The sequence below is a fragment of the Nonomuraea sp. NPDC050691 genome (genome assembly GCF_040654455.1).
Classification (GTDB): domain Bacteria; phylum Actinomycetota; class Actinomycetes; order Streptosporangiales; family Streptosporangiaceae; genus Nonomuraea.
In genome coordinates, this window is the sequence record NZ_JBFAIA010000037.1 from 1 (window position 1) to 53,239 (window position 53,239).

At 73.8% G+C, this 53,239-nt stretch carries 46 protein-coding genes; 19 read left to right on the plus strand and 27 right to left on the minus strand.

The annotated features are described in order from the left end of the window. Positions 1 to 199: 199 nt before the first annotated feature. From AB0H81_RS16715 to AB0H81_RS16725, 3 genes are read left to right on the plus strand one after another with little or no spacing between them, the layout of a single operon-like run. Positions 200 to 1,048, plus strand: a complete 849-nt coding sequence (locus tag AB0H81_RS16715) for a LysR family transcriptional regulator (protein ID WP_358375118.1) — start codon at positions 200 to 202, stop codon at positions 1,046 to 1,048. Between the two features lie 15 nt (positions 1,049 to 1,063). Further along, entirely contained in the window at positions 1,064 to 1,810 is a 747-nt protein-coding gene (locus AB0H81_RS16720) for a MerR family transcriptional regulator (protein ID WP_358375121.1), read from the plus strand. Positions 1,811 to 1,820: 10 nt separating this feature from the next. Beyond that, positions 1,821 to 2,708 (plus strand): alpha/beta hydrolase, encoded by an 888-nt coding sequence (locus AB0H81_RS16725; RefSeq protein ID WP_358375124.1) that lies wholly within the window; start codon positions 1,821 to 1,823, stop codon positions 2,706 to 2,708. Here the strand turns inward: AB0H81_RS16725 and AB0H81_RS16730 are convergent. Continuing rightward, positions 2,676 to 3,350 (minus strand): ThuA domain-containing protein, encoded by a 675-nt coding sequence (locus AB0H81_RS16730; RefSeq protein WP_358375127.1) that lies wholly within the window; start codon positions 3,348 to 3,350, stop codon positions 2,676 to 2,678. The genes AB0H81_RS16725 and AB0H81_RS16730 overlap by 33 nt on opposite strands. 247 nt (positions 3,351 to 3,597) lie before the next feature. Between AB0H81_RS16730 and AB0H81_RS16735 the strand changes: the two genes are divergently transcribed. The 3 genes from AB0H81_RS16735 to AB0H81_RS16745 all read left to right on the plus strand — a co-directional run bounded on the left by AB0H81_RS16735 (position 3,598) and on the right by AB0H81_RS16745 (position 7,540). Next, the gene (locus AB0H81_RS16735; RefSeq protein WP_358375129.1) at positions 3,598 to 4,359 is read left to right on the plus strand and encodes an SDR family oxidoreductase; all 762 of its coding nucleotides are present in this window, start codon (positions 3,598 to 3,600) and stop codon (positions 4,357 to 4,359) included. A gap of 95 nt (positions 4,360 to 4,454) precedes the next feature. After that, positions 4,455 to 6,104 carry an FAD-dependent oxidoreductase gene (locus tag AB0H81_RS16740; RefSeq protein ID WP_358375131.1) on the plus strand — a complete coding sequence of 550 codons (1,650 nt, stop codon included), beginning with the start codon at positions 4,455 to 4,457 and terminating at the stop codon, positions 6,102 to 6,104. Beyond that, entirely contained in the window at positions 6,101 to 7,540 is a 1,440-nt protein-coding gene (locus AB0H81_RS16745) for an ATP-binding protein (protein ID WP_358375134.1), read from the plus strand. The genes AB0H81_RS16740 and AB0H81_RS16745 overlap by 4 nt, the downstream gene beginning before the upstream one ends. A gap of 27 nt (positions 7,541 to 7,567) precedes the next feature. Here the strand turns inward: AB0H81_RS16745 and AB0H81_RS16750 are convergent, their stop codons facing one another. Then, a complete protein-coding gene (locus AB0H81_RS16750) occupies positions 7,568 to 8,575 on the minus strand; it encodes an Lrp/AsnC family transcriptional regulator (RefSeq protein ID WP_358375136.1) in 1,008 nt (335 codons plus the stop codon). 168 nt (positions 8,576 to 8,743) lie between these two features. On the opposite strand from AB0H81_RS16750, the gene AB0H81_RS16755 reads away from it, so the two are divergent. The 4 genes from AB0H81_RS16755 to AB0H81_RS16770 all read left to right on the plus strand — a co-directional run bounded on the left by AB0H81_RS16755 (position 8,744) and on the right by AB0H81_RS16770 (position 14,143). After that, a complete protein-coding gene (locus tag AB0H81_RS16755; RefSeq protein WP_358375236.1) occupies positions 8,744 to 10,249 on the plus strand; it encodes an AbgT family transporter in 1,506 nt (501 codons plus the stop codon). 57 nt (positions 10,250 to 10,306) lie between these two features. Further along, entirely contained in the window at positions 10,307 to 11,440 is a 1,134-nt protein-coding gene (locus tag AB0H81_RS16760) for a M20 family metallopeptidase (protein ID WP_358375139.1), read from the plus strand. 90 nt (positions 11,441 to 11,530) lie between these two features. Further along, positions 11,531 to 12,586 (plus strand): LLM class flavin-dependent oxidoreductase, encoded by a 1,056-nt coding sequence (locus AB0H81_RS16765; protein ID WP_358375142.1) that lies wholly within the window; start codon positions 11,531 to 11,533, stop codon positions 12,584 to 12,586. A gap of 54 nt (positions 12,587 to 12,640) precedes the next feature. Next, positions 12,641 to 14,143: an AMP-binding protein gene (locus AB0H81_RS16770; protein ID WP_358375144.1), complete on the plus strand. Its 1,503-nt coding sequence runs from the start codon at positions 12,641 to 12,643 to the stop codon at positions 14,141 to 14,143. A gap of 81 nt (positions 14,144 to 14,224) precedes the next feature. Here the strand turns inward: AB0H81_RS16770 and AB0H81_RS16775 are convergent, their stop codons facing one another. Beyond that, positions 14,225 to 15,136, minus strand: a complete 912-nt coding sequence (locus AB0H81_RS16775; RefSeq protein WP_358375146.1) for a cyclase family protein — start codon at positions 15,134 to 15,136, stop codon at positions 14,225 to 14,227. 83 nt (positions 15,137 to 15,219) lie between these two features. On the opposite strand from AB0H81_RS16775, the gene AB0H81_RS16780 reads away from it, so the two are divergent. Continuing rightward, positions 15,220 to 16,425 (plus strand): serine hydrolase domain-containing protein, encoded by a 1,206-nt coding sequence (locus AB0H81_RS16780; protein ID WP_358375149.1) that lies wholly within the window; start codon positions 15,220 to 15,222, stop codon positions 16,423 to 16,425. A gap of 125 nt (positions 16,426 to 16,550) precedes the next feature. On the opposite strand, the gene AB0H81_RS16785 is transcribed toward AB0H81_RS16780, so the two are convergent. After that, complete coding sequence (locus AB0H81_RS16785) at positions 16,551 to 17,300, minus strand: SDR family NAD(P)-dependent oxidoreductase (protein ID WP_358375239.1); 750 nt, start codon at positions 17,298 to 17,300, stop codon at positions 16,551 to 16,553. A 77-nt stretch (positions 17,301 to 17,377) separates the two neighbouring features. After that, positions 17,378 to 17,992 (minus strand): isochorismatase family protein, encoded by a 615-nt coding sequence (locus AB0H81_RS16790; RefSeq protein WP_358375152.1) that lies wholly within the window; start codon positions 17,990 to 17,992, stop codon positions 17,378 to 17,380. Between the two features lie 253 nt (positions 17,993 to 18,245). Between AB0H81_RS16790 and AB0H81_RS16795 the strand changes: the two genes are divergently transcribed. Further along, the gene (locus tag AB0H81_RS16795) at positions 18,246 to 20,039 is read left to right on the plus strand and encodes a protein kinase (RefSeq protein ID WP_358375154.1); all 1,794 of its coding nucleotides are present in this window, start codon (positions 18,246 to 18,248) and stop codon (positions 20,037 to 20,039) included. A gap of 80 nt (positions 20,040 to 20,119) precedes the next feature. Here the strand turns inward: AB0H81_RS16795 and AB0H81_RS16800 are convergent, their stop codons facing one another. From AB0H81_RS16800 to AB0H81_RS16870, 15 genes are read right to left on the minus strand one after another with little or no spacing between them, the layout of a single operon-like run. Continuing rightward, on the minus strand, positions 20,120 to 21,658 hold the full coding sequence (locus AB0H81_RS16800; protein WP_358375157.1) for an aldehyde dehydrogenase (NADP(+)): 1,539 nt from the start codon (positions 21,656 to 21,658) through the stop codon (positions 20,120 to 20,122). A gap of 23 nt (positions 21,659 to 21,681) precedes the next feature. Then, positions 21,682 to 23,166 carry an FAD/NAD(P)-binding oxidoreductase gene (locus tag AB0H81_RS16805; protein WP_358375160.1) on the minus strand — a complete coding sequence of 495 codons (1,485 nt, stop codon included), beginning with the start codon at positions 23,164 to 23,166 and terminating at the stop codon, positions 21,682 to 21,684. Then, on the minus strand, positions 23,150 to 23,542 hold the full coding sequence (locus AB0H81_RS16810; RefSeq protein ID WP_358375163.1) for a (2Fe-2S)-binding protein: 393 nt from the start codon (positions 23,540 to 23,542) through the stop codon (positions 23,150 to 23,152). The genes AB0H81_RS16805 and AB0H81_RS16810 overlap by 17 nt, the downstream gene beginning before the upstream one ends. After that, positions 23,539 to 24,696, minus strand: a complete 1,158-nt coding sequence (locus AB0H81_RS16815; RefSeq protein ID WP_358375166.1) for an FAD-binding oxidoreductase — start codon at positions 24,694 to 24,696, stop codon at positions 23,539 to 23,541. The genes AB0H81_RS16810 and AB0H81_RS16815 overlap by 4 nt, the downstream gene beginning before the upstream one ends. Further along, the gene (locus AB0H81_RS16820; RefSeq protein WP_358375169.1) at positions 24,693 to 25,376 is read right to left on the minus strand and encodes a GntR family transcriptional regulator; all 684 of its coding nucleotides are present in this window, start codon (positions 25,374 to 25,376) and stop codon (positions 24,693 to 24,695) included. The genes AB0H81_RS16815 and AB0H81_RS16820 overlap by 4 nt, the downstream gene beginning before the upstream one ends. After that, complete coding sequence (locus AB0H81_RS16825) at positions 25,373 to 26,374, minus strand: proline racemase family protein (protein WP_358375172.1); 1,002 nt, start codon at positions 26,372 to 26,374, stop codon at positions 25,373 to 25,375. The genes AB0H81_RS16820 and AB0H81_RS16825 overlap by 4 nt, the downstream gene beginning before the upstream one ends. Further along, positions 26,371 to 27,276 carry a dihydrodipicolinate synthase family protein gene (locus AB0H81_RS16830; protein ID WP_358375175.1) on the minus strand — a complete coding sequence of 302 codons (906 nt, stop codon included), beginning with the start codon at positions 27,274 to 27,276 and terminating at the stop codon, positions 26,371 to 26,373. The genes AB0H81_RS16825 and AB0H81_RS16830 overlap by 4 nt, the downstream gene beginning before the upstream one ends. A 54-nt stretch (positions 27,277 to 27,330) precedes the next feature. Further along, on the minus strand, positions 27,331 to 28,665 hold the full coding sequence (locus tag AB0H81_RS16835) for an aminopeptidase P family protein (RefSeq protein ID WP_358375178.1): 1,335 nt from the start codon (positions 28,663 to 28,665) through the stop codon (positions 27,331 to 27,333). After that, positions 28,658 to 29,950, minus strand: coding sequence for an alpha/beta fold hydrolase (locus AB0H81_RS16840; RefSeq protein ID WP_358375181.1), 1,293 nt, complete (start codon positions 29,948 to 29,950; stop codon positions 28,658 to 28,660). Before AB0H81_RS16840 ends, AB0H81_RS16835 begins: the two co-directional genes overlap by 8 nt. Beyond that, positions 29,947 to 30,765 (minus strand): ATP-binding cassette domain-containing protein, encoded by an 819-nt coding sequence (locus tag AB0H81_RS16845; protein WP_358375184.1) that lies wholly within the window; start codon positions 30,763 to 30,765, stop codon positions 29,947 to 29,949. Before AB0H81_RS16845 ends, AB0H81_RS16840 begins: the two co-directional genes overlap by 4 nt. Beyond that, a complete protein-coding gene (locus AB0H81_RS16850) occupies positions 30,762 to 31,562 on the minus strand; it encodes an ABC transporter ATP-binding protein (protein WP_358375186.1) in 801 nt (266 codons plus the stop codon). Before AB0H81_RS16850 ends, AB0H81_RS16845 begins: the two co-directional genes overlap by 4 nt. Next, positions 31,562 to 32,548, minus strand: a complete 987-nt coding sequence (locus AB0H81_RS16855; RefSeq protein ID WP_358375189.1) for an ABC transporter permease — start codon at positions 32,546 to 32,548, stop codon at positions 31,562 to 31,564. Before AB0H81_RS16855 ends, AB0H81_RS16850 begins: the two co-directional genes overlap by 1 nt. Beyond that, on the minus strand, positions 32,548 to 33,504 hold the full coding sequence (locus AB0H81_RS16860; RefSeq protein ID WP_358375192.1) for an ABC transporter permease: 957 nt from the start codon (positions 33,502 to 33,504) through the stop codon (positions 32,548 to 32,550). Before AB0H81_RS16860 ends, AB0H81_RS16855 begins: the two co-directional genes overlap by 1 nt. 7 nt (positions 33,505 to 33,511) lie before the next feature. Beyond that, positions 33,512 to 35,185 (minus strand): ABC transporter substrate-binding protein, encoded by a 1,674-nt coding sequence (locus tag AB0H81_RS16865; protein ID WP_358375194.1) that lies wholly within the window; start codon positions 35,183 to 35,185, stop codon positions 33,512 to 33,514. Between the two features lie 52 nt (positions 35,186 to 35,237). Then, positions 35,238 to 37,139 (minus strand): beta-L-arabinofuranosidase domain-containing protein, encoded by a 1,902-nt coding sequence (locus tag AB0H81_RS16870; RefSeq protein WP_358375197.1) that lies wholly within the window; start codon positions 37,137 to 37,139, stop codon positions 35,238 to 35,240. Positions 37,140 to 37,539: 400 nt separating this feature from the next. Here AB0H81_RS16870 and AB0H81_RS16875 point away from each other — a divergent pair, with 400 nt between their 5' ends. The 5 genes from AB0H81_RS16875 to AB0H81_RS16895 are packed head-to-tail and all read left to right on the plus strand — an operon-like array spanning position 37,540 to position 43,158. Then, on the plus strand, positions 37,540 to 37,902 hold the full coding sequence (locus AB0H81_RS16875) for a Zn-ribbon domain-containing OB-fold protein (protein ID WP_253766343.1): 363 nt from the start codon (positions 37,540 to 37,542) through the stop codon (positions 37,900 to 37,902). Continuing rightward, positions 37,899 to 38,234, plus strand: a complete 336-nt coding sequence (locus AB0H81_RS16880) for a VOC family protein (RefSeq protein ID WP_358375200.1) — start codon at positions 37,899 to 37,901, stop codon at positions 38,232 to 38,234. The genes AB0H81_RS16875 and AB0H81_RS16880 overlap by 4 nt, the downstream gene beginning before the upstream one ends. A 29-nt stretch (positions 38,235 to 38,263) precedes the next feature. After that, entirely contained in the window at positions 38,264 to 39,823 is a 1,560-nt protein-coding gene (locus AB0H81_RS16885; RefSeq protein ID WP_358375203.1) for a class I adenylate-forming enzyme family protein, read from the plus strand. A gap of 3 nt (positions 39,824 to 39,826) precedes the next feature. Further along, positions 39,827 to 42,355, plus strand: a complete 2,529-nt coding sequence (locus AB0H81_RS16890) for an acetate--CoA ligase family protein (protein ID WP_358375206.1) — start codon at positions 39,827 to 39,829, stop codon at positions 42,353 to 42,355. Positions 42,356 to 42,408: 53 nt separating this feature from the next. Next, positions 42,409 to 43,158, plus strand: a complete 750-nt coding sequence (locus AB0H81_RS16895) for a glucose 1-dehydrogenase (RefSeq protein ID WP_358375209.1) — start codon at positions 42,409 to 42,411, stop codon at positions 43,156 to 43,158. 113 nt (positions 43,159 to 43,271) lie between these two features. Here the strand turns inward: AB0H81_RS16895 and AB0H81_RS16900 are convergent, their stop codons facing one another. Beyond that, positions 43,272 to 43,895, minus strand: coding sequence for a PaaI family thioesterase (locus AB0H81_RS16900; protein WP_358375212.1), 624 nt, complete (start codon positions 43,893 to 43,895; stop codon positions 43,272 to 43,274). Positions 43,896 to 44,207: 312 nt separating this feature from the next. On the opposite strand from AB0H81_RS16900, the gene AB0H81_RS16905 reads away from it, so the two are divergent. Continuing rightward, positions 44,208 to 46,967, plus strand: a complete 2,760-nt coding sequence (locus AB0H81_RS16905; protein ID WP_358375215.1) for a CHAP domain-containing protein — start codon at positions 44,208 to 44,210, stop codon at positions 46,965 to 46,967. A 111-nt stretch (positions 46,968 to 47,078) separates the two neighbouring features. On the opposite strand, the gene AB0H81_RS16910 is transcribed toward AB0H81_RS16905, so the two are convergent. From AB0H81_RS16910 to AB0H81_RS16930, 5 genes are all read right to left on the minus strand, one after another. Next, on the minus strand, positions 47,079 to 47,906 hold the full coding sequence (locus tag AB0H81_RS16910; RefSeq protein WP_358375218.1) for a TIGR03619 family F420-dependent LLM class oxidoreductase: 828 nt from the start codon (positions 47,904 to 47,906) through the stop codon (positions 47,079 to 47,081). Then, positions 47,903 to 48,937, minus strand: coding sequence for an acyl-CoA dehydrogenase family protein (locus AB0H81_RS16915; protein WP_358375220.1), 1,035 nt, complete (start codon positions 48,935 to 48,937; stop codon positions 47,903 to 47,905). The genes AB0H81_RS16910 and AB0H81_RS16915 overlap by 4 nt, the downstream gene beginning before the upstream one ends. A gap of 33 nt (positions 48,938 to 48,970) precedes the next feature. Continuing rightward, positions 48,971 to 50,071 carry an acyl-CoA dehydrogenase family protein gene (locus AB0H81_RS16920; RefSeq protein WP_358375223.1) on the minus strand — a complete coding sequence of 367 codons (1,101 nt, stop codon included), beginning with the start codon at positions 50,069 to 50,071 and terminating at the stop codon, positions 48,971 to 48,973. Between the two features lie 119 nt (positions 50,072 to 50,190). Further along, positions 50,191 to 51,213: an alpha/beta hydrolase gene (locus AB0H81_RS16925; RefSeq protein ID WP_358375226.1), complete on the minus strand. Its 1,023-nt coding sequence runs from the start codon at positions 51,211 to 51,213 to the stop codon at positions 50,191 to 50,193. Between the two features lie 53 nt (positions 51,214 to 51,266). Continuing rightward, positions 51,267 to 51,923 (minus strand): type 1 glutamine amidotransferase domain-containing protein, encoded by a 657-nt coding sequence (locus tag AB0H81_RS16930; protein ID WP_358375228.1) that lies wholly within the window; start codon positions 51,921 to 51,923, stop codon positions 51,267 to 51,269. Positions 51,924 to 51,994: 71 nt separating this feature from the next. Here AB0H81_RS16930 and AB0H81_RS16935 point away from each other — a divergent pair, with 71 nt between their 5' ends. Continuing rightward, on the plus strand, positions 51,995 to 52,858 hold the full coding sequence (locus AB0H81_RS16935) for a LysR family transcriptional regulator (RefSeq protein ID WP_358375231.1): 864 nt from the start codon (positions 51,995 to 51,997) through the stop codon (positions 52,856 to 52,858). 1 nt (position 52,859) lies between these two features. Here the strand turns inward: AB0H81_RS16935 and AB0H81_RS16940 are convergent. Then, a partial coding sequence (locus tag AB0H81_RS16940) for an ATP-binding cassette domain-containing protein (protein WP_358375234.1) occupies positions 52,860 to 53,239 on the minus strand: 380 nt, incomplete at its 5' end.

The window sequence follows — 53,239 nt, forward strand, 5'->3', positions numbered from 1 at the left end:
TTCGGCAAGGCGGGCGTGGACCTGTCCACGCTCGCGGTCCCCCAGTTCGAGGGCTGCTCGTAGCGGCTGTCAGGCGTACGAGGGGCCCGTCACGCTAACGCGCCACCGTTCTGCAGACAAGCGCTTGCTCGGCAATCTCCGGCTGTAATACGGGAAGGTGATCAAGCGATACCCGATCCCCATCACCAAGAGGTGAGCGATGGATCTACGGCACGTACGGCACGCGATCGCGATCGCCCGCGCGGGCAGCCTCCGGCGGGCCTCCGCGGTGCTCCAGGTTCCCCAGCCGACCCTGTCGGAGCAGTTGCGCGCCCTGGAGAAGGAGATCGGGGTCGAGCTGTTCACGCGCTCGCCCAGCGGCGTGCGGCTGACCGAGGCGGGCGAGGCGTTCCTGGCGCAGGCGACGGTCGCCGTGGACGCCTTCGAGCGCGCCGTCACCGCCGCACGGGGAAAGGGGCGCGCGATCCGGCTCGGCGTGGCCGACGGCCTCGGTGACGTCGTGGCGCGCATGCTCTCCCGCGTCGAGGGGACCAGGGTGCGGGTCGCGCCGATGAGCACGGCCGAGCAGATCGTCTCCATCGCCGACGGCACCCTTCAGGCCGGCCTCGGGTACGCCCCCGGCTCGCTGCCGCGTGGCGTGGCCCGGATGACGGTGCGCCGCTGCCGGGTGCGCGCCCTGCTTCCCCGCGGGCACGAGCTGGCCGCGCACGATCCCCTCTCCCTGTCCGACCTCGCCGCGCTCCCCCTGGTGATGCCCGACTCCGACGCGGTCGCGGGCGCCCGCCGCTTCCTGGAGGGGTTCGTCCGGCTGGGCCTGCACCCGCGGCTCGGCCCGTCGGCGGCCGGGCACGACGCGGTGATCACCATGATCGAGGCGGGCGCCGGCTACTCGCTGAGCGTCAGGGAGGAGGTCGCGGTGCCGGACGGCCTGGTCTTCGTGCCGGTGGCGGAGGACGTGCCGCCGATCGAGGTGGTCTTCCTGTGGAACCGCCAGGCCGAGGTGGACGACCTGGCGCACGCGGCGCGGCACCTCGCCCGGACTGGATAGCGTTATTATCCGGCGATGCGCATCTCGGAGCTGAGCACCCGGTCCGGCGTGGCCATCGCGACCATCAAGTACTACCTCCGCGAGGGCCTGCTGCACCAGGGCGAACAGGTCGCCGCCACCCGTGCCGAGTACGACGGCTCCCACCTGCGCCGGCTGCGGCTGATCCGGGCCCTGCTTGAGGTCGGCCGGCTGCCGGTGGCCGCCATCAAGCAGGTGGTCGAGGCCGTGGAGGACGAGACGCTCCCCATCCACCGGGTCCTCGGCACCGCCCACTACGCGCTCGGCCCCGCGGTCGAGCCCGAGCCCGGCGAGCCGTGGGAGGAGGCCCTGGCCGAGACCGACCGGCTCATCGCCGGCCAGGGCTGGACGATCACGCCGCACGCCCCGACCCGCGCGGAGCTGGCCCAGACGCTGCTCACGCTGCGCAGGCTCGGCATGTCCACCGACCTGACCCGCTACGCCGAGGCCGCGCGGCGGATCGCCCGCGACGACATGGACGTGATCCCGTTCGACGAGCCGCGGGAGAGCGCCGTGGAGGCGCTGGTGCTGGGCACGGTCCTGTACGGCCGGGCGCTCGACACGCTGCGCCGCATGGCCCACGAGTCGGAGTCCGCCCACCGCCTCGGCCTCGTACCGGGAGACGCCCCCGCCGGAGGCGCCCCGGCCGGGGACGCCGCAACCCGGGAGCCCCGCGCGGCCGGGGACGCCGCGCCCCGAGAGGACCGGACGGCCGAGGAGGATCGAAGCGGCCCCACCGGGTAGGTGCGCACCCATGTTCGAGAACTTCGCGGCAGACAGGATCGACGTGGGCGAGGCCGAGCTGTTCGTCCGCCACGGCGGCGCCGGCACCCCCGTGCTCCTGCTCCACGGCCACCCCCGTACCCACGCGACCTGGCACCAGGTGGCGGCCCGGCTGGCCCCCCACCACACCGTGGTGTGCCCCGACCTGCGGGGCTACGGCCGTTCCTCCAAACCGCCCACCACCCCCGACCACGAGCCGTACTCGAAGCGGGCGATGGCCCGTGACCTGGTCGCTCTGATGCGCGCGCTGGGCCACGACCGGTTCGCGGTCGCCGGCCACGACCGGGGCGCGTACGTCGCCCACCGGCTGGCCGTGGACCACCCCGACGCGGTCAGCCGGCTGATCGTGCTCGACGCCGTGCCGATCGGCGAGGCGCTGGCCCGCTGCGACGCGGGGTTCGCCGCGAGCTGGTGGCACTGGTTCTTCCTCGGCCAGACCGACCAGCCCGCCGAGCGGGTCATCAACGCCGACCCGGACGCCTGGTACCGGTACACGGACGAGCACATGGGCCGCGAGGCCTACGAGGACCTGCGCTCGGCCCTGCACGATCCGCGGGTCGTGCACGCGATGTGCGAGGACTACCGGGCCGGTCTCGGCGTCGACCGGGAGGCCGACGAGGCCGCGCAGGCGGCCGGGCGCCGGGTGCGCTGCCCGGCGCTGTTCCTGTGGGGCTCCAAGGACGACATGGAGGACCTGTACGGCGACCCGCTCGCGGTCTGGCGCTCCTGGGCCGACGACGTGCGCGGGCACGCCGTCGACAGCGGCCACCACATGGCGGAGGAGATCCCCGGGGAACTGGCGCGGGAGATCCGGGAGTTCCTGTCGTCAGTCCCCCACGGTGACGGGGCGCTTCAGTAACCACAGAGCGGCGCGCCGCAGCAGCGTCCGGTGGATCTCGTTGTCGTAGGAACGGGTGTCGTGGCCGAGCGCGTCGTAGACGACGCGCCCGCGCCGCACCGGCCGGGCCCAGACGAGGGGCTGCCCGTGGGACGAGGCCAGGGGCCGCACGTCGGGCAGCACCTCCAGGTCGCTGTAGACCTCGTCCACGACGTCGAAGTCGCGCAGCCCCTCCACGATCGGGTGCTCCCCGTGGACCCGCACCCCGGTCCAGCCGAGCGGCGGGTGGTGCGACTTGGGCCAGGTCCAGCACCCGCCGAGCACGCGCGACCAGCCCTGCCAGTCGTCGAAGCAGATGGACGCGGCGTGCATGGCCAGCACGCCGCCGCCGCGCTCCAGGTGGTCCAGCAGCGTCGTGCGGGCCTGGGCGGGCAGCTCGAAGCGCCACTGGTCGCGCAGGTCGGCGAAGCGGTCCTGGCCCATCTGCCAGCGCAGGGCGTTGACGGTGATGAGCTGGGTCTCGGAGGGCTCGCTGAGCGCGCCGGCGATGTCCTCGGTGATCTCGGACTCGATCCCGACCTCCGCGAGCACCTCGGCGAGCGCGGCGGAGGTGGCGTCGAAGTCGTGGAACGGGCCTCCTGACAGGATCAGATTTCTCGCCATCGCCCAAGCTCATCATGGTTGCCGCGGCTTTTCCACCGGACCGCCGCGCGAAACTGTCCCATCCGCCACTGCCGACCGCCGTGGGGCACGAGGTGATCAGCCGACCGCCGTCTCGCGGCGGATCGCCCCGAAGCGGATCGACCGGCCAACCCCGACAAGCTGGAGCGCGTACGGCCGTCCTGACCGCCGGTGACCGTCCGCGTGCCCGGCGGCGGCCGGCCGGGGCCGGGCTCCTATAGTCGCCCTCATGGATCTCGGTATCGCGGGCAAGGTAGCACTCGTCACGGGAGGCAGCGCGGGCATCGGCCTGGCCGCGGCCAGGAGCCTGGCGCGGGAGGGATGCGACGTCTGCGTGACGGCCCGCGACCCCGAGCGGCTGGCCGACGCCGTGGTGGGGCTCCAGGAGTTCGGCGGCGTCGTCCACGCGGTGCTGGCCGACGTGGAGGACCCGGCCTCGGCCGCCCGCGTGGCCGCCGAGACGCGCGACGTGCTCGGACCGGTGGACATCCTCGTGGCCAACGCCGGGGGCCCGCCCGCCGGCCGGTTCACCGACAAGAGCCTGGAGGAGTGGGAGGTCGCGATCCAGCGCAACCTGCTGGGCACGGTCCGCCTCATCCACGCGGTGCTGCCCGAGATGCGCTCGCGCGGCTGGGGACGGATCGTCACGGTCACCAGCCGCTCGGCGCGCGAGGCGCTCGACGACCTGGCCCTGTCCAACGCCACCCGCTCCGCCGTGGCCGGCATCGTCCGGACCCTGGCCCGGGAGGTCGGCGGCGACGGCGTGCTGGTCACCAACGTGATGCCGGGCCCGATCGCGACCGACCGGCTGCGCGAGCTGGCGGGCGGCGACGAGGGCCTGGCCGGCCGCGCCGCGCAGGTGCCGGTGGGCCGGATCGGCGAGCCGGAGGAGGTGGGCGACGTGGTGGCGTTCCTCGCCAGCGAGCGCGCCTCGTACGTCAACGGCGTCTCGCTGCTGGTGGACGGGGGCGAGAGCCGGGTCATCGCCTGACCCGGGCCCTCTGACGGCCTGCCGGCGCCGACTTGCCGGTGGGCCCATTTCGCGTGACATGCTTCGAATGAGAACTTCGTGGGGAAGGCAGGGCCATGGACAAGCCGGTCATCGTGACGGTGGACGACGACCCGGGTGTGTCGCGGGCGGTCGCCCGTGACCTGCGCCGCCGTTACGGCCAGAGCTACCGGATCGTCCGCGCCGAGGCGGCGGACCAGGGCATCGAGGCCGTCAAGGAGATGCGCCTGCGCGGTGACGAGGTGGCGGCGATCCTCGCCGACTACCGCATGCCGCAGATGAACGGCGTGCAGTTCCTCGAAGCGGCCATGGACATGTACCCGTACGCCCGCCGGGTGCTGCTGACGGCCTACGCCGACACCGACGCCGCGATCCAGGCGATCAACGTGGTGGACCTCGACCACTACCTGCTCAAGCCCTGGGACCCGCCGGAGGAGAAGTTCTACCCGGTGATCGACGGCCAGCTCGACGCCTGGCACCGCACCGACCGGGTGGAGGTGGCGGAGCTGCGCGTGGTGGGCGACCGCTGGTCGGCCCCGTCGTACCGGGTGCGCGACTTCCTGGCCCGCAACCACGTCCCGTACCAGTGGATGCTGGCCGAGGACCCCGAGGGCGCCCAGCTCGTCGCGGCGGTCGGCGAGCAGTGCCACCTGCCGCTGGTGGTCACGGCCGACGGCACGTCCCTGCAGGCGCCCGAGCCGTCCACGCTGGCCTCGGCCGTGGGGCTGTCCACGACGCCCGCCACCGACTTCTACGACCTCATCGTGGTCGGCGGCGGCCCCGCCGGGCTGGGCGCGGCGGTCTACGGCGCCTCCGAGGGGCTCAACACGGTCCTGGTGGAGGCGCAGGCGTCCGGCGGCCAGGCCGGTCAGAGCTCACGGATCGAGAACTACCTGGGCTTCCCCGACGGCGTCTCGGGCCAGCAGCTCGCCGACCGGGCCCGCCGGCAGGCGCTGAAGTTCGGCGCCGAGCTGCTGACCGCGCGCAAGGTCACCCACCTGGAGCCGCGCGGCCAGGCCCGCGTGGTCGGCTTCAAGGACGGCGGCGAGATCGCGGCGCACGCGGTGATCCTGGCCACCGGCGTCACCTACCGGCGCCTGGACGCGCCGGGCCTGGACGAGTTCACCGGCCGGGGCGTCTTCTACGGCGCCGCGCTCACCGAGGCGCCGTCGTGCCGCGGTGTGGAGGTCTACATCGTGGGGGCGGCCAACTCGGCCGGGCAGGCCGCCGTCTACCTGTCGGGATTCGCGAGCAAGGTCCATCTGTTGGTGAGAGGTGATGGATTGGAGAGGTCCATGTCCCACTACCTCATCGAACAGATCGACGCGATCCCCAACATCGAGGTCCACACCCAGACACAGGTCACCGGAGGCCTGGGCGACGGGCACCTGGAGCAGCTCACGCTCAGCACGAAGGGCGAGGAGCGGACCGTCGACGCGCAGTGGCTGTTCGTCTTCATCGGCGCCGAGCCGTACACCTCCTGGCTCGGCGACACGATCGAGCGCGACGCCAAGGGCTTCGTCCTGACGGGGCCCGACCTGGTGCAGGGCGGCCGGCGCCCGCGCAACTGGACGCTGCGCCGCGAGCCGTACTTCCTGGAGACCAACGTGCCCGGCGTGCTGGCCGCCGGCGACGTGCGCGCCGAGTCGATCAAGCGGGTCGCCTCGGCCGTCGGGGAGGGCGCGATGGCCGTCGCGCTCGTGCACCGCTACCTGGAGAAGCAGTGACCACCACCACGATCGACATCGACGAGCTGCGCAAGCTGTTCCTGTTCGAGCGGCTCACCGACGAGCAGCTCACCAAGCTGGCCATGAGCGGCAAGGTCCAGTCGTACCAGGCCGACGACCTGGTCATCCGGCAGGGCGATCCCGCCGAGTGCTTCGCGGTGCTCATCGAGGGCGAGGTGCAGATGGTCCAGGAGACCGTGAGCGCCGGCACGGTCGCGATGCCCCGCACCTCCCAGCCCGGCGTGTACGGTGGCGCGACCTCCGCCTACCTGGGCGACCGGGCGCCGCAGACCTACCAGAGCTCGCTGCGGGCCACGGCGCCGACCCGGATGTTCCTGCTGCCGGCCAAGAAGTTCGCGCACATCGTGGCCGAGTGGTTCCCGATGGCGATGCACCTGCTCGACGGCATGTTGTCGGGCGGCCGGATGCAGCGGGAGATCATCGACCGGCGGCAGCGGCTGACGGCCCTCGGCACGATCACCGCCGGGCTCACCCACGAGCTGAACAACCCGGCCGCCGCGGCGGTCCGCGCGGTCGGCGAGCTGCGCACGCTGATCAGGTCGTCCCGGATGGAGCTGGCGCAGCTCGCCGAGGACGGCATACCGCCGGAGCGGCTGCGCGCGCTGGTCGAGATGCAGGAGAGCTGCACCGCGGCCCTGGGCAAGCTGCCGCCGCGCTCCCCGCTGGAGATCTCCGACGCCGAGGACGAGCTGGGCGAGGCGTTGGAGGAGCTGGGCGTGGACGGCGCCTGGGACCTGGCCCCGGCGCTGGTCCAGGCCGGCTTCGGCCCGGTCCACCTCGACAAGGTGCGCAGGAAGGTGGGCGACGAGCACGCCCCGGCCGCGCTGCGCTGGCTGTCGGAGGCGGTCGAGATCTCGCAGATGCTGGGCGAGGTGACCGAGGCCACCGAGCGCATCGCCTCGCTGATCCGCTCGGCCAAGCAGTACTCCCAGATGGACCGGGCGCCGTTCCAGGTCGTGGACGTCCACGACCTGCTGGACAGCACGGTCGCGATCTTCCGCGGGAAGATCCCGCCGGGCATCACCGTGGTCACCGACTACGACCGGACGCTGCCCGCCATCCCGGCCTACGGCGGCGAGCTGAACCAGGTGTGGACCAACCTCATCCACAACGCCCTCGACGCCATGGGCGCGGAGGGCACACTGACGATCCGCACCGCGCACGACGAGGACGAGGCGATCGTCGAGATCGGCGACACCGGCCCGGGCGTGCCCGACGCGATCAAGGACCGGATCTTCGAGCCGTTCTTCACCACCAAGAGCGTCGGCCAGGGCACCGGGCTCGGGCTGGACATCTCGTACCGGATCGTCGCCGGGCGGCACGGCGGCGAGATCAAGGTGCGGTCGGTGCCCGGCGAGACGTGGTTCGAGGTGCGCCTGCCGCTACGGGAGCCCGCCTCCTCCGCCGCGGAGTGATCCGCGCGGCCTGAACGCGGGGACGGCTCAGCCGACCAGGCGGCCGTCCTCGCGGTGGATCCAGTAACGGCGCAGCATGCGCAGCACCACCGACACGTCGAGGGCGTTGATGCCCGGCAGGTGGGCGAGGTCGCGGGTGAGGAAGTCGCCGAGCTCCTCCTCGTGCCGGAAGACGCCCTGGTGGATGACCGACGTGGTGCCGGCCACGATGCTGACGTAGCGGGCCGAGGGGTGGCGGGCCAGTTCCTCGGCCACCTGCTGGATGGCGCCCGGCGAGGTGGTCAGCGCGACGATGACCTCCAGCGCGTAGCCCAGCAGGGCGGGCTCGACCTCCACCCGCGGCCGGACGGCGCCGCGGCGCAGCAGCGACTGGATCGCCCGGTAGGCGGTCGACTGGCTCATGCCGAGGGCGCGGGCGGCCTGCGCCGAGGTGACGCGGCCGTTGGCACGCAGCAGCCGCAGGATGCCGCCCTCCTCGGGAGCGGTGGCGGCGCCCCGCGCGACGGCGCGGGGCGGCCCTTCCCCGGCGGGCCTGCCGGGCAGGGGCTCCTCGGCCTCGGCCAGGGCCTTGACCTGGTCGTCGCCGAGCCGGCGCAGCCGCCAGGAGTCGGCCTTGGTGAGCGCGCGCAGCACCAGCTCGGAGTGGGTGGACACCACGCCGGGCACGGCCGGGATGCGGGTCGTCAGCAGCTCGCGGGCCTGCGCGCGGTCGGCCGGGTGCAGGGCGCAGTAGACGTCGGCCCGGCCGGAGGTCTCGGCCACGAGCTGGGCCTCGGGCAGCTCGGCCAGCGCGGCCGCGACCCGCTCGGTCGCGCCCGGCGCGGTCTTCACCCACACGTGGCGGGGGTTGCCGTCGGCTCGCGCGGACCATTCGGTCTGCCCGAGCACGCGCAGGATGCGCTGCTCCTCCAGGCGGGCGAGGCGCCGCCCCACCGTGCTGGGAGACAGGCCGAGCACGTCGGCGAGCGCCGCTGCCGAGGCGCGCGGCGCGATCTGCAGGGCGGCGACCAGGTCGAGGTCCGCGTCGTCCAACACAAAGAGACTGTATCGCGCACGCATCGGTAAAGAAGCGACCGATTCATTCAAGCTGGAGTGGCTACTTGCCATATTCCGTCATAGCCCGTGTAATGGATGGCCATAAACACGGAGGAGGATCGGGTGAGCACGACCGAGGCGACCTCGGAGTCACGACCGCTGAACGGCATGCTGCGCGCCCTCGGCGGCATCGAACGGCTCGGCAACCGGCTGCCCCATCCGTTCTGGCTGTTCGTCATCCTCAGCGCGGTGCTCGCCCTGGCGAGCTGGGGCCTGGCGGCGGCGGGCGTGTCCGCCGTGAACCCGGCCACCTCCAAGACCGTGGCGGTCAAGAACCTGCTGTCGGCCGACGGCGTGCGCATGATGGTCGGCGACGCGATCGAGAACTTCACCTCCTTCCCGCCGCTCGGCACCATCCTCGTCGTCATGCTCGGCGTCGCGGTCGCCGAGCGGTCCGGGCTGCTCGCCGCCGTCCTGCGCTCCGGCGTTTCGAAGGTGTCGCCGCGCTGGGTGACGTTCGTGCTGGCCTTCACGGGCATGGTCGCGCACGTCGCCTCCGACGCCGCTTACGTGGTGCTCATCCCGCTCGGGGCGCTGGCCTTCCGGGCCGTGGGCCGCAGTCCGGTGCTGGGCGTGGTGGTGGCGTTCGTGTCGGTCTCGGCCGGCTACGACGCGAGCCCGCTCGTCACGCCGGTGGACGCCATCCTGTCCGGGCTGACCACCGCGGCCGCCCACACCGTCGATCCCTCGTACGTCGTCACCCCGCTGGCCAACTACTTCTTCTCCCTCGCCTCCTCGCTCGTGCTGGCCGCCACGATCACGCTGGTGACCGAGAAGCTGCTCGCGCGCCGGGCCGAGGCGCTGCCCGCCGACGAGGACGCCGAGGCGCTGAAGGACGACCTGGGCGAGCTGACCCTGCGCCCCGAGGAGCGCCGCGGGCTGCGCGCCGCGCTGGTCACGCTCGTCGTGTTCGTCGCCGCCGTGGTGCTGGCGGTGCTCCCGTCCGGCTCGCCGCTGCGCGGCGAGGGCGGCAGCATCGTGCGGTCGCCGCTGCTCACCTCCATCGCCGTCTTCCTCGCGCTGGCGTTCCTGGCCGTCGGCTGGGCGTACGGCAGGGCGGCCGGCACCATCACCGGCGGCCGGGACGTGCCCGCGTTCATGGCCCACGGCATGCGCGAGCTGGCCCCGATCCTCGTGCTGTTCTTCGCGATCTCCCAGTTCCTCGCGTACTTCAAGTGGACCGGGATCGGCGAGGTCATCGCCATCGACGGCGCGGGCCTGCTGAAGTCGGCCGGCGTCACCGGCCCGGTCGTCTTCCTCGGCATCCTGGTCGTGGTGACCCTCATCAACCTCGTCGTGACCAGCGGATCCGCGCAGTGGGCGCTGGTCGGGCCGGTGTTCGTGCCGATGCTGATGCTGCTGGACATCCCGCCGGAGTACACCCAGGCGCTCTACCGCATCGCCGACTCCTGCACCAACGCGATCACGCCGATGAGCCCCTACTTCGTCATGGCGCTCGGCTTCCTGCAGCGCTACCGCCGCTCGGCCGGCATCGGCACGCTGGCCTCGATGACCATTCCGCTGTCCGTCACGCTGCTCGTGGTATGGACATTGCTGTTCTTCGTGTTCTGGTGGCTCGGCGTCCCGCTGGGCCCCGGCGCTCCCGTCCGCTAGCCCAAGCCCCGTCCGCCCAGCCCAGGCCCCCGTCCGCCAGCCCCGGAGAGGAAACCCGTGTCGATCACCGATTGGACCCGGCAGGCCCTGCCCGCCATGCTCGACGACATCCGCACGGTCGTCGAACTGGAGACCCACAGCTCCGACAAGGCCATGCTGACCGTCGGGCTCGGCGGGGTGCGCGCGCTCGCCGCCGAGCGGCTGGGCACGCCGGACCTGGTCGCCGTGCACGACGGCGGCGAGCTCGGCGACGTGCTGGAGCTGACCTATCAGGGCACCGCCCCCGGCACCGTGCTCATGGCCAGCCACTACGACACCGTGTGGCCGACGGGCACGCTGGCCCGGTGGCCGTTCACCGTGGCCGAAGGCAGGGCGACCGGGCCGGGCGTGTTCGACATGAAGACGGGCCTGGTGCAGTCGATCTGGGCGGTGCGCGGGCTGCGCGAGCTGGGCCTGCCCCACCCGTCGGTGCGGCTGCTGTTCAACGGCGACGAGGAGATCGGCAGCCCGTTCTCCCGCCCGTACATCGAGGCCGCCAGCGAGGACGCCCTGGCGACGCTGGTGTTCGAGGCGTCGGGCGGCGGCGCGCTCAAGACGGCGCGCAAGGGCGTCGGCCTGTTCGACGTGACCGTCACCGGCATCGAGGCACACGCGGGCCTCGACCCCGAGGCGGGGGCGAGCGCCATCCACGCGCTGGCCGGGATCATCACCCAGATCACCGGGACGGCCGCCCCCGAGCGCGGCACCACGGTCAACGTCGGCCTGGTCAGCGGCGGCACCGGCCGCAACGTCGCGGCGGGACACGCCACGGCGGGCATCGACGTGCGGGTCAGCGAGCCGTCGGAGATGGTCCGCGTCGAGGAGGCGTTCGCCGCGGTGAAGGCCGCCGACCCGCGCGTCACGGTCACCGTGTCGGGCGTGTGGAACCGGCCGCCGATGACGCAGAACCCCGCCTCGCAGCGGCTGTTCAAGGAGGCGCAGGCGGTGGCGGCGAGCCTCGGGCTGCCGCTGGAGGAGATCTCGGTGGGCGGCGCGAGCGACGCGAACTTCGTCTCGGCGCTGGGCCGGCCGGTGCTGGACGGGCTGGGCGCGGTCGGCGGCGGCGCGCACGCGCGGCACGAGCACGTGGTCGTCGGCCACATCCCGGAGCGGACGGCACTGACGATGGGGCTGCTCACCGCCCTCGTCTGAGGAACCTTCGCGCGGCGGGGGTCTCAAGCGGGGGTTGACCTGATACGCTCCCAAGCGAGCGCTTGGTTTACCCCTCCGAGAGGCCGCCGCATGAAGTTCTCAACCTTCCATCTCTTCCACCGCTTCGACGGGCAGAGCTTCGAGGACGTCTACGCCTACCATCTGGAGCTCATCGAGCTGGCCGAGGAGCTGGGATTCGACGGGGTGCGGCTGGCCGAGCACCACTTCCGCGACTACGGCGTGGCGCCCAACCTGTTCACCATGCTGGCGCACGCCGCCGCCCGCACCTCGCGCCTGCGGCTCGGCACCGGCATCGTGGTGCTGCCGCTGCACAACCCCATCCACGTGGCCGAGGAGGCCGCCCAGGTGGACGTGCTCTCCGGCGGGCGCCTCGACCTGGGCATCGGGCGCGGCTACCAGAGCTTCGAGTTCGAGGGCTTCGGGGTGGACCTGGCCGAGGCCCGCGACCGCTTCAACGAGGCGCTGGAGGTGATCCTGGGCCTCTGGACGCGGGAGTCGTTCCAGCACGAGGGCAAGTTCTACCGGACCGGCGCCGAGGTGTCGCTGGTCCCCCGCCCCCTGCAGGACCCGCACCCGCCGCTGCACGTGGCCGCCGTGTCACCCGAGACCGTCACCATGTACGCCGAGCGCGGGCTGCCCATCCTGGCCGACCCTGTGGCGACGTTCCGCAAGGTCGTCAAGGCGGCCGAGACGTGGCGGGACACCGCGGCCCGCGCCGGGCACGAGCCGGGCGCCGAGCTGGTCGTGGCGCGCAGCGTCTACGTGGCGCCGACCGCCGAGCAGGCGCGCGAGGACCAGGCCAGGTTCGAGGCGGCCTTCGACCGCTCGCGCATCTTCAACGAGCGCAGCGCGCCCATCGACCCGCGCACGGGCAAGGCCGCGCAGGGCTTCGAGTACTACCAGGACCGCTACCTGAAGGGCGGCAGCCTGTCGCCCGACTTCCGGTGGGAGCAGCTCGACGTGATCGGCGACCCGGCGCGGGTCATCGAGCAGATCACGCTGCTGCGCGACGCCGGATTCGCCAACCTGCTCTGCGACTTCGGCAGCACCCGGCCCATGCCGCTGGAGGACATGAAGAAGGTCATGCGCTTCTTCGCCGCCGAGGTCATGCCCGCGTTCGCCTGACCCTTGCGCCGCCCCGCCTTCGCCTGCCCGCCCCGTTCACCCCCTGGAGGCGCGATGATCCACAGCCTGACCCTCTCGGACGTCCTCGCCGAGCACGCCCGCAGCCGCCCGGAGACGACGGCGGTCGTGGACGGCGAGGTCCGGCTCACCTATCCCGCCCTGGACGAGCGCGTCTCGCGCCTGGCGGACGCCCTGGCGGCGCGCGGGGTCGCGCCCGGCGAGCGCGTGCTCTGGCTCGGACAGAACTCCCACGCCGTGCTTGAGCTGCTGCTGGCCTGCTCGCGGCTCGGGGCGGTCTTCTGCCCGGCGAACTGGCGGCAGTCGGCCGACGAGCTGCGCTTCGTGGTCGAGGACCTGACGCCGCGCGTGGTGGTCTGGGAGCCGTCGGAGGCGACGACGGCCGTACAGGAGGCGCTGGGCGCCTCCGACGCCGCGTGGGTGCGGGCCGGCCAGGCGTACGAGGAGCTCGTGGCGAGCGGTTCGCTGCGCGACTTCCCGCAGGTCGCCGACACCGAGCCCACCCTCGCCCTCTACACCGCCGCCTTCGACGGCCGGCCGAACGCGGCCCTGCTCAGCAGCGCCGCCCTGGTCGCCCACAGCACGTCGCTGCTCGTGGTCCGGCAGATGGAGCCGGGGTTCACCTTCCTCGGCAGCGGGCCGCTGTTCCACGTCGGCACGATGATGTTCTGCCTGGCCACGCTGCAGATCGGCGGGACGAACGTGTTCACTCCCGCGTTCGACCCCGAGGAGGTCTGCCGGCTGATCGACGCCGAGCGGGTCACGCAGGCGTTCCTGTTCGGGCAGATGATCGACGCCGTGGTGGCGGTCCGGCCGCAGGGCAAGTACGACCTGTCGTCGCTGCGGTTCGTCTCGCACTCGGCGGAGTGGGACGAGCTGATCACCGTGGACGACTCGCCGTGGTGCCGGTCCAAGATGGGCGGGTACGGCCAGACGGAGGTGGGCGGCATGCTCACGTTCCTGGGACTGGCGCCGGGGGCGGCCGGGTTCGCGGGGCGGCCGTCGCCGCTGGCGCAGGTGCGGATCCTGGCGCCCGACGGCAGCGAGGTGCCGGCCGGGGAGGTGGGCGAGATCTGCGCGCGCGGCAAGACCCTCTTTTCCGGATATTTCGCCCGGCCGGAGTTGAATGAGGCGAAGTTCGCTCATGGGTGGCATCACACGGGTGACCTCGGGCGCCGCGAGCCCGACGGCACGATCACGTTCATCGGCCCCCGCCTCCGCATGATCAAGTCGGGCGCCGAGAACGTCTACCCGGCCGAGGTCGAGCGGGCGCTCAAGTCGCACCCGGCGGTGGCGGACGCGGCCGTCATCGGCGTACCGGACGAGCGCTGGCACCAGGCGGTCCGGGCCGTGGTCGTGCTCGCCCCCGACGCCACGGCGACGGCCGAGGAGCTGATCGGCCACGTCAAGGGTCTGCTGGCCTCGTACAAGAAGCCTCGCGATGTGGTGTTCGCGGACGCGATCCCGAAGCGTGGCTTCACGCCGGACTACGACGCCCTCGACCAGGCCCACGGCGGCGGCAACTACCCCGGCGCCTGACCCGCCGCTCCCCCGCCCCCTCCGGCGGGGGGAGGCACGCGGTCCCGAGCGGTCCCCACCTCCGTCCCCCAGCGTGCCGCGTCAGAGGACGGCGAGCGGGTTGAGGGGGCTGCCGGTGCCGCCCTCGACGCGCAGCGGGGCCGCGACGAAGACGAAGTCCGCGCGGCCCCGCGCGCTCAGCTCCTCCAGCCACAGCATCTCCACCAGGTGGACGCCATGCCGGTGCAGCAGGATGAGGTGGAGGTCGTCCTCCAGGCACTCCCCCGCGAGCTGGCGTGCGTCCAGGCCGCCGATCGCCGCGTTGTCCGAGGCGACCACGGCGACGTCCCGCGCCGCCAGCCACCGCCCGGCGTCCGCCGACAGGCCGGGCTGGCCCGACCAGTACTCCTCCCGCGACCGCCGCCACACCGCCGGCCAGCCGGTGCGGACCACCGCGACGTCCCCCGGCCGCAGCTCCGGGCCGCACGCCTCCAGCTCCTCCGGCGTGATCCGGTGCGCGGCCGGCAGGTGGTCCAGGCCCAGGTGGCGCGGCACGTCGAACAGGACACCCCGCCCCACCACCCCGCCCACCTGCTCGATCCCGCACCGGGTGGCCCCGTAGGAGCGCACCCGGGCGGCCGGGTGGCCGTTGTAGAGCTCGTCGCCCGACCACATGTGGCACAGCGCGTCCATGTGGGTGGTCGTGCCGTGATGGGACACGATCAGCGCGTCGTCGGCCACCCGCAGCCCCGCGCCGACCGGCCGCGCGCCGGCCGCGTAGTCGCCGCCGTCCACGGACATGAAGTGCTGCGGCAACGGCCTGCCCTTCAGGTGCGGGACGGTGCCGGGCGCGGGCGAGGAGGTGGAGCCCCTGATCGGCAGGGCCAGGCTCAGCACCTCCCCTGTGACGGCGGCGCGGAGGGCGCGCAGGACGGCCTCGGGGGTGAGGAGGTTGAGCGTCCCGCGCTGATCGGCTGGGCCGAAGCGGCCCCAGTTGTTAGGCTCGGCAACCAAGTAAGCGCTTCCTTTCATGCTGTGTCCGGTCATGCTGTGTCCGGTCGTGCTGTGTCCGGTCATCACTGGGTCTGGAGGTCCTCATGCGGTGCGATCCCCGGTTCTCGCGGGTGCGGGAGGTGTTCGAGCGGCACCTGGCGGACGGCGAGGAGCTGGGCGCCGCGTTCGCGGTGTTCCTGGACGGCGAGCCGGTGGTGGACCTGTGGGGCGGCGTCGCCGACCGGCACACCGGGCGCCCCTGGCAGGAGGACACCCCCGCCTTCGCCTACTCCTGCACGAAGGCGATCACCGCGACCGTCCTGCTCCAGCTCGCCGAACGGGGGCTGGTGGACGTGTCCGCGCCGGTGGCGGACGTGTGGCCGGAGTTCGCCGCCGGGGGCAAGGAGGGCGTCACCGTCGAGCACCTGCTGACGCACGCGGCGGGGCTGCCGGTGGTGGAGGACCCGGTGCCCGTGGAGGAGTTCGGCGACCACGCGGCCATCGCGGCCCGCCTGGCCGGGCAGCGCCCGCTCTGGGAACCGGGCACGGCGCACGGCTACCACGCTCTGTCGTACGGCTTCCTCGTGGGCGAGGTGGTGCGGCGGGTGACCGGCAAGACGGTGGGCGAGCTGGTCGCGGCCGAGATCGCCGGGCCGCTCGGGCTGGACCTGTGGGTGGGCGCGCCCGACCCGGTGATCGCCCGCGCCGCCCGCCTGACCACCGGAACGGACCACTCGACCACCGGAACCGATCGCCTGACCACCGGCACCGACCGCTCGGGCGGCTCCGCGACCACGCACCCCGAGGACCCCTCCGGCGGCGACGGCGCGCTCGGCATGATGGCCCGTGCCGTGCGGGACCCGGACAGCCTCATGAACCGGGCCCTCGGCAACCCCTCCATGCAGCGGCTCACGGGCGGCGCCAACCACCCCGTCGTCATGCGCGCCGGCTGGCCCGCCGCCGGCGCCGTCACCACGGCCCGCGCCCTGGCCGGCTTCTACCGCTCGCTGCTCGCCGGCGACGTCCTGCGTCCCGAGACGCTCCGCGACGCCCTCCGCCCCCGGGTGTCCGGTCCTGACCGGGTCCTGTACGTGGACAGCTCCTTCGGCCTCGGCTACATGCGCCCGGCGATGACGTTCTTCGTCCCGTCGGCCACCGCGTTCGGCCACACGGGCCTCGGCGGTTTCGTCGGCCTCGGCGATCCGGAGCACGGTCTGGCCGTCGGCTACGTCATGAACCGCATGGCCGGCGCCGTCTCCGGCAGCCTGCGCGCCCACCGGCTGATCGAGGCCGCCTACCGGTCCCTCTGACCGAACCGCCGCCCACCACCACCCTTCACCGCGAGCCGCCCCTCCACCGCGCACCGCCCCTTCACCGCGAGCCGCCCCCGAGCCCCCCGGCCGTACCGTCGCCGCCATCGCGTCGTCCCGGCGCGTCAATGCATGGTGACCCCGCCGCTCACCGACAGGGTCTGGCCGGTGATGTAGGCGGCGCGGTCGGTGCACAGGTAGGCGACGAGGCCCGCCACGTCGGCGGGCGTGCCGAGGCGGCGCAGCGGGATGGCCCGGGAGATCTTCTCGACCAGGCCCGGCTCGGCGGCCGACACGCGGCGCAGCATCGGGGTGTCCGTGGGGCCCGGGCAGACCACGTTGGAGGTGACGTTCGCCCGCGCCGCCTCCCTGGCGAGGGTCTTGGCCAGCCCGAACAGCCCCGCCTTGGTGGCCGCGTACGCGCCCTCGCCGCCCGAGCCGGCCCGCGCCCCGTCGGAGGAGACGAACACCAGCCGGCCCCAGCCCCGCGCCGTCATGCCCGGCAGGAGGAGCTTGGTCATGAGCATGGGGCCGCGCAGGTTCACCAGCCACATGAGGTCCCAGCTCGCCGGGTCGCTCTCGGTGAACGGCTCGACGATCGACAGGCCGGCGTTGTGGACGACGATGTCCGCCTCCAGGCCCCGGTCGCCGAGCTCGCGGCAGAACCGCTCCACCGACTCGGGCGCGGACAGGTCCACGGTCAGCGGGACGGCCCCGGCCAGCCCGGCGGCGACCGCGTCGGCGCCGTCCGCGTCCACGTCGGCGACGACCACGCGGGCGCCCAGGGCGGTCAGGTCGGCCGCTGTGGCGGAGCCGATGGCGCCCGCCGCGCCGGTCACCACGGCGGTCCGCCCGTCGAGCCGCAGTCCGTCCATCGTCACAGCCGCCTCCCCGTCACAGGTCCCACCTCGTCACAGCCCACTCCTCGTGCCGGCTCCGCCGCCCTCCGGTCTCACCGCGTCTCCTCCGGCTCGCCGGCCTTCCAGCGCTCCACCAGCCGGGACGCCGTCACGCGGGTCGCGAGGAGGCTGACCGTGTGCTTGAGCACGGCCCTCGCGTACTCCTCCGGGATCCCGGCGACCGCGTCCGTGACCACCGTGACCCGGTAGCCGAGGTTCACCGCCTCCAGCGCCAGCCCCGGGATGCCGAGGTTCAGCGACACGCCGACGGCGACCACCGACGAGACCCCCAGCGAGCGCAGCGTCATGTCCAGGGAGGTGCCGGTGAACGGCGAGAAGCCGTGGTAGCGGCGGCTCTCCAGGTCGCGGGGGCCGCGCAGCTCGGGTAACACCTCCACGGCCGGCGTGCCCTCCAGCATGTGGGCGGGGTCGTCGAGCAGGGAGACGATGAACGGGCAGTTGCGGGTGTGGGAGCCGGCCCGGTCGGCCCGGAAGGCGGCGGTGCAGTGGACGACCGGGATCCCGGTGGCCCGGGCGGCGTCGAGGACCGCGGCGGCGTTGGGGACGACGTCATGGACCCGGCACGCCGTCACCAGGTCCGGAAATTTCGTGAGATCGCCGATGACGCCTCTCTGCATCTCCATGACGAGCACGGCCTCGCGATCCACCCTGGCCTCCAGTTAGCCGAGCGCTTGCTTGGGAGCATGTCAAGCGTACACGAGCCACCCCCGCCCCTCCCGAGTGACAGCAGCGCAACCCTGGGCGAAACATCGCCAGTCGTGACAACCCGCATCCCGGGTGAGACCGTCGAACCGGTAGGACCGGAGCAGCCGGAAAGGCCCGCAGCCGACCGGAAAGGGCGGGAGAACTCCCGCGACGGCGGCGGTGGGCCCGGGACGGCTCACGTGATGGGGGTTGAACGTGGTCCCTGGGTACCGGGAAGTGCGCCAGCTCGGCGCCGGTCACACCGGTCGCGTGTTCCTCGCCACCTACGAGACCACCGGCGCCTACGTGGCGATCAAATACCTGAACGCCACCCTGCGCAGGGACGCCGAGTTCATGGAGCGCTTCCGGACCGACGCCGCGGCCCTCGTCGAGATCGACGAGCCGCACGTGATCAGGCTGCACGAGTACGTCGAGACGGCCGGCCGGGCCGCCGTGGTGATGGAGCTGGTCGACGGCGTCTCGCTGCGCGCCCTGCTGGCCGAGCACGGCCACGCGAGCCCGGAGGCGGCGCTGGCCGTGCTCAAGGGCGCCCTGCTGGCCCTCGCAGCGGCGCACGAGCGCGGGGTGGCGCACCGGGACGTCAAGCCCGAGAACGTCCTCGTCCAGGCCGACGGCACGGTCAAACTGGGCGACTTCGGCGTCGTGGTGCACGCCGAGGAGCCGGGCGTGCCCGCCGGGAGCCCGCCGTACATGGCGCCGGAACTGTGGACGCGCGGCGCGGCCGGGCCGCCCGCCGACCTGTACGCGGCGGCGTGCCTGCTGTTCGAGACCGTGAAGGGACGGCCGCCGTTCCGGGCCGACGGCGTGACGGAGTCACGGGGCCTGCACCTGGACGAGCCGGTGCCGCTGGAGGTGGTGCCCGACACGCTACGCGACCTGCTGCGGCGGGGCCTGGCCAAGGACCCGGCGGACAGGTACGCGTCGGCGCGGCGGTTCGCGGCCGAGGTGGAGGAGGACGCGGTCGCGGGCTACGGCCCGGACTGGGAGCAGCGGGGCCGCCGCCACCTGGCGGAGCTGGCCACGCTGCTCGCGCTCCGCTTCCCGCTGGCCCCCTCCGGCCCCGCCGCGGGTTCCCGGCCGTCGCTGCGCGACCGGCTGCTCCGCGACCGGCTGCTGAGGGTGCCGAAGCTGCCGCCCCACCTGTGGATCGCCGGCGCGGTCGTGACCGTCATGGCCATCGCGATCGCGGCGTCGGGCGGCGGGCCGGCCCGCGATCCGGGCACGGTGCTGATGCCGCAGCCGCAGGAGCCGGGACGGTCCGCGGACGGCGACGCCACGGATCCGGCGCGCGGGGGCGCGACCGCCACGCGCCGCCCGTCCGCGCCCGCCTCCTCGCGCCCGGCCACCCCGGGCGCCGTTCCTGCCTCCCCGGGTCCCGCCGCGCCCGTCCCGGACTCCTCGCGGCCCGTTCCGTCCGGCAGGGTCACGTCGAGTCCGCCCGCGCCCACCTCGTCGTCCGCCGTCACCGCGCCGACGGGGCGCCAGGGCGCGGACGCGCCGGTCGTCCGTTCCGCCGGCATCGTGCGGTGGAGCGGGTCGGCGGGTGCGGTACGGGTGTCAGCCGACGGCACCGGGCCCGTACGGCTGCGCATCGCGTACACGCGGCGCGACGGGGACGGACCGGCCCGCACGGTCGCCCGGGAGACGCGCACGCTGACCGGCGGCACCGTGTACACCAGCGGGGTGCTGCGCGACCTCGGCGACGTGCCGTGCGGCACGCGGGCGCACTTCGGCCTCATGGTGGCGACCGAACCCGCGGCCGACAACGGGCCGCAGATCAGCGAGGTGGAGGTGGACGGCGGCCCCTGCGCGTCGCCGGCGCCCACCCCGCCGGCCACGGCCACCACGACGGGAGCGCCTGCGCCGACATCCGGCCGGGCCGCCGCCCCGCCGAGCCCGCGCACCGGCGTCTCGACGGAGCCGACCGGCCTCCTCACCGGCGACTCCACCGATACAGGGCACTCCTCGCCGGCGATCCCCCGGCCCTGATGCCCCCAGCCGTCGGCTCGCCGCTCTCGATCAGGCGAGGGCGGGACAGCTCAAGGTGCGAACCACTCTGAGGGGGTCGCCTATGACGGCAGGTGGACGCCGTCGACCGTGCGGGGGACGCCCAGCGGGTTGGCCTCGCGCAGCTCCGGGGGCAGCAGGGCGTCCGGGGTGTTCTGGAAGCAGACCGGCCGCAGCCAGCGCTCGATCGCGGTGCTCCCCACGGAGGTGGAGCCGCTGGTGGAGGCCGGGTAGGGGCCGCCGTGCTGCATGGCCGGGGCGACAGTCACCCCGGTGGGCCAGCCGTCCACGACGACGCGCCCGGCCAGCCCGCTCAACCTGGCCAGCAGGTCGGCCGCGTCCCCGGCCTCGCCCTCGTCCGCCGCGATGTGGGCGGTCGCCGTGAGGTTGCCGGGCAGGGCGTCCAGCACCGCGTCACGTTCCTCCCGCGAGCCGTAGCGGGCCAGGACGGTGACGGGTCCGAAGCACTCCTCCAGCAGCTCCCCGTGCTCCCCGCCGCCGGCGAGCCGCGCAGCCGCCACGGTCAGCACGCCGGGCCGCACCGCGAGCGGCGCGTCGCCGTCTCCGCCCGCCTCGCCTGCCGCGAGGACCTCCCGCACGCCGGGCAGCGCGGCGCGCTCACGAACCCCGGCGAGGAACGCCTCCCGCATGCGCGGGTCGAGCAGCGGCCCGGAGGGCACCGCGGCCGAGACGGCCGCCTCGACGACGGCGTCGCCCGCCGGGCCCTCGGGGAGGAGCACGAGGCCGGGCTTGACGCAGAACTGGCCGAGACCCTGCGTGTAGGAGGCGGCCAGGCCCGCGCCGATCTCGGCGGCCCTGGTCTCGGCCGCGCGCTCCGTCACCACCACCGGGTTGAGGCTGCCCAGCTCGCCGTGGAACGGGATCGGCCGGGGCCGGGCGCACGCGATGTCGTACAGGGCCCGCCCGCCGCGCACCGAGCCGGTGAAGCCCACCGCCGCCGTCAGCGGGTGGCGTACCAGCTCGGGACCCGCGTCGAAGCCGTGGACCAGGCCGACCACGTCCTCCGGCAGGCCGGCCTTGACCGCCGCCGCGCGCAGGACGCGGGCGCACAGGACGCTGGTCGCCGGGTGGTCCGGATGCGCCTTGACCACCACCGGGCAGCCCGCGGCCAGCGCGCTCGCGGTGTCGCCGCCGGGCACGCTGAAGGCCAGCGGGAAGTTGCTCGCGGAGAAGACCGCGACCACGCCCAGAGGCACCTTGTAACGCCGCAGGTCTGGCCGGGGCGCCGGCTTGGCGTCCGGGTCGGCGTGATCGATGATCACGTCCAGGTGGGCGCCGGACTCGGCCACGTCCGCGAAGGCGCGCAGCTGGTAGCAGGTGCGCGCGAGCTCACCGGCCAGGCGTGGCCGGCCGAGCGCGGACTCCGCGTCGGCGGTCGCGATGATCTCGTCGCCGGCGTCCTCCAGGAGCGCGGCGGCGGTGCGGAGCAGCTCGGCGCGTACGGAACGGTCCGCGAGGGCCGCGGTCGCGGCGGCCGCCGCGCGCACCGCCCGGTCGACGTCCTGCGGCGTCGACTCCGCCGCGACGCGCTCGCGGGGCTCCCCGGTACGCGGGTCAACGCTCAGCACGGCGTTCGCCATCTCGTCCTCTTTCGTCTGTCGTGTCACTGGTCGTCGTGTGAGCGGTCGAGCGCGGCCAGCTCGCCCAGGGGCACCGGGGCAGCCAGGCTGCGGGTGGACAGCGGGCGCAGGTCGTCGGCCGTGGTGCCGCGGCGGTTCAGGCAGGCCGCGATCCCCGCGGTCGCGAAGCCGCACACCCGTCCCTGGCACCAGCCCATGCCCGGCCTGGCCAGCATCTTCAGGGTGCGCGGGTCGTCCGCGCCGAGGTCGTCGTGCGCCCGGCGGAGGTCGCCGTAGGAGACCTCCTCGCACCGGCAGACGAGCGTGCGCTCCTCCAGCCATTCCGTCCAGGCGCCCGGCACGGGGTACGTCCGGTGCATGGCCGCGGCGAAGCGGCGTCCACGGCCGATCGCCCCGCGCAGCCGGCCCATCAGGCCCGGGGCGACCGGGCGGCCGAGCGAGCGGGCGAGGGCGAGGGCGCTGAGACGGCCCTCCTGCGTGGCCAGGACCGCGCCGCCCACCCCGGTCGCCTCTCCGGCGACGTACACGCCGTCGGCGCTGCTGCGCTGGAAGCCGTCCACGGCCACGACGAGGGAGCCGTCGACGTCCTTCCTGGTGTCGGCGCCGAGCATGAGCGCGAGTTCGAGCGACGGGGTGAAGCCCCAGCCGAGGGCGACGAGGTCGGCCGCGATCTCCTTGACCGGCCCGGCCGGGCGGCCGTCCCGGTCGACGCGGGTGAGCTGGACCGCCTCGACCCTGTCCTGGCCGAGGATCCGGCTGACCACGGTCCTGGTGCGGTACGGGATGCGGTGGCGGGCCATCAGCGCCGCGTACTGCGCCGCCTCGACGGCCTTGCCCGGGACGGAGGCGGCCCCCACGGGGTCGCGCAGCCAGCCGAGCGTGCCGTTGGCCTCGGCGACGGCCTCGACGGACGCCCCGGCCCGCGCGAGGCCGGTGGCCACCGGGAGCAGGAACGGCCCGGTGCCGGCGACCACGGCGCGCCTGCCCGCGAGCACGCGATGTCCCTTGAGCAGGGCCTGGACTCCCCCGGCGGTCATCACCCCCGGCAGGTCCCAGCCGGGCAGGGGCAGTTGCCGGTCGTATCCGCCGGTGCAGAGGATCAGCGCCCGGGCCGTGACCGTTCCGGCCGTGTCCGGCGTGGAGGCGCCGGACGCGCCTGAGGTGCCCGACGTCTCGGCGGTGCCGGAAGGCGTGGTCCGGAGGGTGAACGCGCCGGTCTCGTCCCGCGTGACGAGGTAGACCTGGCGGCCGGGCAGATAGCGGATCCGGCCGGCGGCGCGCCCGGCGCGCAGGCGCTCGCGGAGCCCGGTGAAGAGCGGCCAGCCGTGATGGCCGGCCCGGTCGTCGGGCCGGGCGTGCCGCTCGTCGTAGTGCCGCCAGTACTGGCCGCCGGGCTGCGCCGCGCCGTCGACCAGCGCGACGCCGAGCCCGGCCTCGGCCGCCTCGACGGCGGCGGCCAGGCCGGCCGGCCCGGCGCCGACCACGGCGACGTCATGCGTCTCCGCCACGGCCACCTCCTCGGGAAGCGTCGCGCGGGTCAGCGTCCCGCGGGGACTGCGGGGACTGCGGGGACTGCGGGGACTGCGGGGACTGCGGGGACTGCGGGGACTGCGGGGACTGCGGGGACTGCGGGGAGTCTTGCGCGGAGTCGCCGAGCCGCATGCCGTCGGCGGCCGGGACGAGGCAGGCGCGCCGGTCGGGGACGCCGTCGATCGTGATCAGGCAGTCGAAGCAGACGCCGATGCCGCAGAACAGACCGCGGGGCCGGCCCGCCTTGCGCGTGGCGCGCCAGTCGAGGATCCCCGCCGCGACCAGGGCGGCGCCGACGCTCTGGCCGGGCTCTGCGGGGACGGCGGCCCCTCGGAAAGTCATCCGGTAGGTCACCGGGGCACCTCCTCGGTGTCCGGGAAGCGGTCGGGGGCGAACGGCTTGAGGTCCAGGTCGGGGCCGCGTCCCGTGAGGGCCTGCGCGACCAGCTTGCCGGTGCCGGCGGACAGGCCGATGCCGGCGCCCTCGTGCCCGCAGGCGTGCCACAGGCCGGGCGCGCGCGGGTCGGGGCCGATGACGGGCAGGTGGTCCGGGCAGTACGGCCGGAAGCCGTGGTAGGTGCGCATGGCGCGGACATCGCGCAGCATCGGGAACAGCGCGATCGCCTTGGCGGCGAGGGCGCTGATCGCCTCGACGGACACCCTGCGGTCGAAGCCGACGCGCTCCCGGGAGGCGCCGATGAGGATCGTGCCGCTGTCGGTGCCCTCGACCACGGGAGAGGTCTGGAGGGCGGCGTCGGAGCTGGCCACGTCGCCCACGTACTCGGCGGCGTACACCTTGTGCCGGATCGTGCGGGGCGGCATGGGCTGGGTGACCAGGATGAACCCGCGCCGGGGCAGCACGGGGACGCGCACGCCCGCCAGGCCGGCCACGGCGCCGGCCCAGGTGCCCGCCGCGTTGAGCACCGCCCCGGCCGTGATGTCGCCGCCGGTGGTGCGCACGCCCGTCACGCGGTCGCCGTCGCGCAGGAACCCCGTCACCTCGGTACGGGTGCGCACCTCCGCCCCGAGCCCCCGGGCCAGGCGCAGCAGGTGCGCCACCACCAGCATCGGCTGGACCTGGGCGTCCTGCGGGTAGAAGGCCGCCCCGGCCAGCTCCGGCGACAGGTGCGGCTCGTAGGCGCGCAGTTCGTCCCGTCCGACGTCGAGGACCTCGACGCCGTGCCGGCGCTGGTGGTCGCCGAGCTCGCGCAGCCCGGCCACGCCGGGCTCCGAGGCCGCGACGACCAGGCCGCCCTTGGCCTCGAACTCCCACAGCCCGGCGTGCTCGGCGAGGTCCTCGCGCCACACCCGCTGCGAGTACAGGGCCAGGTCGAGCTCGGGGCCGGCCTCCTTGTCGGAGACGAGCAGGTTGCCCTCGCCGGCGCTGGAGGTGCCGCCGGCGATGGCGCCGCGCTCGACGACGACCACCCGTAGCCCGGCCAGCGACGCGAAGTACGCGCTCGCCGCCCCCACCACGCCGGCCCCGACCACGACGAGGTCGGCGCTCATGTCGTCCCCTCGGCGCCGCCCGCCCACAGACCGCGGACGTGGCCGATGTGGCGGTGCATCATCAGCTCGGCCCCGACCGGGTCGCGGGCCTGGATGAAGTCGAGCAGCTCGTGGTGCTCGGCCGCGGAGCGGCCCAGCCGGCCGCTCTGCAGCAGCGGGGTCAGGCCGAGCAGCCGGGTCCGGGAGCGCAGGCCGGACACGACGTCCACCAGGACCGGGTTGCGGCTGTAGCCGAGCAGCGTCAGGTGGAAGACGTGGTCGGCCTCGACGTACCCGACCAGGTCGCCGCGCTCGGCGGCGTCCACGATGTCCTGGGCCAGTCTCCGCAGCCCGGAGAAGTCGTCCTCCGGGATGACGGACACGCTCTCCCGCACGGCCCGCGGCTCGATCAGCAGGCGTACGGCGGCCAGGTGGTCGAGGTCCTCCTCGGACACCTCCGTGACCCGGAAGCCCTTGTTCGGCTGCGGGACGACCAGGCCTTCCTTCACCAGGTCGAGCATGGCCTCCCGCACGGGGGTGGCCGAGACGCCGAACTGCGTGCCGAGCGCCGGCGCCGAGTAGACGACGCCGGGCTCCAGCTCGCCGGAGATGATCGCGGCGCGCAGCGCCGCCCGGATCCGGTCCCGGAGGTTCTCTCTGGGGCCGATGCCGGGCAGCTCGGGGACCGGGGCCAGGCTCACAGCAGGAACCCCGCGGGGAACGGGTCGGTGGGGTCGAGGTGGAACTGCGAGGTGCCGGTGACCCAGGCGCGGCCGGTGATCGACGGCAGCACCGCGGGCAGCCCGCCCACCGTGGTCTCGCCGAGCAGCCGGCCGGTGAAGCGCGTGCCGATGAAGGACTCGTTGACGAAGTCGTCCCCGATCGCCAGCTCGCCCCGCGCGTGGAGCTGCGCCATCCGGGCGCTCGTGCCGGTGCCGCACGGCGAGCGGTCGAACCAGCCCGGATGGATCGCCATGGCGTGCCTGGACAGCTTGGCCGTGGAGCCGGGCGCCTTGAGGTAGACGTGGTGGCAGCCGTTGATGTCGGCGCGCTCCGGGTGGACCGGGCGGTCCTGCTCGTTCACGGCGTCCATGATCGCGAGCCCGGCGGCCAGCAGGTCGCCCGCGCGCGAGCGGTCGAACGGCAGGCCCAGGTCCGCCAGCTCGACGACGGCGTAGAAGTTGCCGCCGAAGGCGAGGTCGTAGCCCACCTCGCCGAAGCCGGGGACCTCGACCTTCCGGTCCAGCGCGTACGAGAACGACGGCACGTTCTCGATGGTGACCGAGGTCGCCGCGCCGTCCTCGACCGCCACGGACGCGACCACGAGCCCGGCCGGGGTGTCGAGCCTGATGGTGGTCACCGGCTCCTCCACGGGCACCATGCCGGTCTCGACGAGCACGGTGGCGACGCCGATGGTGCCGTGCCCGCACATCGGCAGCAGCCCGGACACCTCGATGAACAGCACGCCGTGGTCGGCGTCGGGGCGGGTGGGCGGCTGCAGGATCGCACCGCTCATGGCGCCGTGGCCGCGCGGCTCGTACATGAGCAGCGTGCGGACGTCGTCGCTGTTGTCCATGAACCACTGCCGGCGCTCGGCCATGGTCGCGCCGGGGATCACGCCCACGCCGCCGACGATCACTCGGGTGGGCATGCCCTCCGTGTGGGAGTCGACGGCGTGGAAGGTGCGGCGGGATCTCACTTGTAGCCCTTGCGGATGACCGCCTCGGTGTCGGCGGTGATGCGGGCGGTCAGCTCGGGCGGCAGCGGCAGGCGCGGCGGCCGGCAGGCGCCGCCGTTGAGGCCGGCGATGTCCATCGACAGCTTGATCGACTGGACGAACTCGGTCTTGGAGTCCCAGCGCAGCAGCGGGTGCAGATCGCGGTAGATCCGCACCGCCTCGGCCAGGTCGGCGGGGTCGCCCGAGGTGGCCAGCCGGTAGAGGCGGACGGTCGCCTCCGGGATCATGTTCGGGTAGCCGGCGATCCAGCCGACCGCGCCGGCGATGCCCAGTTCGAGCAGCACGTCGTCGGCGCCGATCAGCAGGTCCAGGCCGGGCGCGAGCTCCGCGATCTGGTACGCCCTGCGCACGTCGCCGGTGAACTCCTTGACCGCGACGATCAGGCCCTCGTGGAACAGCTCGGCGAGCAGGTCGGGGGTCAGGTCGACCTTGGTGTCGATGGGGTTGTTGTAGGCGACGACGGGCAGCCCGGCCTTGGCGACCTCGCGGTAGTGGTGGACCACGGCCTCGCGCTCGGCCCGGTAGGCGTTCGGCGGGAGCAGGAGCACGGACGTGGCCCCGGCCTCGGCCGCCTGCTCGGCCCAGCGGCGGGCCTCCAGCGCGCCGTACGCCGCGACGCCCGGCATGACGCCGAACCCGGCGGGGGCGGCCCGCACGGCCGTCTCGACGACGCGGGCCCGCTCCTCGGAGGTGAGCGTCTGGTACTCGCCCAGCGACCCGTTGGGCGTCACGCCGTCGCAGCCGCCGGCGGCGAGGAAACGCACGTGGTCGGCGAACGCGTCGTAGTCGACGGACAGGTCGTCGGTGAAGGGCAGGGCCGACGCGACGTGGATGCCGCGCCAGGGCGTGGCGGCGGTGGTCATGCTGAAGTCTCCTCTGTAAGAGTGTCCGAGATTACTGGTGCAATGTCACATCGGCTACACGGCGGCCATCCATTTCTCCAGCTCGCCGGCGTCGAGGGGCAGCGCGCCGGACAGCACCTCCGCGCCTGTCTCCGTCACCAGGAGGTCGTCCTCGATGCGCACGCCGATGCCGCGCAGCTCGGGCGGCACGGTCAGGTCGTGGGCGTGGAAGTAGAGCCCGGGTTCGACGGTGAGGACCATGCCGGGGGCCATGGCCGCGTCCTGGTAGGCCTCGGGGCTGGAGCGGGCGCAGTCGTGGACGTCGAGGCCGATGTGGTGGCCGATGCCGCACACCAGGTAGCGGCGGTGGTGCTGGCCGGCGTCGGACAGCGCCTCGTCCACCGAGACGGGCAGCAGCCCCCAGTCGGCCAGGCCGCGCGCGATGACCTCCATGGCCGCGTGGTGGAAGTCGGTGAAGCGCCGGCCGGGGGCCACCGCCGCGAGCCCGGCGCGGTGCGCCCGCTCCACGAGGTCGTGCACCTGCCGCTGCGCCGCCGCGAACGTCCCGGAGGCCGGGAAGGTCCGGGTCACATCGGCCGTGTAGTAGGCGCGGTTCTCCACGCCCATGTCGAGCAGCACCAGCTCGTCGGGCAGCACGGGGCCGTCGCAGCGCACCCAGTGCAGGGTCGGCGCGTGCCGGCCGCTGCCCACGATGGTGGCGTAGCCCGGGCCGTTGCCGTAGGCGCGGGCGTAGCGGTCGAAGGTGCCCTGGAGCCACCGCTCACCCGGTCCCGCGACCGCCGCCGGGATCTCCCGGATGACGGCGGCGAACCCCTCGACCGTGCGGTCCACCGCCTCCCGGAGCTGCCCGACCTCCCAGTCGTCCTTGTACATCCGCAGCTCGGCCAGCGTGCGGCCGGCCTCCTCGTCCAGCCCCGCGGCCGGATCGAGGCCGAGCTCGGCCAGCTCCGCGAGCGGCCGGACGGGCACGCCGAGGGCCCGCGCCCAGTCGTCGAGTCCCGGCGCGGCTCCGACCCACAGCTCGCCGTACCTGGCGTCGGTCCAGAACCCCGGGTCGCCCGGGTAGGCGGGCGGCGGCAGGTAGAGGGTGGCGTCGGCGCCGCGCAGCACCACGGCGGCGTTCTCGACCGGGCAGCCCGTCAGCCAGAGGAAGTCGCTGTCCGGCCGGAAGTCGTAGGCCGTGTCGTTGCTGCGGACGGGGGCCTCGCCGGCGGTCAGCACGAGGGTCCGGCCGGGCAGCGCCTCGGCCAGCCTGGCCCGGTGGTCGGCGGCCGCCCGGGCGGCGCCCGGGACGACCGGCGGGGTCCGGTCGGGGGTGTCCCAGCCGGTGTCCATGTACGCGGTGAACGCGGGGATCTCGGAAAGCTTGGGGGGCCTGCCGTCACGCACCGGTGATCTCTCCTCCCATGTCGCGGACCATCTCGCCCAGCCGGTCGAAGACCCGGGGGTCGGCGATGCCGTCGTGTTCGTACTCGTTGGTGATCCAGCAGCGGGTGTTGCCGACCCGGGAGGCCGTGTCCAGTTGCAGGCCGGCGTCCACGAACATGTCGTCGTGGTAGACGGCGGCGGCGACCGGCACCTCGTTGGCGGCCAGCCGGTCGTGGTCGTACAGCGGCGGCCACTCCTCGCGGGCGGCCATCAGCTCGACGGCGCCCCGGAACGGGCGCAGCTCGGCGATCTCCTCGAACATCCAGGGGTAGATCATCTCGCCGGTGAACAGCAGCGGCCGCGCCTGCTCGGCGAACGCCGGGTGCCGGGGCCGCTCGGCCTGCGCGGCCCACGCGGTCGCGCCCCGGCCGTGCCCGTAGATGCTCTCCTGCAGCGCCGCGAACAGCGGGTTGTCGCTGTAGGAGGTGCGCGCCAGCACCTGGTGCAGGAAGGTGGCCGACAGTTCGCCGCCGTTGAACGCCTCGTCGAGCAGGTAGTGCATGCGCTCGTAGCCGGGCTTCATGCCGAAGTCGATGCCGAGCGACTGGAAGCGCCGCACGGTGAGCGCGTCGCCGTCGGGGAGCCGCACGTCGCCGGCCGCGAGCCGGTCGGCGACGCGGCCGGCCCGCTCGACGTGCTGCGGGTAACGCCGGTAGAACTCCCTGTTCTTGGCCTCGACCCGGGGATACGTCCGCCGGTACACCTCGGCCGCGGACGGGTCGAGGCCGGGCAGGCCGCCCGTGACGCGGCAGGAGCCGAGGGCCTGCGGCGCCGCCGACAGGTACGTCAGCGTGAGGAAGCCGCCGTACGACTGGCCGATCGTGCTCCAGCGCCGGCCGCCGTAGACCGTCCTGCGCACGTGCTCGTGGTCGGCCACGATCGCGTCGGCGCGGAAGCACGCGAGGAAGTCCGCGCCCTCCTCGGCGGTGGCGAACGCGCTCATCCGGCGGCCGTCGACCCGGGTGCTGCGGCCGGTGCCGCGCTGGTCCATCACGATGACCCGGTGCGTCTTCAGCGCCTGGCCGATCCACCCGTCCGCGGTGAGCGGGCGCGGGCCCTTCCCGCCCGGGCCGCCCTGCAGGTAGACCAGGCACGGCAGGTCCTCGCGGGCGCGCCCGGGGTCGGCGATCTCGCGGAAGAAGACCTCGATCTCGCCGCGTCCCGGGTCGGACCAGTCGAGCGGCACGGACACGACGTGCTCGCGCACGTGCATGCCGGGGATGGTGTACGTCGCGGTGAGGCTCACCGGGCGGCTCTCCTTCTGCGGTCCCATTCGGGGTTGATCCGGGGGATCGCGGCCAGCAACGTCTTGGTGTACGGGTCGCTCGGGGCCTTGAAGACCTCGTCGCACGGCCCCTGCTCCACGATCCTGCCCTTGCTCATGACGGCGACCCGCTGGGCGAGCTGCCGGACCACGGCCAGGTCGTGGGCGATGAAGATGTAGCTGAACCCGCTCTCCCGCTGGAGCCGGCGCAGCAGCTCGATGATCTGGGCCTGGACGGAGACGTCGAGCGCGGACACGGCCTCGTCGCAGATCACCAGCTTCGGGTTGACGGCCAGGGCGCGGGCGATGCCGATCCGCTGCGCCTGCCCGCCGGAGAACTGCGCCGGGTAGCGGTGCGCGTGGTCGGGGTTGAGGCCGACCCGCTCCATCAGCTCGCGGGTGCAGGCCCGGCGGCCGCCCTTCGGCGCGATGCCCTGGTAGTCCAGGGGCGCCATGAGGATGCGCTCGACGGTGTGCCGCGGGTTGAGCGAGGAGAACGGGTCCTGGAAGACGACCTGCACGTTGGCCCGGTAGCCGGCCAGCCGGGCCCCGGTGGCGTGGGTGATGTCCTCGCCGTCGAACTCCAGGGTCCCGGAGGTCGGCTCCATGAGCTTGGCGACGATCCGCGCGCTGGTGGACTTGCCGCACCCGGACTCGCCCACGACGGCGAGCGTCTCGCCGAGCCGCACGTCGAAGCTGATGTCGTCCACCGCGGTGAACTCGCTCTTGCGCCGGTACGGCCCGCGCACGGTGAACCGCTTGGTCAGGTCGCGGACGCGGAGCAGGACGTCACTCACAGGACCACCTCGTCGTCGATGCGCGGGATGCTCTCCAGCAGCATCCGCGTGTAGTCGTGGCGCGGGGCGGAGAAGACCTGCTCGGCGTCGCCGTACTCGACCTGCTCGCCGCGGCACATGACCAGCACGCGGGTGGCGATCGAGCTGATCACCGCCAGGTCGTGGGTGACGAACACCATGCCGGTGCCGGTCTCCCGCTGCAGGCCGGCCAGCAGGCTCAGGATCTGCGCCTGCACGGTCACGTCCAGGGCGGTGGTCGGCTCGTCGGCGATGAGCAGCGCCGGCGAGCAGACCAGCGCCATCGCGATCATGACGCGCTGCCGCTGGCCGCCGGAGAACTGGTGGGGGTAGTAGCCGGCCCGCTGCTCGGGCTCGGGGATGCCCACCTGGTCCAGGGCCTCGACGACGACCTTGCGGGCCGCCTTGCGCGAGCACCTCCTGTGGGCCCGGTACATCTCCTCGATCTGCAGGCCGACCGTGTAGTAGGGGTTCAGCGACGACAGCGGGTCCTGGAAGATCATCGAAGCCTGCTCGCCGCGGATGCGGCGCATCTCCCGGTCCGGGCGGCCGAGCAGCTCCGTGCCGTCCAGCCGGATGCTGCCCCGGGTCGTGGCGCCGGGCGGCAGCAGGCCCATGACGGCCAGGCTGGTCATCGACTTGCCCGAGCCGGACTCGCCGACGATGCCGACGGTCTCGTTGCGTCCCAGCGTGAACGACACGTCCTTGACGACGTCCACGGGACCGCGCGTGGTCGGGAAGGTGACCGTGAGGTCCTCCACGACCAGCAGCTCGCTCATCAGATCCTCACTCTCGGGTCGAGGCCGGTGTAGAGGAGGTCCACGACGACGTTGCCGGCCATCACGAAGAACGCCGCCAGCAGGGTGACCGCCATGATGACCGGCTGGTCGTTCTTGGCGATCGAGTCGGCCGCCATCTTGCCGATGCCGTTGAGCCCGAAGACCGTCTCGGTGATCAGCGCGCCGCCCAGGAGCGCCGCGAAGTCCATGCCGAAGATGGTGACGATCGGGGTCAGAGCGGGCCGCAGCGCATGGCGGCGCATCATGAGCGCCGGGCTCAGGCCCTTGGACCGCGCGGTGCGCATGAAGTTCTGCGCCAGCGTGTCGATCACGTTCGCCCTGGTCAGGCGGGCGTAGAGGCAGGCGTAGCCGGTGGCGAGCACCAGCCACGGCATCAGGTACGACTGGAACCACAGGACCGGGTCCTCGGAGAACGGCACGGCCGAGGGGAACGGCAGGATCTGCAGCTTGACCACGAGCACGTACTGCAGGGTCAGCGCGAGCACGTAGTTGGGGATGCTGGAGCCGCCGAGGGCGAGACCCATGGCGGTGCGGTCCCACCACGAGCCCTCCTTGACCGCGCTCAGCAGGCCGGCGGCGATGCCGACGATCAGCCACAGGACCGCCGCGCCCACCGCGACCGTGGCGCTGACCGGGAGCCGCTCCACGATCATCTGTGTCACCGACTGGCTGCTCTGGAAGGAGTAGCCGAGGCAGGGGGCGGGGCAGTGGACGAGGTTCGCCCCGCTGCCGTAGTCGCGGCCGGCGACGAGCCCGCTCAGGTAGTCCCACAGCTGCGTGAGGAACGGCTTGTCGAGCCCCAGGGAGGTGCGGATCTGCGCGACGCGGTCGGGGGTGCAGGTCTTGCCGCAGATCATCAGCGCCGGGTCCGGCGACAGCTTGAAGAAGATCAGGTACGTGAACACGCAGACGAGGACCAGCAGGGCGACGAGCCCGGCGATCCGGCCGGCGACGTAGCGAGCCATCAGGACGCCTCCCCCGCGTCCGATGCGGCCCGGATCCGGTCCCCGAGCACGGTCAGGGACAGCACCGTGAGGAAGAGGAACAGTCCCGGCACCGCGAAGTACATGGGGTCGGTCGCGTACCAGCTCACCGCGCTGGAGATCATCTGCCCCCACGAGGGTGTCGGCGGGGTGACGCCCACCCCGAGGAACGACAGGCCGGCCTCGGTGCCGATGTAGCCGGGCACGGCCAGGGTCGTCATGACGATCAGCGAGTTGCGCAGGTTGGGCAGGATCTCCTTGAACACGATGGCGCCGGTGGAGGCGCCGGACGCGCGGGCGGCCTCGACGAACTCGCGGTTGACCAGCGTGAGCGTCTGCCCGCGCACCACGCGGGCGAGGTACGGCCACCCGAACACGGTGATCACCGTGACCAGCAGGAACGAGCGGTCACCCGTCGGCAGGGACGACAGGATCGCGATCATGAAGATCAGCGCGGGGAAGGCCATGAGGAAGTCCATGACCCGCGAGATGACCTGGTCGACCCAGCCCTGGTAGAACCCGGCGAGCAGGCCGAACACCACGCCGAGCAGGGTGGTCAGCACGGTCGCCGAGATCGCGATCATGAACGACACGCGGGCGCCGTAGGCGATGCGGGCCAGGATGTCGCGGCCGTTCTGCGGCTCCACCCCGAGCAGGTGGTCGGCGCTGACGCCGCCGAACGAGCCGCGCGGCAGGCCGCCGAGGTTGGTGTCCACGGCGGCGGAGTCGAAGTCGTTCGGCCCGTGCCCGGTGACGGCGGAGATCAGCGGCGCGCAGATCGCCATCAGCACGACCAGGAGGAGGAACACCGTGCTGAGGACGGCGCCCCGGTCGCGCAGCAGGGCGCCCGCGATCCGGCGCCCCTCCGAGGCGGGCGCGCTTCCCGCGCCCGCCAGGGGGTCCGCCATCGCGTCGTGCGAGGGTGCGGCGGTGGTCATGGCCGTCCTACTTGCTCGGGTCCTTGAGCCCGACCGAGACCAGGTCGATCCCGGCGGAGTACGAGTCGTGGAGGTAGGCGCCCGCGATGTTCTCGCCGATGACGGTCACGTTCTTCTCGTAGAGCAGCGGCACGATGGGGGCCTTTTCCATGATCTGCTTGTCCAGCTCGCCGTAGGCGGCGTTGGCGGCGTTGACGTCGGTCATCTCGGCGATCTCGTCGATCCGCTTGTTGATGGCCTCGTCGTTGATCTGGGCGAGGTTGCTGTTGCCCTTCTCGAAGATGTTGCGGCCGTCGAACAGCGGCGGCAGGAAGGTGGCGCCGGACGACCAGTCCGGGCACCAGCCGGTGAGGGCGGCGTCGTGCTGCCGGGCGGGCGTGCCGATCACCTCGTAGAAGGTGGACGTGTCCATGTTGTTGATCTTGACGTTGATGCCCAGCGGCTTCAGCGACTCCTGGATGGCGACCGCCATGCCCTGCTGGCGGGGCACCGGGCGCACGTCCAGCGTCAGGTCGAAGCCCTTGTCCTGCCCCGCCTCGGCGAGGAGCCGCTTGGCCTTGGCCGGGTCCGTCGGGTACGGGTCGTAGTCGAGCCGGCCGACGATGGTCGGCGGCTGGATCGCGCCGCCCTTGGTGGCCAGCGTCGTGCCGCCGTCGCCGGCGACCACGTTGTCCTTGTTGATCGCGTAGTTGATCGCCTGACGGACCTTCAGGTCGCCGAGCGGCTTCTTCGTGGTGTTCAGGCTCATGTACGTGGTGCAGCCCATGTAGCCGGACAGCGTGCGCGCCTTGTAGCGCGGGTCCTGGATCCGGGCCACGGTGGCCGGCTGGATGGCGCCCGCGATCGCGCTGGCGTCGGCCCCCTGCCCGGCCAGCATGCGCTCGTCGATGGTCGCGCCGTCGAGCCCGAAGGTGATCTCGTACGAGTCCGGCTTGGCGGCGCGGACGGTGTCCGTCGCGGCCTTCCAGTGCGGGTTGCGCACCAGCTTCAGCTTCGAGCCGCGCTGGTAGCTCTCCACCTTGTACGGGCCGGACGCGATCGGCTTGGAGTCGAACGCGCCGGCCGCGCCCGTGCCCTTGGGGAACGGCACGAAGTTGGGCTGCACGAGCGCGCTGGCGAAGTCGGCGAACGGCTTCTTCAGGTGGAAGACGATCGTCTTGGGATCCGGGGTCTCGATCGTGTCGAGGTCGCCCGAGACGTACGGGCCCTTGTAGTCCTTGGGCGCGTCGATGAGCAGCTTCGCGTAGGGCGAGCCGATGCCGGCCTCCGGGTCCCACGCCCGCTCGACGCCGAACTTCATCGCCTCGCTGGTGATCGGCGTGCCGTCCTCGAAGAAGATGTCGTCCTTGAGGGTGAACGTCCAGGTCTTGTTGCCGTCGGAGGGGGTGCCGGTGCTGGTGGCGAGGTCCGGGACCACCTTCGTGCCCTCCTTGCCGGGGCCCGCGCCGAACGTGGTCAGGCCCCGGTAGATGAGCCGGTAGAAGTTGTTGACGCCGCCGTCCCAGCCCCGGACCGGGTCCAGGTGGGAGTAGTCGGCGGTCTGCAGGACGTGGACGGTGCCGCCGGAGGTGGCCTTGGCCCCGGAGCCCGAGGCTGTGGCGTCCTTCCCACCGCCGCCACACGCCGCGACGGTCAACATGCTGAGCACCGAGACGCCGGCGAGGGCGGCCGATCTCCTCATTTCGCCTTCTTTCATCTGTTGTTGCAGTTGCAGCGGCGGCGGGGGGCTGCCGTCACTGCGACCTGACCCACACGCGCATGGCCTCGGGCCTGCGGTTGCCCCACAGGAGGTAGGGGACGAGGGCGGCGGAGACGTCCGCCGCCCGGCTGGGAGGAGGCTGCGTGCCGAACTCCGGGTACAGCTCCGCCGGCGCCGGCGCGGCGACGCCCGCCGGCACCCGGAGGACGACGGCTCCCGGCAGTCCCTCCTCGGACGTGGTGATGTCCGCGCCGGCGACCTCGGCCGGGGACAGCACGAGATCGTCCACGGGGGCCGGCACGTCCTGCTGTTCGACGCAGTAGACCAGCGGGCCGCGGGCGACGGCGACCGCTCCGCGGGCCGCGTCCACGTACGGGTGCGGCACGTGGGCCCGCGCCGGCATCGGCAGGTGCAGGCGCAGGACGTCCCCCTCGGCCCAGCGGCGCTCGACGGTCAGCCAGCCGTCCTCCGCCGCGACGGGCTCGCCGTCCAGCGTCGCGCCGCGCGCCCAGGCAGGGATCCGCAGCTTGACGGCGTACGGACGCGCGGGAGCACGCTCGATCGTGACGCGGACGTCGCCGTCCCAGGGGTAGGCCGTCTCGACGGTCAGCGCGATCGCGTCCGTCTCGACGCGGGACTCGGCGTACTGGGCGAGCAGGAGCGCGCCGTCGCGTTCGGCCGCCGTGTAGTCGCCGAGCTGGGCCATCCACCGGACGATGTTCGGCGGGCAGCACGGGCAGCCGAACCACGACCGGCGCAGCTCCTCGCCGCCGCTCTCGGCGCCGCTGCGCTGCTCGTGGTCGGGGCGGCGCTGCAGCGGGTTGTCGTAGAAGAACGCCCTGCCGTCGGCGGACAGGCCCACCGCGTAGGCGTTGTAGAGCACGCGCTCCAGGACGTCGACGTACTTGGCGCCGCCCGTGGCCAGGAACATGCGCCAGCCCCACTGCATCGTGGCGATGGCGGCGCAGGTCTCGCTGTAGGCGCGCTCGGACGGCAGCTCGTACCGGTCGCCGATGGCCTCGTCGGAGTGCCGGCTGCCGAGCCCGCCGGTGATGTACAGCTTGGAGGCGACCATGTCGTCCCAGAGGCGCTCCAGCGCCTCGAAGAGCGTCCGGTCGCCCGTCTCGATGGCGACGTCGGCCGCCCCGGCGGCGAGGTAGGCCATGCGCACCGCGTGCCCGGTGACCGACGGCAGCTCGCGCAGCGGCACGTGGTCCTGGAAGTACTCCGCCGGGAAGATGCTGTGCTTGAGCTTGCCCCGGCCGCGCCGCTCGACGAACAACCCGGCCTGCGTCAGGTAGCCGCGCTCGCCGGTCTCCCGGTAGAGCTCGACGAGGGCCATCTCCACCTCGGGATGGCCGCAGACGGCCTCCTCCCGGCCCTCACCGAAGCGCCGTACGACCAGGTCGGCGAACCTGACCGCCACGGCGAGCAGCCGGTCGTCGCCCATCCGGCGCGAGGCGGCGACCGCGGCCTGGATGAGATGGCCGAGGTTGTACATCTCGTGTCCCCAGGCCAGGTCCTCCCACGGCTTCTTGGCCGCGGCCGGGTCCTGGAAGAACGAGTTCAGGTAGCCGTCCTCCGCCTGCACCCGCTCCAGCAGGCCCACGACCTCGTCGAAGAACTCCCGCTCGGCCTCGCCCGCCTCGCCCCGGCCGATCTCGTACGCCAGGCCTTCGAGGGTCTTGTACAGGTCGGTGTCGAGGAAGGGGTAGCGGCCCCGGTAGGGCGGCGCGTCGTCCTCGACCAGCCGGCGCAGGTTGGCGACGTTGCCCGCGGCGCGAAGCTGCTCGATGGTGTGCGGGATGGTCGCGCGCCGGTTGCGGTCCTGCCACTCACGAAGCAGGCCACCGGTGATGCGGACGCCCGCGGCCGGGACGACGGCCCCGGCCTCGGTTCGTACGGCTCCGGCCGGTGGCTTGGACTTCACGGACATGCGGGCGGCTCCTCACGCTGTGTGCCATTGCACTTGTACTGTGTGGCATTGCACTGCACCCTAGAACTGAGGCGGATGGCCGCCAAGAGGGTGTCGGCAAAGTGCACAATTCGTTATAAACCCACACAGACCCTGACTTATGGCCATATTTCCCCAGGCCGAGTGGGGTGTGGTGGGTACCCGGCGCCCCTCGGCCTCGCCGGGCGCTCAACCATGCGCCGAGCCGCTCCCATGCCACCGGCTCCGGGCGCCACACAGAGCAATTTCACATGGCAGCCGCGATCGCCGGGCACCCGGCGAGAGGCCGTTCACCCTGGGCCCGTTGGTCCAGCGGCCGTGCGCCGGGACGCCGCGCACACGCCCTTGTCCGCTAACCAAGCGTGCGCTAGCTTGGCAAGCGATGACCGGTGACACCTCCGCCTACTGGGCCGCCTGCAGGCGCGGCGAGCTGGTCGTCCAGCGCTGTACGGACTGCGGCCGGCGGGTCCACCTGCCCGAGGCGGCCTGCCCCTGGTGCGGCGGAGGCGGGCTCGTCTTCGAGCCGGTCTCCGGCGACGGCGTGGTGCACACGTACACCGTCGTGCACCGGTCCTTCGCGCCCGGCTACCGGGGACGCGAGCCGTACGTGCTGGCCTGGGTGGACCTGCCGGAAGGAGCCCGCGTGTTCGGGCAGGTCGTGGGCTGCGCGCCGGATGAGGTCCGCATCGGGATGCCGGTGCGGGTGACGTTCGTGGACGACCTACCGCATTGGAGACCGCTGTGAGCGTGCTCGGGAAGCTCGGCAACGTGCTCATCCCCGTCGCCGACCTCGACCAGGCGATCGCCTTCTACGGGCTGCCGGTGAAGTTCCGCGACGGCGACCGGTTCGCGGCCCTGGACGGGGGCGGCGTGACCGTGGCGCTGGCCGGCCCCGCCGAGCACGTCACCGACACGGCCGCGCCCTCGTACCGGGTGGACGACGTGGCGCGGGCCGTGCGGGAGCTGTCGGCGCGCGGCGGCGAGGTGGTGCGCGCCCCCGAGGAGGGGCCGCACGAGACGCGCGCCGTCCTGCGCGACCCGTCGGGCAACGTCTTCGTCCTGTACGCACCTCTCTGACGCCGCTGTTCCCACATCCGGAGGCACTTATGGCGCGATCCCCCTACGGCAACTACGGCCACGCGATCCTCACCGCCGGAGCGCTGCGCACCCCGGACCGCGAGGCGCTCACCTACTGCGGCGAGCGCCGCTTCACCTACGACCGGCTCAACCGCCTCGTCAACCGCCGCGCCCACGCCCTCCTCACCGCCGGGATCACCCCCGGGCAGCGGGTCGGCGCGTTGCTGAACGAGACCCTGCACGTCGCCGAGGTCTACCTCGCCCAGGCCAAGACGGGCGTCGTCACCGCCGCGCTGAACCCGTACTGGCCCGTCGACACGCTGCGCGCGGTCGTCGAGCAGTCGGGCTGCACGGCGTTCGTGTACGACGCGACGGTGGAGGCGGCCGTGGCCGAGATCAGGCCCGCGCTCCCGGGCGTGACCACGTGGATGAAGGTGGGCGGCCCAGGCGACGGAGCGGTGGACCTCGACGCGCTGGCCGCCGAGGCGTCCGAGGAGGAGCCCCCCATCGCGGGCGGCCACGACGACCCGCTCGCCCTCTACTACACCTCGGGCACGACCGGGCTGCCGAAGGCGGTCGTCCACACGCACGCCTCGTCGCTCGCCACGGCCCAGATCTGGCTGGACGTGCCGCGCGGACCCGAGTCGGTGTTCGGCACCGGCGCGATCATCTGGGGCATCGGTTTCCCGGCCATCGTCGGCCCGGCCCTGTACGCGGGCATGCGGCTGGTGCTGGAGCAGGACTGGGGACCGGCGAACTTCCTGCGCGTCGTGCCACGCGAACGGGTCACCCACGTGTCGCAGATCCCGTCGTTCTACGCGGCGCTGCTCGGCTCGGCCGAGCACGAGGGCGTCGACCTGTCGTCCGTCGAGGTCATCATGCTGGGCGGCGAGCCGCTGACCGCCACCATGCTCGACCGCATCAAGCAGCGCCTGCCCGGCGCCGCCGTCTACTCCTACTACGGCCAGACCGAGGCCCCTTACACCTGCATGGGCCGCGTCGACGACGGCTCGACCCCGCTCGGGTCGTCGGGACGGGCCCGCACCGGCAACGCGGTCCGCGTGACGGGCCCCACCGGCGAGCGCGTGGTCGGCGAGACCGGCGAGATCAACCTCGCCGGCCCGCACGTCATGGCCGGGTACGACGGCCTGCCGGACCGGACGGCCGAGGTGCTGCGCGGCGGCTGGTACGTCGGCGGGGACCTCGGCACGGTGTCCGACGACGGGGTGCTGCGGGTGCTCGGGCGGCGCGAGGACGCGATACTCAAGGGCGGCGTGTGGAGCCAGCCGGTGGCCGTCGAGGAGGCGGCCGCGGCGCTGGACGGCGTCGCCGAGGCGGGCGCGGTGGGCGTCCCGGCGCACGTCGAGGGCCAGGAGGCCGTGGAGCAGGAGATCCTGCTGGCCGTGGTGCCCCGCGCCGGTCACACCCTCGACTCCTCCAAGCTGGCGCTGGCCCTGGCCGACACGCTGCCGGCCCACCAGCGGCCCGACCACATCGTGGTGGCCGACGAGCTGCCGCACTTCCAGGACGCCTCGGGCGGGCCGGGCAAGCTGCTGCGGCGCGAGCTCCACCGCCTGCTGGAGCGCTGACGGATGGCGTCCGGGCCGGTCCCTGAGGCCGTCTTCGAGCACGAGGCCAAGGCGCTGCTGCGGGAGGCCGGGGTGCCGGTGCCGCGCGGCGTCGTGATCATGGAGCCGGGGTCCGGTTCGGAGGGGTCCGGCTTCGGTGCGATCGCCGGGCTGCCGGAGCCGGTGGTGCTCAAGGCGTTCGGCCCGGGCCTGGTCCACAAGTCGGACTCCGGCGCGGTACGACTCGGCCTGCGGCTAGCCGAGGTGGAGGGCGCGGCCGGACGCATGCGCGAGGCCCTCTCGGCGCGCGGGATCACGCCTGCCGGATTCCTCGTCGAGGAACAGGCAGAGGCCGGGGTGGAGCTGATCGCCGGGCTGGTGCGCGATCCCGGGTTCGGGCCGGTGCTGCTGGCCGGGCTGGGCGGGGTGTGGGCCGAGGCGCTGCGCGACACCGCCCTCGCCCTGTGCCCGGTCTCCGAGGACGACGTCCACCGCATGCTGGCCTCGCTGCGCGGGTCGGCGCTGCTCCACGGGTACCGGGGGCGGCCGGGGGTGGACGTCGGCGCGGTGGTCAAGCTGCTCATGACGCTGGGCGGGCCCGGCGGGCTGTGGGAACGGCTGGAGCTGGGCGAGTTCGAGGCCAACCCGGTGATCGCCGCGCCGTCGGGCGTGGTGGCCGTGGACGCCCGCTACCTCCCCCTCGCGTCCCCGCCAGAAGACGCGACGCGCACCACCACCCCCTCGGCGCACCCCACAGCCCAGGAGGACCGCCTCCCCACCACTCCTCCACCAGAACGCACGGCCCAGACCGCCCCCCTCCCCACGACACACCCACCGGAGCGCGAGGCCGAGGGCGACGTAGGGGACTTCCGGGAGTTGTTCGAGCCGCGCTCCGTGGCCGTGGTGGGCGCCTCCACCACCCGTCCCACCTTCGGCAACATGTTCCTGGAGTTCTACCGGGCCGCAGGGATGCCCGTGGTGGCCGTCCACCCGGAGGCCGCCGAGGTCGCCGGGGTTCCGGCCGTGCGGTCGCTGGCGGAGGCGGGCGTGGACTACGCGCTCGTCGCGGTGCCCGCCGAGCGCTGCGCCGACGTCGTACGGCAGGCGACCGGCGTGCCGTACACCCAGGTCATGAGCGGCGGGTTCGGCGAGGCGGGACGGCCCGAACTGGAGGCCGGGCTGGTGGAGGCGGCGCGCGGGGCCGGCACGCGGCTGCTCGGCCCCAACTGCATGGGCGTGTACTGCCCGCGGGGGCGCCAGACGTTCACCGGCGGCGGCCTCGGCCCGTCCGGGACGATCGCGCTGATCTCGCAGAGCGGCGGCCTCGCCGGCGAGGTGATCAAGGTCGGTGAGCGGCGCGGGCTGGCCTTCAGCCGGGTCGCCACCGTGGGCAACGCCGCCGACGTCACGCCCGCCGAGCTGCTGCGCTGGCTGTCGCACGACCCCGAGACGCGGGCCGTGGGCCTGTACCTGGAGGATCCGCGCGAGGGGCGGGCCCTGTACGAGGCGCTGGCCGCGACCACACTGCCCGTCGCGCTGCTGGTCGGCGGGCGCAGCGCGCAGGGCCGGCGGGCGGCGGCCTCCCACACCGGCGGGCTGGTCGGCGACGGGCGCATCTGGCGGGCGCTTGCCGAGCAGACCGGCGCCACGCTGGTGGGCAGCCAGGACGACCTGATCGGCGTGCTGTCGTTCTTCCAGGCGCACGGGACGCGGCCTGCGACGGGCGAGGGGGTGCTGGTGATCGGGCCGAGCGGCGGGGCCGGCGTCCTCGCGGCCGACGCGTTCGACGGGGCCGGGGTACGGCTGGAACCGCTTCCCGGCGAGGCCCTGGCCGGCCTGCGCGGGCTCGGCCTCGGGGCGGGCAGCACGCTGGCCAACCCCCTGGAGGTGCCCGTCGGCCCGCGCAGCCGGCCCGGCCTGGTGCGGAGCGCCGTCGCCGCGATCCTGCGGCACCGGCCGTACCGGGACGTCGTGGCGCACGTCAACGTGCAGAGCTTCTTCACCTACGGCACGGCGGCCGAGCCGTTGCTGGAGTACGCCCGAGCGCTCGGCGAGGCGCAGGAGGAGCTGGCCGGGACCAGGTTCACGCTGGTCACGCGCAACGGCGAGTGCGCGCCCGCGGGCGTGGAGGACGAGGTGAGGGGGATCGCCGCGCGGGCCGGCATCCCGGTGTACCGGTCCATGGAGGCGGCCGCGGTGGCGGTCGCGTCGGGCCGGACCTTGGACGGCTGCCTGGCCTCGGAGAGGCGGCCCGCGCACGGCCGCCCCCCGGAGGGCGCCCGCCACCCGAAGGAAAGCCGAACCTCGAAGGACGGCGGACCCCTGAAAGGGCGGACCGCGGACAACCGTCCCCCGGACGGACGCATCCCGGACAGCCGTTCCCCGGATGGGCGCATCCCAGACGGCCGCTCATCCGGTCGTACATCGGATGGCCGGACATCGGATGGCCGGACATCCGACGCCCGGACGTCCGACGGCCGGACATCCGATGACAGAACCTCAGAAGACGGCCCACCCCCAGAGGGGCGGCGGGTCGGGCGGGCTGGGTCTTGAAGGCCGGCGCGGGATCGGGGCCGGCGTGAGCGCGGGAGCGGCGGGAGGTCGCGGTGGGACTGCTTGACGGCAAGGTGGCGCTGATCACGGGCGGCGCGCGGGGCATGGGCGAGGCGCACGTGCGGCTGTTCCGCGAGGAGGGCGCCGAGGTGGTCTTCGGCGACGTGCTCGACGAGGAGGGCAAGGCGCTGGCGGAGGAGACCGGCGCGACCTTCGTGCATCACGACGTGACGGACCGGGAGGAGTGGGCGCGGGCAGTGGAGACCGCTGTGTCGCTGCACGGCCGCCTGAACGTCCTGGTCAACAACGCCGGGATCCTGAAATTTCGGCGTATCGCGGACATGGAGCCGGAGGAGTTCGACCGCGTGATCGACGTGAACCTCAAGGGCACGTGGCTCGGCGTCAAGTCGGTCATCGAGCCCATGAAGGCGGCCGGGCGCGGCTCGATCGTGAACATCTCCTCGATCGAGGGCTTCGTCGGCGCCGAAGGCCTGTCGGCGTACGCGGCCTCGAAGTTCGCGGTGCGCGGGGTGACCAAGTCGGCGGCCCGGGAGCTGGCCCCCTTCAAGATCCGCGTCAACTCCGTGCACCCCGGGGCGATCAACACGTCCATGGCCATGAACCCGGACATGATGGTCGAGGTCGACGCCGAGGCGTTCGTGCGGGCCATGGTGATCAAGCGGTTCGCCAAGCCGGTGGAGGTGTCGCACGTGGTGGCGTTCCTGGCCTCGGACCGGTCGAGCTACTGCACGGGCGGCGAGTTCACGGTGGACGGCGGCCTGACGACCGGGGCGGGGTACTGAGAACGGGCCGGACGACCGTGACCTGAGCCAGGGCAGTGAGGGCCGAGTCCGGGCGACCGCGACCCGCGCCCGGGCGGTGAGGGCGCTCACGGCGGGAGAGGCGGTGAGAGCTCTCAGGTGACCTTGAGACCGAGCCACTCGGTCGGGGTGATGAACAGGCCGGTCGCCTCCACCAGCACGGTGCCGTCCGGCAGGGCGATGCGCCCGTCGGCCCACGACTTGCGGCCCTCCGACCGGGTGTGCGCCGCTGTGGCCACCAGCGGCCGGCCGTACGGGACGGTCGCCCGGTAGCGGACGGTCAGCGTGCCGGTGAGCCCGGCCACCCCGGCGGCGGCGACCGCCTGGCCGAGCAGGTGGTCGAGGATCATCGCGCTGATGCCGCCGTGGACAGCGGAGGGCGGCCCCTCGTGCAGGGGGCGGAAGGCGATGTCGGCGCGTACGCCGCCCTCGGGGTCGCGCTCGACCACGAGAGGGAGCGCGTGCGGGTTGGCGGCGCCGGTGACGGCGTTGCCGAGGTGCCGCACGGTGCCGTCCGCGCCGATCTCCAGCGGCTGCGGGGTCTCCCGCACGGCCGCCCGCAGGCGCGCGGTCAGGGTGGCCAGCTCGGCGGCCACGGCGGCGATCTCGCTCCCGCCCACCTCGGTGAGGGCCACGGCGTCCATGAACTCCCTGGTCCCCTGCGCCAGGGAGCAGAGGGCTTCGAGGCGGGCGTCCTGGGCGGCGACGTCGATCGTCATGGAACGCATCTTAGAACACGTTCTAGCAAATCGGGATCTTCGGCGCTACAAGGTAGATCTTTTACCTATAAACAACACGTTCTTTGGACAAATCTGGCAAGCTTTTGACCTGCACCTTCACCTCCGCCACCAGCGCGACACGCGCTTGACGGGTGCTTTACCTGCCCTTTTGTCACGGTAGCCTCCGATCGTCACGAAGACTACAGGCCTCTGGATCTGTCACACGTGTCCCGGGATACCCCGTGTACCCCAGGCTGCGTGGATGAATCCGGTCTTGCCCGGAAGGTTTCTCTGCACTACATGACGCCAGAGATGCGGAAGTTCATCGACCTTCTCGAGAGCCAGCTCGGCTACTCCGAGAGGGGCGGTGCGTACACCAAGTTCGGCGACTGGTACGGCAAGAACATCGAGTTCGACGCCGACTACACCTCCGCGCCGTGGTGCGACATGATGCTCTCCTGGGCCGCGCACAAGCTCGGCTACGAGGAGTGGATGGGCCAGTTCGCCTGGACCGTCAGTCACGCCAAGTGGTTCCGCAAGCACGACGCCTGGGGGCGCAAGCCCGAGCCCGGAGCCTTCGTCTTCTACGACTGGAGCGGCTCCGACGACATCGACCGGATCGACCACGTGGGCATCGTGACCCGGGTCGAGGGCCACACGATCTACACGATCGAGGGCAACATCGACGGCGGCGTCCTCAAGCGCAAGGAACGTGACACGAGCAAGGTCGTCGGCTACGGCTACCCGTGGCGGATCAAGGAGCGTCTCGACCGCAAGGCCCGCGAGGAGCAGTTCCGGAAGGACTCGGTCGATCCCGTCCTTCCCCCGACGAGCACCGACTCCGGGCTCCTCCAGCAGACCGACAGCACGCTCGGGGCGCTGATCCCGTACTCCGAGGTCAACATCGTCCAGCCTCCGCTGGCCGCCCGCGCCGAACCCACCGCGAAGCCCAGCAACGGCGCCCAGCAGGCGACCGTCCCCACGCCGCAGACGCAGCCCGCCCAGCCCCAGGCCCGGCCGCAGACCACCAGCTCGGCCGCCACGAACGCCGACAAGGCCGCCAAGAAGGGCAAGCACGCCAAGCCCGCCACGGCCGACACCAAGGCCGTCACCAGCGAGCCGCTGACGCCGCTCGTGGACGCCTCGGCCTCGCACCCGTCCCCGGCGCTGGAGTCGCCGACGCTGGTGGGCTCCGCGCTGGTGGCCGCGCTCGCGCTGCTGGCGGTGGCCAAGACCCGGCACATGCGCGCCCGGCCCGCGACGGCCACCCCGGCCCCGGCCGCTCCGGGCCGCCGCCGCCACCGCCGTCCGCGCCGCCCGGCCTTCGCCCCGGCCACCGCGAGCACCCCGGTCAAGGCCACGATGGTGCGCCGTACGACGGCGGACGCCACGTTGACGACCGGCACCCTCGTGACAGCGGGCGCCTTGGCCGGGGCGGGACGTTCCGCTCACCCGGCCGCGGACGCCCTGCTGGAGACGGTCGAGCCGGTCAGCGCGTCGCGCTCGGCGGCCCTCGGCGGTTCCTCCGCCACCCTCCGCCCGGGCTCCGGCTCCGGGTACGGTGCCGGTGCGGCGTCCTCCGCGGACTTCTTCCCGGTGGACCCGGCCGCCACGGGCCCCATGCCCCTGCACCCGGACATTCTCGCCTTCCTCTCGGAGGACGCGTCCGCGGCTCCGCTGGAGCCCACGGCCATCCACCAGGGCACGCCGCTGGAGGCGCTCGGCGCCCGCCGCATCGTCCCGATGGAGACCACGCCGGGCCCGGCGACGGGCCGCGGCAGGTTCGTACCGCTGGAGACGGCCGCGGCGCAGTGGGGGCTGTCAGCGGAGACGATCGCCGCGCGCCTGGCGCTGCCGCCGGGCACCTTCGCGATCCCGGAGGCGACGAGCCGGTTCGACGCGTTCAGCCCCCGCTCCGCCGCCGGCCGGTCGTCCGCCCGTGCCCCGGAGACACCTCACACGTCCGGCGCCATCCGCGTCACGCGGTACGTGTCCTCGGAGCCGTGGCCGGCCGCCGAGTCCCTGCCGCCGGACGTCGCGCACCTGCTGCGTGACGCCCAGCCCCTCCTGCGCGACGCCCAGGGCCTGCCGCGCGAGGAGGAATCATGGGACGCCTTCGGCGGCCGTCCGGCCCGTCCCATGAGCGCCGGCGAGGCCCCGTACGACGCGGACGCCCACCTGTACGAGCCGGCCGCCCGCCTGGACGGACCGGCCGCCCGTCTGGACGCGCCTCAGGGCGCCTACGCCCACCAGGGCGGACTCCAGGGACGGTCCGGAGTCACGGACGGTCTCCAGGGCGGCCACGCCCGCACGGATGACGGCCTCCAGGGCCGCTACGCACGCTGGGAAGGCACCCGCGGAGGCGCCGCCCGCGTGACCGGCGCTCAGACGCGGTCCGGGCGCCAGGACCTCGCTGGGCGGTCCGGACGGCAGGACCTCCCGGGTCGGCCCGGGCGGCAGGACGCCTCCAGCGGCGGCTACCGGGGGCGGAGGCGCCGCAGCGGGCACCCCGTCGAGGAGCCGGCCACGTTCTCGCCCGACGCCGCCCCGCGCGGCCGCCGTCACCGCGGAGCCACGCAGCACCGCGCCGAGCAGCCGCACCACATGGACGCCCGCCGGATCGACCCTCACTGGACCCACCCGCAGCCCGGTGACGGCCACCCCGGCTCCCACCGCGCCAACACCCACGGGTCCGACGCCCATCGCGGTGACGCCCACCGCGCCGGTGGCCGATGGGACGTGCGCCAGTTGGAGCCCCGCTGGTCCGACCAGTTCGCCCAGGACGGGCCGCTCCGGGGCCGCCGCCACCGCTCCCCCGCCTACGCCGCCGCGGAAGCCGCCCCCCACCGCACCCTGTCCCCCGCCACGCCGCCGCTCTCAGCGCCGCTCCTCCCGGAGGCGTCGCCGGCGGGCCGGGCCCCCCTCGGGCCCCTGGGTGCCGCGAACACGGCGACGGTCCCGGCCGCGCCCTCGGCCGCCGTTCCGGGAGCCGGGGACCGTTCCCCGGCCGCCACGGTCGCAGACTCCCCCGCCCGGGAGAGCCGCCGCCGGAAGGGCCGCCATCGCGCCTGACGCAGAACGGTGACGGGACCTACGACTGCGCCGGCCCCGAAGGAGGCGACTCCGGCGGGGCCGTCCACTCCGAGAGACCGGCCGGTCACCGGTCGTGCCGGCTCATCCTTCCTACGCGCGCGTGATGCCGTACCGGGCCGCGAAGGACTCCAGGCTCGGCACCGCGTCCCGGCTCCGGCTCCACGGACGGACGATGAGCCGGTCCACCCCCAGCGCCGCCCAGGACGGCACCTCGTCCGGCGACCCCAGCTCGTACGCGTGGACCGTCACCGACCTCGTCCCCCCGAGCGCGGCCAGGCGGTCGAGCTGGGGTCGGACCGACTCCAGCGTGTGCGGCATGCTGATCCAGCCGTCGCACAGCCGCGCGGCCCGGCGCAGCGCGGCGGGCGACTCGCCGCCGCACAGGATCGGCAGCCGGTGCTGTACGGGCTTCGGCTCGAACGCCACCTCGGGAAACGAGTAGAACGTCCCGGCGTGCGCCACCACGGGCTCGTTCCAGAGCCGCCGGGTCACCTCGATGACCTCGTCCAGCCGGGCGCCCCGGTCCTTGAACGGCACCCCGGCCGCCTCCCACTCGCCCCGGTACCACCCGGCCCCCACCCCGCAGATCGCCCGGCCGGACGACACCACGTCGAGGGTGGCGAAGGCGCGCGCCGACACGAACGGGTGCCGCAGCGCGAGCAGATGCACGGCCGTGCCCAGCCGGACGCGGGTGGTGAGCGCGGCCAGCCAGCACAGGTACGCCGGGGCGTCGAAGAGGGGCGTGGACGGCTTGATGCCCGGGTTCGAGCCGCCCGGGTAGGCGGCCGACGACAGGTCGGTGGTGAACACGAGATGCTCCGGCAGCCACACCGACTCGAACCCGAGCCGGTCGGCCGCGACCGCGACGTCCTTCCACGCGGCCGGGTGGATGAGGCCCAGGGGCACGCCGTACTTCACGGGTACCTCCGGAGGTCGCCGCCGGCGAGGGCCTCGCGGATCCTGGCCCGGTGCTCGGCCGCGCCGCCGTACGCGGCCGACAGCGACCAGGCGCGGGCCAGCCAGAACCTCAGGTCGAGCTCCTCGGTGTACCCGATCGCGCCGTGCGTCTGGAGCGCGGCGCGCGCGGCGAGGTCGGCGGCCTCGCTCGCGGCCGCCTTGGCGGCGCTCACGTCCCGGCCCACATCCGGTACGGCCGCCCTGGCCGCGCTCACGTCCCGGTCCGCATCCCGTACGGCCGCCTCGGCGTCCACCGCCAGGGCGGCCCGGTGGACCAGCGGCGCCGCGAAGGCGATGCCGACCGCCACGTCGGCCAGCCGGTGCTTGACCGCCTGGAACGACCCGATCGGCGCGCCGAACTGCCTGCGGGTCCGCGCGTAGGCCACGGAGACGTCCAGCAGCCTCCGGGCGACCCCGATGAGCTGGGCGGCGGTCGCCACGGCGGCCGCGCGCAGCGCCGGGGCGAGCGGCCGGTCCAGCGGCGTTGATTCCGTGTACGACACCTCGGACAGCCGGCGGCACGGGTCCGGACCCGGCACGGGCCGCAGCCGCGCCGCCTCGCGCCCCACCACCCGCGCCTCACCGCGGTTCCCGTTCCTGGAAGAGTCCTCCGAGGCGACCACTATGAGGTCGGCCAGGTCCGCGTCCGGCGCGCCGGCGCCGCCCGGCGGCGCCACGCTCACCCGCACGGCCCCGGAGGCCAGCTTGGGCACCCCCGGCAGCAGGTACGGCGCGACGACGGCCGTCTCCACGACCGGCCCGGGCAGGCACGCCCTGCCGGTCTCCTCAAGGGCGGGCAGGGCGTCCACCAGGCCGAGTCCCAGCCCGTCGGCCTCGGGGGGCACGAGCAGCCCGAAGAACCCCACGGCGGCGAGCCGGTCCCAGGCGGGCAGGCGTCCGGTGCGCAACGCCGAGGGCGGGCAGTGCTCCGTCAGGACGTCTCGTACGGTCTCGGCCAGCGCGAGCTGGTCCGGGGTGAAGGCGAAGTCCATCGAGCGGGCCTCCCGGCTCGGCAGGGCGTGGCGTCACCGGGGCAGGCCCAGGACGCGCTCGGCGATGATCGTGCGCTGGATCTCGTTGGTGCCCGCGTAGATGGGCCCGGCCAGGGCGAACAGGAACCCGTCGAGCCACGGCGTCGCCCCCGCCCGCTCGCCCAGCAGTTCCATGGCCAGGCCGTGCATCCGCAGGTCCAGCTCGGACCAGAAGACCTTGCCCATGCTCGACGCGGGCCCGATCTCCTCTCCGGCCGTGATCCGGCGGGCGGTGTGGAAGGTGTGCAGCCGGTACGCCTCGGCGTCGCTCCAGCATCGGGCGGCCCGGTCGGCGAGCGCCGGGTCGGCTTCGCGGGCCAGGGCGACGAGCCGGTCGGCGGTGGCCAGGAAGCGGCCGGGGCTGCGCAGGGTGAGACCGCGTTCGGAGGAGGTGGCGGACATGGCGATGCGCCATCCGTCCCCGGGTTCGCCGATCACCATCGCGTCGGGCACGTACACGCCGTCGAAGAACAGCTCCGCGAACCCGGGCAGCCCGTCGAGCTGGGCGACTGGCCGCACGGTGACGTCCTCCAGCGGGAACATGACGTAGGTCAGCCCCTTGTGCCGCGCCCCGGAGGTGCGGAACAGGCCGAACCCGTGCGAGGCGTACGCGGCCCGCGAGCTCCACGTCTTCTGCCCGTACAACCGCCAGCCGCCGTCGGCCCGCTCCGCGCGGGAGGTGAGGGCGGCCAGGTCGCTGCCGGCCTCGGGCTCGGACCACGCCTGCGCCCAGACCTGGTCGGCGCGGGCCATGCCGGGCAGCCAGGCGCGCCGCTGCTCCTCGGTGCCGAACGCCATCAGGGTCGGGGCGAGCAGGAAGATCCCGTTCTGGCTGACCCTTCCGGGGGCGCCCGCGGCCCAGTACTCCTCCTCGAAGATCAGCCATTCGACGAGCGACGCGCCGCGCCCGCCGTACTCCTCGGGCCAGGAGACGGCGGAGAGGCGGGCGGAGGCGAGCAGCGCCTCCCAGGCGCGGTGCGCCTCGAAGCCCTCGGGGGTGTCCATCGACGGGAGCCGGTCGGGTACGTGCTCGGCCAGCCAGCCGCGGACCTCTGCGCGGAAGTCCAGCTCGGCCCTGGTGAAGTCGAGATCCACCACACCAACCTAGCGCACGCTTGGTTAGCTGGCCAGCTGCGCGGCATCGTGCCGTCCCCTGACCACGGACATCCCGCATGCGCTCGGGCATTCGCGCCGAGTGGCGGCGGCGGAGCTCCTCATCGGTGCCGGAAGGCGCGCCGGAGGGCGGCGAGCCGGGCCGCGGAGACGGCCCGGCCCAGCTCGGTGTCCGGCAGCAGCACATCGAACCCGTGAAAGCCGCCCGGATACAGGTGGAACTCCGTCGAGACCCCCGCCTCGGCGAGCCGCCGGGCGTACTCGAGCGCCTCGTCCCGGAAGATCTCCAGCTCCGTCACGTCCACGAACGCCGGAGGCAGCCCCGCCAGGTCCGCCGCCCGGGCCGGCGCCGCGTACGGGGAGACGTCCTCGCCGCCCGCCCGGTCGCCGAGCAGGGCCCGCCAGCCGAAGGCGTTGGCCGCGCCGTCCCACAGCAGGGCGTCGGCGAGGCGGCGGCTGGACGGGGTGACACCGCGGTCGTCGAGCATCGGGCAGGCCAGGAGCTGGAACGCCACGGCCGGGCCGCCCCGGTCGCGGGCCAGCAGGGTCGTGGCCGCGGCCAGGCCGCCGCCCGCGCTCATGCCGGCGACGGCCAGCCGGGCGGGGTCGACGCCGAGCCCGGCGGCGTTCGCGGCGGTCCACACGAGGCCGGCGTAGCAGTCCTCGACGGGCGCGGGGTGCGGGTGCTCGGGCGCGAGCCGGTAGTCGACGGAGACGGCGACGCAGCCGAGCCGCTCCACGTAGCCGGCCAGCAGGCCGTCGTCCATCTCCGGCCGGCCGAAGACCATGCCGCCGCCGTGGATCCAGTACAGACACGGCCTCCCGGCCGACCGCGAGAGCTCGGGCGGGCCTTCCGGATGAGCACTCCCGGAGGGCCGGGAGTGCTCGGGCGGGGTGGCCGGGGCATAGACACGCAGGCGTACGTCGCCTTCGGGGCCGGGCACGTGCCTGTCCCCGACCTCCACCCCCGGCCCCGGCGGCGGCATGAGCGTCAGCAGGGCGTCCAGCTCGGCCCGCTGCCGTACGACGACCTCGGGCGTGAGCGTCGCCGCCTCCAGCGTGGGCAGCGGCGCCCGCTCCAGGGCCTCGCGCAGCTCCGGGTCCAGGTTGGGGTGCAACGTCATGCCCGATGTCTTTCCTCGGGACGGGCCGCCGTACCCCCAGGGCCGGGAGGGCGCTACGCGAGGAGCTCGACGACGCGCTCGGCCAGTGGGGCGGCGCTGGCCGGGTTCTGGCCGGTGGCGAGACGGCCGTCGACGACCACCTGGGCCTGCCAGTCCGGCGCCGCCTCGTGCCGCGCGCCCCGCTCCACCAGCGCGTCCGCCAGCAGGAACGGCACGACGGTGTCCACGCCCGCGGCCTTCTCCTCACTGTCGGTGAACGCGGCGACCCGCTTGCCGTCCACCAGGTGGGTGCCGTCGGACAGCGTGAGGTTCACCAGGGCGGACGGCCCGTGGCAGACGGCGGCCACCACGCCGCCGCGTTCGTACACCTCCCTGCCGACGCGGGCGACGTCGGGGTCGGACGGGAAGTCCCACATGGTGCCGTGGCCGCCGGCGTAGAAGACGGCGTCGTAGGCGGAGCCGTCCACGTCGGCCAGCTTGGCGGTGTCGCGGGCCGCCTCCGTCGCGAGGAAGGCGTTCTGCACCTCGTCGGACGGGTCGTGGCCGTCCTGGGGCGGCTCGCCGCCGCGCACGCTGGCCACGTCCACGTCGAACCCGGCCGCCCGGAACACCTCCCACGGGTGGGCCGCCTCGGACACGTAGTAGCCGGTCCCGCGCACGCCCCCGAGGTCGTCGTGGCTGGTCAGAGCGATGAGAATGCGCTTGGTCATGCCCCCAGGATGACGCCCCCGGCCATCAGCCACAAATAGCGCGAAGCCCGTTGAGGCATCAGAATACTGATATGCCGGTATCGCTGGATCTGCTCAGGACCTTCCTCGCGGTCTACCGCACCGGGTCGATCACCGCGGCGGCCCGGACGCTCCGGCTGTCGCAGCCCGCCGTCACCGCCCAGGTCAAGACCTTGGAGGCGGCCCTGGAACGGCCGCTGTTCGACCGCATGCCGCGGGGCGTGACGCCCACGGCCGCCGCGGACGAGCTGGCCCGCCGGGTGGCCGCTCCCCTCGACACGCTGGACGCCGTCGTGGGCTCGCGGCTGCCGGTCGAACGCGCGGTGCACCTCGGCGGGCCGGCGGAGTTCCTGTCGGAGCAGGTGGTGCCGATGCTGGCGCCGCTGGTGGCCGACGGGCTGCGGGTGCGCCTCACGCTCGGCCTGTCGGACGACCTGCTCGCCGGCCTGGCCGCCGGGCGGCTCGACCTGGTGATCTCCACGATCCGGCCGCGCCACCGCGGCATCCAGGCCGAGCCGGTGTACGACGAGGAGTTCGTGCTGGTCGCCGCCCCGGCCGTGGCGGGACGGTGGCCGGGCGAGCTGCCGCTGATCGCGTACGCGGAGGACCTGCCGATCGTGCGGCGCTACTGGCGCACGGTCTTCGGCCGGCGCCCGTCGATGGCCGCCCAGGTGGTGATCCCCGACCTGCGGGGCGTCCTGAACGCGGTGCTGGCCGGGATGGGGTGCTCGGTGCTGCCCTCGTACCTGTGCCGCGCGCACCTGGCGTCCGGGGCGCTGGTGGCGCTGGCCGAGCCGGAGATGCCGCCGATCAACACCGGCTACCTCGCGGTCCGCTCCGGCGGCCTGTCCGCCGAGCCGGTCGCCCGCGTCCACGCCCACCTGCTCACGGCGATCCGCGCCGCCCCGTCCTTCTGAGTCAGCCCAGGTACGCCGCCCGCACCACCGGGTCGTCCCGGACCTCGTCCGGCGTGCCCGTGGCGATGACCCGGCCGAGGTCGAGCACCACCAGCCGGTCGCAGGCGTCCATGACGAAGCCCATGTCGTGCTCGACGAGCAGCACCGTGGTGTCCAGCGCCGCGAGGACCTCGCGCAGGCGGGCGGTCTGCTCCGCGTCGAGCCCGGAGGTGGGCTCGTCGAGCAGCAGCAGCCTCGGCCGGTCGGCCAGGGCGCGGGCCAGCTCCACCAGCCGCCGCTGCCCCACCGGCAGCGCCGCCGCGTACGCGTCGCGCAGCGCGGTGAGCCCGCACAGCTCCAGCACCTCGTCCACGCGCGCCCGGCGCTCGCGCTCCAGCCGCC

Coding starts and splice junctions, on each gene's coding strand:
- AB0H81_RS16715 (WP_358375118.1), top strand. CDS start 200: ATGGATCTACGGCACGTACGGCACGCGATCGCGATCGCCCGCGCGGGC.
- AB0H81_RS16720 (WP_358375121.1), top strand. CDS start 1,064: ATGCGCATCTCGGAGCTGAGCACCCGGTCCGGCGTGGCCATCGCGACC.
- AB0H81_RS16725 (WP_358375124.1), top strand. CDS start 1,821: ATGTTCGAGAACTTCGCGGCAGACAGGATCGACGTGGGCGAGGCCGAG.
- AB0H81_RS16730 (WP_358375127.1), bottom strand. CDS start 3,350: ATGGCGAGAAATCTGATCCTGTCAGGAGGCCCGTTCCACGACTTCGAC.
- AB0H81_RS16735 (WP_358375129.1), top strand. CDS start 3,598: ATGGATCTCGGTATCGCGGGCAAGGTAGCACTCGTCACGGGAGGCAGC.
- AB0H81_RS16740 (WP_358375131.1), top strand. CDS start 4,455: ATGGACAAGCCGGTCATCGTGACGGTGGACGACGACCCGGGTGTGTCG.
- AB0H81_RS16755 (WP_358375236.1), top strand. CDS start 8,744: ATGCTGCGCGCCCTCGGCGGCATCGAACGGCTCGGCAACCGGCTGCCC.
- AB0H81_RS16765 (WP_358375142.1), top strand. CDS start 11,531: ATGAAGTTCTCAACCTTCCATCTCTTCCACCGCTTCGACGGGCAGAGC.
- AB0H81_RS16770 (WP_358375144.1), top strand. CDS start 12,641: ATGATCCACAGCCTGACCCTCTCGGACGTCCTCGCCGAGCACGCCCGC.
- AB0H81_RS16780 (WP_358375149.1), top strand. CDS start 15,220: ATGCGGTGCGATCCCCGGTTCTCGCGGGTGCGGGAGGTGTTCGAGCGG.
- AB0H81_RS16785 (WP_358375239.1), bottom strand. CDS start 17,300: ATGGACGGACTGCGGCTCGACGGGCGGACCGCCGTGGTGACCGGCGCG.
- AB0H81_RS16800 (WP_358375157.1), bottom strand. CDS start 21,658: ATGGCGAACGCCGTGCTGAGCGTTGACCCGCGTACCGGGGAGCCCCGC.
- AB0H81_RS16815 (WP_358375166.1), bottom strand. CDS start 24,696: ATGAGCGCCGACCTCGTCGTGGTCGGGGCCGGCGTGGTGGGGGCGGCG.
- AB0H81_RS16830 (WP_358375175.1), bottom strand. CDS start 27,276: ATGACCACCGCCGCCACGCCCTGGCGCGGCATCCACGTCGCGTCGGCC.
- AB0H81_RS16850 (WP_358375186.1), bottom strand. CDS start 31,562: ATGAGCGAGCTGCTGGTCGTGGAGGACCTCACGGTCACCTTCCCGACC.
- AB0H81_RS16855 (WP_358375189.1), bottom strand. CDS start 32,548: ATGGCTCGCTACGTCGCCGGCCGGATCGCCGGGCTCGTCGCCCTGCTG.
- AB0H81_RS16860 (WP_358375192.1), bottom strand. CDS start 33,504: ATGACCACCGCCGCACCCTCGCACGACGCGATGGCGGACCCCCTGGCG.
- AB0H81_RS16865 (WP_358375194.1), bottom strand. CDS start 35,185: ATGAGGAGATCGGCCGCCCTCGCCGGCGTCTCGGTGCTCAGCATGTTG.
- AB0H81_RS16870 (WP_358375197.1), bottom strand. CDS start 37,139: ATGTCCGTGAAGTCCAAGCCACCGGCCGGAGCCGTACGAACCGAGGCC.
- AB0H81_RS16875 (WP_253766343.1), top strand. CDS start 37,540: ATGACCGGTGACACCTCCGCCTACTGGGCCGCCTGCAGGCGCGGCGAG.
- AB0H81_RS16885 (WP_358375203.1), top strand. CDS start 38,264: ATGGCGCGATCCCCCTACGGCAACTACGGCCACGCGATCCTCACCGCC.
- AB0H81_RS16890 (WP_358375206.1), top strand. CDS start 39,827: ATGGCGTCCGGGCCGGTCCCTGAGGCCGTCTTCGAGCACGAGGCCAAG.
- AB0H81_RS16900 (WP_358375212.1), bottom strand. CDS start 43,895: ATGACGATCGACGTCGCCGCCCAGGACGCCCGCCTCGAAGCCCTCTGC.
- AB0H81_RS16905 (WP_358375215.1), top strand. CDS start 44,208: ATGCGGAAGTTCATCGACCTTCTCGAGAGCCAGCTCGGCTACTCCGAG.
- AB0H81_RS16915 (WP_358375220.1), bottom strand. CDS start 48,937: ATGGACTTCGCCTTCACCCCGGACCAGCTCGCGCTGGCCGAGACCGTA.
- AB0H81_RS16925 (WP_358375226.1), bottom strand. CDS start 51,213: ATGACGTTGCACCCCAACCTGGACCCGGAGCTGCGCGAGGCCCTGGAG.
- AB0H81_RS16930 (WP_358375228.1), bottom strand. CDS start 51,923: ATGACCAAGCGCATTCTCATCGCTCTGACCAGCCACGACGACCTCGGG.
- AB0H81_RS16935 (WP_358375231.1), top strand. CDS start 51,995: ATGCCGGTATCGCTGGATCTGCTCAGGACCTTCCTCGCGGTCTACCGC.